Consider the following 57,035-nt stretch of genomic DNA (forward strand, 5'->3'; position numbering starts at 1 on the left):
CAAGACGAGGAAATGAAAATATCATGGAAGCTAATAAGATTAATTAAGGTTTAGCCCAAAAAATATCATGATTTTGGGCTAATTTTTATGAAGTTTTCTTAACATTCAACATTTCTGCCCCAACCCAGTTCAAAAAGTAAGGTTATTTTGTTTTCCAGCCATTGTATACAACGTCTCTACATCTCTAGGTTCTCGGTGCCTAGAGTGGTTTGTTTTATCACATTTTAATCAGCAAAAATGACAGACGTACTAATAACTGGCGGACGAATTGTTACAGCAGTCGATGACTATGTAGGAGATATTCTAATTCGCGATGGAAAAATTGAAGCGATCGCTCGAAAATTAGCAGTACCATCAGCCCAAAAATATCAAGCTTCAGGATTACTTGTATTGCCTGGTGGTGTTGACGTTCACACGCACATGGAGTCCCGTCAAGGCATTGCCGAAACTTGCGATACGTATGAGTCAGGAACGCGATCCGCTGCCTTTGGTGGCACGACTACTATTATCGATTATGCTCAACAAAGCAAAGGAGAAAGCGCAATATTTGCACTTGATAATCGTCTAGCATTGGCAGAACCGCAAGCTTGTGTAGATTATAGTTTTCACCTGATTCTGACAGATATTAACCCAGAAGTTTTAAAAGAATTACCCGATTTAATTAATTACGATGGGGTATCTAGCTTTAAAATGTTCATGGCTTATCCAGAAATTTTAATGGTAGATGATGCCTCTATATTTAAAACGATGCGGGCAGTAGGTTCTCATGGCGGTATGGTGAATTTACACGCAGAAAATGGTAGCGTAATTCAAGTATTAATTGAAGAAGCATTGGCTCAGGGAAATACTTCTCCAAAATATCATGCTTTAACAAGACCAACAATTATGGAGGCAGAAGCTACTCACAGAGCAATTCGGATTGCAGAGTTGGCGGAAATCCCTGTATATATCGTTCATCTGTCAGCAAAAGAAGCATTAGATGTAGTAGTTGAAGCACGCGATCGCGGTATTTATGCCTTTGCAGAAACTTGTCCTCATTACCTTTTTTTAAACATTGAGGAGTATGACAAACCAGATTTTGAGGCGGCTAAATATGTGATGACCCCACCGTTACGGGAACATCACTGTCAACAGGCATTGTGGCGGGGGTTAAAGTTTGACGATCTCCAGATAGTTGCTACCGATCATTGTCCATTTTGTTTCAAAGAAAATTCCTCTGGTTGGCACCGTTCCAAACAAGTTGGAAAAGAGGATTTCTCTAAAATTCCTAATGGTGCGCCTGGGGTAGAATTGCGGTTGACTTTACTATATGATGGCGGTGTTAGAACGGGTAAAATTTCGCTGAATAGGTTTGTACAGTTAACTGCAACTGCTCCCGCTAAAATGTTTGGATTGTTTCCTAAAAAAGGAACAATTGCTGTGGGAAGCGATGCCGATATAGTTTTATTTGACCCAAATAAAGAACATATTTTGAGTGCGGCAACTCATCATTCTAACGTAGACTACAGCTTATTTGAAGGGCGTTTTATTACTGGGAAAGTAGAGAAAGTTTTCTTACGCGGGGAGTTGATTGTAGATGGCGATCGCTGGCTGGGGAACAAAGGTAAAGGTCAGTTTCAAAAACGTTCCGCTTCCGGCACTTTCTAAAAAAATGTGTATATAGAAATACTGGCGAATATAATTCGATCCTTGCACAAAGTTTCGTCAACGTAACGCGAGGATAATAATGTGATTATAAGTTTCCTTGAATAATGTAACCCTAAAATTTATAAAAATGGCTAATAACAAGGTTTCCTCAATACAAAACCCAAAATAGTAGGACAAGGAGCAAGGCGTGAGCGCAGAAATTAGCTATGGTAAAGGAAATATTACCCTGTACCGCACATATGCAAAACCGATGTTGGGTTTGACAGAAATTCCAGAATCAGAGTTTAGTGGTAGAGAAAACATCCTGTTTGCGGTTGATGTTGATGTTGAGGTATTCGGTAACAATTTTATCGCCGCCTACACTGAGGGAATCAATACAGATGTGGTGGCTACCGACACCATGAAAAACTTTGTTTTGAAGAAAGCGATCGCATTCGATGGCTCAACCTTAGAAGGTTTTATAAATTTCCTGGGACAGGAGTTTTTACATACTTATCCCCAAATGCGATCGCTGCGAGTGATAGGTAGAGAACAACCATTTGCTGCGGCACGTTTACCTCACCCCGATGGGGGAAATACCAATAGCGAAGTTTTATTCAGCCGTTCGCGCAATGACTATGCAGTTACAGTGCTGGATTTTGAGCGTCAGGGAGATGGTACAAAAATCGTCGCTCATAGTTGTGGAAGAGTAGGATTTCAGCTAATCAAAGTTACTGGTAGCTTGTTTGCCAACTTTGCTCGCGATGAGTATACCACGCTACCAGAAATGAGCGATCGCCCCTTATTTATTTATCTCGATGTTTACTGGAAATACGCTGACGTGGAGAATGCGATCGCGTCTGATTTATCAGATTACATCCCTGCTGAACAAGTGCGCGATTTTGTGCAAGTTGTCTTTCATGAATTTGTCAGCAAATCAATCCAACATCTCGTTTATGAGATGGGTGTGCGCCTACTACAACGCTTCCCGCAAATGGCAGAAGTTTCTTTTGCAGCTGAAAATCGACTTTGGGACACCGCATTTGTATCAGATGCAGATTCTAAAATAAAAGTGTACTGCGATCCGCGCCCTCCCTATGGAATGATTAAATTAATCCTAAACCGGGATGACTAAATAGTTATAAGTTATGAGTTTTGAGTTAATCACAAGTTCCCTGGACTATCTCATAGGTGGTAAGTTGGGTTTCTTTCCCAAGACACAACTTACTAGCTGAAATTCAAACACAATCGATTGTGAGGACAATTTATTTTGTAGCAAAAGCTTTCTAAAAAAAATAAGCACCCACTTACAACAAGTGAGTGCTTTCACGCAAAATTTCCTAATTAAGGGCAATGCTTCTTAATCAAAAAGCATCCTGCAACTCGTAGAAGTCAGGCGAAATATAATCCTTCCGCAAAGGGTAGCCTACCCAATCTTCCGGCATCAAAAGCCGCTTCAAGTTCGGGTGTCCTTCGTAGACAATACCGAACATATCGTAAGATTCCCGCTCTTGCCAGTCTGCTGTCTTCCAAATCCAGTACAGCGAAGGCACTCTAGCGTCATCTCGCGGCAAAAACACCTTTAGACGCACTTCTTCAGGTCGGTCAGCATTGTCACTCAGCTTAATCAGATGATAGAAGCTGACCAAATCCTCACCCGGCCCTGCATCATAGCCACCTTGACATTGCAAGTAATTAAACCCATAGGCATAGAGGGCTGTGGCGATAGGAATCAAAAAGTCCCGGTCAACTTTTATGATCTCAACGCCTTGATGATCTTGCTCTAGAGCCTCATGCTCAAAGTCGTTTTCCGTCAACCAGCCAGAAACCTTACTGGCTACGATTTGGGATTCTGCTTCAGCCACGACCTTCCTCCTGTTTTTGAGTCGTCAACAGGGCTGGGGATACAGGCATACCCATAGCTGCTGCCAACTCCGGCGGTGGGCTTTGGCGAGTGCCTGACTGTAGATATTTCCCTGTCAGGATGGGGTCTACACCTTTGAGTTTGTGGGTGGTGCTGTAGTAGCGATGCGTTTGCTTCATTTGATCGCGTTCCTGAATCGAATCATTAGCGATTTTCTTCCGGAGTTTAATGATCGCATCCATGATCGCTTCTGGACGTGGTGGACATCCAGGTAGGTATACATCCACAGGAATCAACTTATCCACTCCGCGCACCGCTGTCGGGGAGTCAGCACTGAACATCCCGCCAGTGATTGTGCAAGCTCCCATCGCAATCACATACTTGGGGTCTGGCATCTGTTCGTAAAGACGTACCAAAGCAGGTGCCATCTTCATAGTGATGGTTCCAGCAGTAATGATTAAATCTGCTTGTCTGGGGCTGGAACGGGGAACCAGCCCAAATCGGTCAAAGTCAAACCGCGAACCAATCATCGCCGCAACTTCAATGAAGCAGCAGGCGGTGCCAAACAACAAAGGCCATACGCTGGAAAGCCGCGCCCAGTTGTACAGGTCATCAACTGTGGTCAGGATGACGTTTTCCGAAAGCTCTTGAGTGACCTTGGGCCGCTCAATTGGACTAAGAATGCGTTCTTTCTGCTGCTGTTCTAGGGCAGCATATTCATTTGCCTGGTTAGATTTCATGACCATTCCAAAGCTCCTTTGCGCCAAGCGTAAACAAGAGCAACCACAAGAATTGCAATAAAGATCAGGGCTTCTATGAAAGCCAAAACTCCTAAGCGATGGAAGGCAACAGCCCACGGAAACAAGAAAACAGTTTCAACATCAAAAATCACGAAGACAAGCGCAAACATATAGTAGCGGATGTTGAACTGAATCCAAGCTCCCCCAATCGGCTCCATCCCAGATTCATAGGTGGTGCGTCGCTCTGGACTACTACCGCTGGGGCGCAGAAGCTTAGCAGCAGACAGTGCTAGAAAAGGCACCAAGCTGCAAGCCAGTAGGAATCCTAAAAAATACTCATACCCACTAAGGACAAACACGATAGTTAACTACCACTCAGATGAAACAACGCGAGTTATTACTTCTTTACATATACATTATAGAGTGACTACCTTTACCACGTGACGCTGGCGGCTTTCGAGAGCGATTACGTATAGCACACATAAGTCGAACTAAACAAATTTTATATCTAGCGATCGCCCTTTCCGCCCAGAGCCAGAACTAGAAAATGTTAAGGAAGTCCTACACTTATGGCATAATTTTTAACATAGATTTTAAGGTTGGCTTCTCAACTACTTTCTGAGCTATGAGCGATCAAGCCGTTGATGCCATCATGGATCGCCACGAATGTCGCGCCTGTGGCTATGTTTATGAGCCACTTAAGGGCGATAGTAAAGGTGATATCCCCGCAGGAACATCGTTTGAAGAATTACCCCTCTCTTGGCGCTGTCCCGTCTGTGGAGTGCGGAAAACGCAGTTTCAAAATATTGGCGTTGCAGGTGCGCCGTCTGGATTTAAGGAAAATCTAGGTTTCGGTCTGGGGGTAAACACTTTAACCCCAGGACAGAAGAATCTGCTCATTTTTGGTGCCTTGGCTTTAGGTTTTTTGTTTTTTCTCAGTCTTTACAGTTTGCATTAAAACTAAACTCGGCTCTTGATACCTGCCGTAGGTCAGATTCTATCCACCAGTGCTGGACGTTATGAACTTTTTTGTGAGAACACTGAAACAAATTGTAATATTGCTGGTAGTCACCCTGTTTTGTGCCAGTTGTAGTAGCGTCCCTTCGGTGAGCAACAACCCTTGGCAAGTCATTGAGCTGCCAACAACAGCTAATATTCAGGATATTGCCTTTACCGACGACCGCGATCGCGGCTGGCTTGTGGGCAGTGACTCTACAATTTTGGAAACAACCGATGGCGGCAAAACCTGGGAGCCTCGAAACTTGTCCCTTGGCGATCAGAAATACCGCTTTACAGGTGTGAGTTTTGCTGGTTCTGAGGGTTGGATTACAGGAGAACCTGCTATCTTACTGCACACCACCGATGGCGGAAAATCTTGGACGCGCATCTCACTGAGTAATAAATTACCGGGCGCACCCAACACAATTTTGGCACTAGGTCCCAACTCCGCTGAGATGACCACCAACGTAGGCGCAATTTATCGCACTCAAGACGCTGGACAAAACTGGAAAGCGATGGTGCAAGAAGCAGTGGGCGTTGTCCGCAACATCTCCCGCTCTGAAGATGGTAAATATGTAGCAGTGTCAGCAAAAGGGAACTTCTACTCAACTTGGGAACCAGGTCAGGAAGCGTGGGTATCCCACAACCGCAATAGTTCCCGACGTGTTGAAAATATGGGTTTTGCACAAGATGGTCGGTTGTGGATGGTCGCACGGGGCGGTCAGCTGCAATTTAGCGACCCTGAAAAGCACGATGAGTGGCAAGAGGCACAATATCCAGAGATATCTACCAGTTGGGGTTTACTCGATTTGGCATATCGCACACCAGAGGAAATTTGGGTGACCGGGGGAAGTGGTAATTTACTCCGCAGTCCAGATAATGGCAAAACCTGGGAGAAAGATCGCGAGATGGAGAATATACCCTCGAATTTGTACAAAATTAAGTTTGTAACGCCCGATCGAGGATTTATTATTGGTCAGCGTGGTGTTTTGCTGAAATACGAGGGTTCATCGTCTGCGGCTTGAAGAGAGTATCGTCGCCGTCAGGTGGTAGTAATAAGCAGAAAATAAGCTGTTTACAACTATTTTCTTGCTTGTCATCTACCGAATTTCGTATCATATAAACAAAGCTTTAAACTGTTGTCAGAGGAGGAATCTGAATGGCTGGTACTACTGGAGAGCGTCCGTTTGGTGACATTATTACGAGCGTACGTTACTGGGTGATTCACAGCATCACCATCCCAGCATTGTTTATTGCTGGTTGGCTATTTGTTCAAACTGGATTGGCATACGATGCGTTTGGAACACCCCGCCCCAATGAGTATTTCACTCCAAATCGGACGGAAGTGCCAATTGTACAAGATCGTGTTGAATCAAAAGATCAAATAGACCAATTTATCAAGTAAGTAGTTTAAAAGTGGTGGCAAATCATGACTAGCAATACTCCAACAAATCAACCAGTTTCTTATCCGATTTTTACCGTTAGATGGCTTGCTGTCCACACTCTGGCTGTGCCTACAGTCTTTTTCTTGGGCGCGATCGCTTCCATGCAATTTATTCAACGATAGGAGAAACCGATGCCGGATCGTCTTCCCAATCCTAATAATCAGCCAGTTGAGTTAAACAGAACTTCTCTGTTCTTAGGATTGCTACTTGTCTTCGTTTTGGGAATTTTGTTTTCCAGTTATTTCTTTAACTAAAATCGCAGAATTCCGCTATACCAGCTAGGTATAGCGGGTCTTCGGGATAAGCGAAAACCAAGCCGTGTAACAACAGAAATTGTGCCTGCGGGAGGCGGGTGTCTGCCAGGGTACTACGCAAGTAGTACGGGAGTCAGTGCTAGGGAAACCTAAGCAAAACCTCCGGACGCTGTGTAAAACCACACTATACATTCGTATAAGATGGCCACGGCGGGTGAAACTGGAAGCTTCTGTTATAGTGCGAAAGCCCTATAACAGTGAGTGCTTCGCCTAACTGGGTTTGATTAAATAAAGCTAGTTCGAGTTTAATTAGGAGGAAAAAGCTGTGTCTGGAAGTGGAAGAATCCCATTGTGGATTGTAGCGACAGTCGCTGGTTTAGGTGTTATCGCCGTATTAGGTACTTTCTTCTATGGTGCCTACGCTGGTTTAGGCTCCTCTTTGTAAGCATAAACAAAGAAGGATGTAGAAGCTTCTACATCCTTTAGAAAAACCGCCCGTCCTAACCGGAAGGGCGGTTTTTTAATTTGTAGCTGTTAAATTCCAGTTGGGTCTTCATGTTCAATGTAAAGAAAGAAGAAAGCCATTGCTATGGCTGGGAAGACCAAGCCAGTTAGAGGGACCAAAATTGAAGGTAAGAATGAAGCTGCCATCGCTAAATTTCCTATTGTTATGAAACAATTCTTCTAATCGAATCTACAGTGAATTTGGCCCAAAGATCCGAATTATAAAAATTTTTAACAACTAATCAATCCCCAAACTCATCCAGCGACCAGTTGGGCAAGTCAGGGGGAATAACAGTACGGTCAAGTGTCACTTTATGGCTCTCTCTTTGGGTATAAGTATCTACTGTAACCGCTTCAAATCGGATGGACATACTCCCAAACGGCACAGTTAACTGAGTCATTGTTTCCAAGACACCAAAGGCATTGGGCGAAAAATCTACAAGCCAACGAGGGCCATCCAGCAGCGATCGCGTTTGTCGATCGTGAACCCACAGCTTGACATAGATGCGGCTCAACTCAGAGTTTAATTTCACGCGGAGCAAGAGCAGTTGCCCTGCAATCAGTTCGCCTTCTGGCAACACCAACTCAGGCGCTGGCACAGGCTCCTCGTCTAGCGCTGATGGCTGCGGTTGGGGATAATGGCTAGGAGGGAAAGGGGATATGCGATCGCTTCTGCCCAGAGGCTCCTCAAAGGGGTCATCGTCCACAACAATCTCTTGATCTGCCCAATTTCCACCGGAATTTGCTGCCGAGAACACATTGGTAGGATTTTGAGTAATAGTCAGGGGACTTTCCGCCGCCACTTGAGAATTACTGGGTGCGTCGCTGGAAATAGCGGCATCTTCTTCGTCAAATTCTGGTAGCGGGGGTTGTTGATCTAGCAGTTGAGCCACTAACTCCCAATCTGTAGACATACTCTCTGGCGGGGCTTCAGAGTCTGTTTCCGACGACTGTTGTATTGCCGCTGTTTCAGTTCCATCAACCACACCAGTATTTTCACTATCTTCCTGGGTCACGTCTGGTGCAGACAACTCTGATTCTGTTAATTCTGGCTCAGTTACAGGCAACTCTTCCTCAGGTTGTAGGAGTTGAGCCAATTCCTCATCGTTTGCCAGGTCGTTTAACCGGGACAGAAAACGGTCTTTCAGCTTCAGAGTAGCAAAGGCGGTGTCTACAGTCGATGTGGGATCGCTATCTTCAGCAGGATTATCTGATTCTGGAGTGTCAGAAGGTTCTTCGACAGCTACATCCTCATTAGCCGTTGTATCAGCATCTTCGCTGTCATCTTCCGCTGATGGTATCTCTGGACGCTGCCAGCTATCAGCTAAGTTATTCAACAAATTATCAACTAACTGCTCCACATCTGATGGAGCCTGCTCTTGAGCAGCGTTCTCCACCGTGGGAGGTTCAAGCTCGCTAGATGAATCGATTATTGCTTCTACCTCTGTAACAGGAGCAGAGCCTGAAATTAGAGGGAGTTTGAGCGTTTTATTAACTGGATTGGCAGGATCGGGGCGATAAATTTTGGGTGGTAGAGATCCCAACGGCGGGGGTGGAGGAGTAACGGATGTTTTTCCCTCGCTATCGGTTGCATCTGTATCAGAAGCGATCGCAGGCAGTTTGGGAGCTTTAAGTGCTGCCTCCTTTGCCGGGTCGCTTCGGGTAATTTGCGGAGGTAAAGGCTGATTTGGTAACGGTTCTAGACGTAGGAACTGATTCTCTTTCGGTTGTTGCACCAAATCCAGAAAAGATGAATCTAAAGGTGGTGTCTCTGCCAAAAGAGATCCTAACGGCGGGTTCAATAAATTTTCAGCTTCTCTATCGTTAGCGATCGCGCCCAGTAAATCTTCTAAATCTGCTGTTACAGTAAATGATTGAGTCGCCAAGACTGTCTGCGTCTCGTCTATTAGCGTGACTTCTCCCAAAATTAACCGAGTTTTGCACTCTTCGGGCAGCTCAAGATTACACCTAAAGACAAAGCTTGAGACCTGTTCGGGTAGCGGTTGCTCTACATCTAGCAGAATTTTTGAGTTTTGCGGATCGCGCATTTCCACTCTCAGCGTTCCACCCTGGACACACTTCTGAGAACTGGAAGTGTCCAAAACCTCAACTTCCCCAGAAAAAATAATCGGCTGTCCCCGACGCGCCACAAAATTTTCCTGGTCGAGAATCAGTCTTAGAAACGTTTCAGGAATTGCCTCTACTTGCGGTTGGGTGATATCTGTTGCAATATCTGGTGAATCAATAGCACTCTGAAACTCAGGCAATTCCTCTCTTGGCAGCTCTGAGTCTAGGGTAAACAACCGCTGCGGTGGCGCAGCAGGTATCGGCTCAAACGCTTGCCAGAGTGGATCGACAACTTCGTGTAAAATTTCGTCTACCATCTGTAGCGAGTGTTCCATAAGGTCGCTGACAGGCATTGACGCGGCCTTCCACCTTTGTGACTCGGCCTCCGTTGGAGGTAGAGACGTTTCCGGCATCTCTGCTGAATGGGGATGAAAAATTTCCGGCGAAATATCTTCTTCAGCTGAATCGCTATCTGTGGAAGTTTCTGCGGCTTGTGGTAAAACCTGAAACTTAATCGTTTGCTGCCAAGTATTGCCCAGGAAATCGGACATGATATCCCCAGAGCAACGCAAATCCCATATCCCCGCCTTAAAGTAGGTAAAGGGAATCACCACCATTAACCCTTGGGCATTGGTGCGACGCGATCGCTTCTGTGAGCGCCGTCTGGCGGGAACTTCCTCGGTGCTGTCATGCGTGATGCGAATTTCCACATCAGTGTTTGGTCGGTTTGAGTGAGCAACCACCCGATACCGACCTTCTAAGATTTCCAAACTTGGCTTCTTTAGAGAGAGCCAAGAGCGATCGCCTTCTTTTTGGATCAGAAATTCCCAGTATTCCATCGGCGGCTAGGAAAAATTTTGAATTTTGAGTTATAAGTTATGAATTAATTTAAAACTCATAATTCATAACTTATAACTCCCTGCGGTATCCAACTGGCGACGCAGTTCGTCTGTTTCAGCCAATAATTCCACTTGAGCGATCGCATTTTGCTCTTTGGTTGCCATCCACTTGAGCTTGACGGTTTGGTTTGCTGCCTCCTCATCCCCTAAAATCAAGCAAGCAACGGCACCGCTCTTATCTGCTCTGGCGAACTGCTTTTTAAACGCACTGCCACTCAAATCTAATTCCACACTAAACCCAATTCTTCGCAGTTGCGTAGCCAGTTTAAGTGCTTGACTCTCTGCTGCTTCCCCCCGTGAAACTACGTAGAAATCCAGCGTTTTTGCTGGTGGCTGTTGCAGCTGTTGTAGCAAGATAATCAAGCGCTCCAAACCCATCGCCCAACCCACCGCAGGCGTACTTGGCCCGCCCAATTCTGCTACTAGCCCATCATAGCGACCGCCACCACAGACAGTCGCCTGTGCTCCTAAGTCGTCGGAGACAATTTCAAAGGCCAGATGAGTATAATAATCCAAACCGCGCACCAGACGCGGATTTAGTTCGTAAGCAATTCCCAAATCAGTCAGCCTTGCTTTTACTTGCTCAAAGTAACGGCGTGACTCTGTACCCAGATAATTTAAAATGCTGGGGGCATCTTCAACAATTGCCTGCGTCCGCTTATCCTTGCTATCCAAAATTCGTAAGGGATTGCGATCCAAACGCACCTGGGAGTCTGGATCTAACTCTTCTTTATAGGGAGTCAGATAGTCCACCAGTGCTTGTCGATAACGCTGTCGATCCTCAGGAGAACCCACGGAGTTAATGTAGAGGTGCAGATTTTTTAGGCCGAGGGTTTGCAGGATGTCGGTAGCGATCGCAATCAACTCCGCATCCGCCCTGGAGTCAGCACTACCTAACACTTCTACGCCCAGTTGGTGAAATTGCCGCTGTCGCCCCGCTTGGGGAGCTTCGTAACGAAACATCGGCCCCATATACCAAAGGCGCTGAATCCCACCTTTTACATCAAGATGGTTTTCAATGTAAGAGCGCACCACACCCGCTGTACCTTCAGGACGTAGAGTGATGGAATAAGGGTTTTCCCCCCGGCTGTTGAAGGTGTACATTTCCTTCCCCACCACATCTGTAGCTTCGCCAATTCCCCGCTCAAATAGTGCAGTCAGCTCAAAAATCGGAGTACGAATTTCTTGATAAGCGGCTACGTTAAGAATGTCTCGCGCTACCGATTCTACCCATTGCCAATAGCCAACTTCTTCGGGCAGAATGTCCCGCGTTCCCCGTAAAGCTTGAATGATGCCCATGAATTTTTGTTAGCTTTTGCCAGATTGCCAAAAAGCCCCCACCGAATATTACGGTGGAAAGATTTCCTACTAGGGGCTGTAGCGCTGACTATAATACTCTAAAATCCGGTCTACTTGTTGCCGACTAGCTGGATTGGCATCTTGTACATATTGAATCCACAAGCCCCCAACCTGGCTTTGATGGTAGTCAAACGGCTGCGAATTTTGGGGAATCAGATCCGCTTCGACTCCTTCTACCTGCCGCAAATGGGCAGCTAATTCCCGATAAATTGCCAAGGGCAACCTAGGCAAGCTTATTTCAATTCGCAGCGGTTCTCCTCCAGTAGTCTGCACTCTTTAAACTCCCTACAACAAGTAATCAATCGTATCTAGGCTTGAGGAGAACCAGGAGCAGCAGCCGTAGGTGCGCCAGCAGGATTTGCCTCTGGTTTTTCTCCAATTCGTCTAGCAACCTCTCTGCCATATTGCTCTAAAATCACAATTGGACTGCCACCATTATTCACTTCAATCCGCTTAACTAGCACCTGCCCATTAGATAAACGTTGCCCAACTCCTACGTAGCGGCTCGGCTCATTCGGTACTTTTACAATTGCTTGAGGCTGGGTACCTACTTGCACCACTCCTGTAACTTCTACATTTCTCGCCAGAGTTGGTTCTGGTAGCGGTGGCAGTTTTGGCAGCAGGGGAGCAGGGGGAACCGTATTTGTTCTAGCAATAGGAGCTGAATTTGGTGCGGTTCTAGGTGCCGGATTTCTCGGTGTTGTTGTTCTAACCTGGGGAGGACGCGGCGGTGTATACCTTGTGCGTGGAACTGCTCTACCACCGTTGCTACCACCGTTGCTTGCTCTTACTCTGGGATTGCGTACTTGGGGCAGAGGCGGCGGCACTGGGATGGAACGCTGCGGTGCTACACCCGGAGCCGGAGAAACTGGAATCGGAGGCGGAGGAACCGAACCAGGCTCTGGAGGCACCACAGTCACTTGCGGGTTCAGGGGAACATTCTCAAAGGGGTCTTGTCTACCTTTAGGAATATTACGCGATCGCACATCCGAGTTTGTGGATGGAATCAAGCCGGGAACTCCCGGAACGTTCGCTGTTGGAACAGTTGGCGTATTAAACCTTGGGGTTGCCGGTGCTATTGGTGAAGTAGTCGGAACCGCCGCCGGATCAGCCGCCGGAGAAACAATAGGACTAGGAGCTATAGCAGTTTCCTCTGCTGGCGCACAGCCAGCCCCTACCAGAGCCAGTATTCCGACAAACGCAATCCATGAATGTTGACGCATTTTGCAGTTCCCAAATCCCTTAATAGCATCCGCCACAAGAGATTTTCTGTTCAAATTTCTTTGAGGCGGGTTATACCTTGAATAGATGGATGCGATCGCACCCCTCTATTACAAGTTTAAAATATATAGATGAAAGCGTAACATTTGTGTTACTTTATTCAATTTTTAGTTTTTTGTCCGTTGCCCGTTGACGAAAAGAAGGTTAGAAGGGGGGAAGGTTCTCACACCTTGCCAATGTTTCAACTTAACTCCTCTTCCCTTCCCAAGAACTTCTTGGTTAATTCTCCGGCCCTACCATTAGCTTTTTGAGCGAGTCTAATCCTTTTTTAACACGCCTGGAGACAGTCACCACACTGATGTCTAAGCGTTCTGCGACCTCTTTTTGCGTTAAATCGTGTAAAAAAACGAATTCTAGAATTTCACGAGTGCGCTTTTCTAGTTGCACCAGAGCCAATTGTAGGCGAATTTGGTCTTCTTGGGCTAACTGAAAACTGCGATATTGGGGGTCTGGTACAAGTTCGCCTAAGCAAGTCGAACCTTCCTCAGCATCTCCCACTGGTAAATCTAAACTTAGCAATTCTCGGTTTTGAAACGCTAACTGGATTTCCTGCCATTCTGAAGCAGAAATTTCCAGCGCCGCTGCCACCTCTGAATGGGTAGGTGGTCGGTTGTATTTCTGTTGAAACTCCCGCGTTACAGAGGCTGCCTGATACCGCAGAGTCTGCCAGCGCCGAGGTAGGCGGAACGAGCAGCCTTTATCTCGTAGATAGTGCTGAATTTCGCCGCGAATGTAGGGAATGGCGAAGGAACTGAAGGCGTGTCCCTTGGACAGGTCAAAGCGTTCAATAGCTCGAATTAATCCTAAACAGCCAACCTGAAGCAAGTCCTCATAGTTCTCAGTACACTGATTAACCCAGTGATGTGCTTCTTTTCTCACCAGTCCAAAATTCAGTTTTACCAGATGATTCCGGACAGCATCTGTACGATTGTGCTGATACTCTCGTAACAGTTGCAAGCTCTCCAGTTTTATTTCGGGAGTGACGTTGGTATACATAAAGAAGTTCGCTTGGTAGATTGTCCCCAGTAGAGACACTAATTTTGGTTTTATTCTGCTTTTTAAGTAGATGCTGTGATTTAAAACATAGACGCTGGAGGATAGAGCTATTAGGTAGGCTCCGGAGAACTGCCTTTCAGAAAAGTAAAACTAATCAAGCCTTTTTGGTAAATTTTCCTAATTACTTGCTTTTTCAGGCTTGATCATAAGTTTATTCTTTTTGGCCAGCTAATTACAATAGCATTTTCACGGAGAAATGATTTTCTACCGAAAACAGGCACTGTCAGTGTGTAGTTAAAAGCTTTAAATGAGTAAACCTTATAAGTCCTGACTTTTAACTTTTGACTTCTAAGGCATAAAAAAGGGGCTGGTAAAGCCCCTTTTCCCGATCCGCTAAATTAAGCAATCAGTGCTAAATAGGAGATTTAAGCCTGATCTGGTGCAACCCGCGCATAAAAAATGCCACGAATTTTAACTTCTTTAACTTCGCCAGCTCCTAGATCCGTATCAGAAGGCTGTTCGCTTTCAAAGGTTCCGGCAATTTCACCAGTGACGTTATCCACCTTGGCGACTTGCAGGGAAATGCTACCCTTCAAGGTGTCTACACGCTTGACATTAGCACGAGTCAGTTCCTGAGAATCGGATTGGGCTGGGAGTCCTACTGCATTATCATAGCCACTGGCTACACCGCGACCTTTAGGATCGAGGAAAGTTGCCCCCCGATAGGAGGGAACGTTAAACTCGCCCTCAAAGTCGGTCGAGGTGTTAATGCTGTCCATTCCGGGCTGACTTCTGGCAACCAGGTTTTTAATTGTGAACAGGAAGGGTACTCGTTCGCCACCAGGCAGCTGAACAGTTGTGGCTTGGAAGTCGAGACCATCCTCTTCAACCAAGCTCAGACGGTTATTTTCATCAACTTTCAGTTCACCTAGCACCTGGTCGATGCTAGATGTATACCGTGTCAACAACTTGCCTGGAACGAATTGGGCGGCTTGCCGTTTGTTGGCAGATTCTTCTTTGACAAAGAAGCTGGTCGGCTGTAAGCACAGGTTAGTAACTTTATATGTCTGGCTAGGATCGATGGGAATGGAACTGCGAGTCGTTTCAGAGAGTTGAGGGCAGCTATTTGCTAGACCCGTGCCTCGAATCTGGTCGTAGGTGAGTGGAGTTGGAGTGGAAGTCGCGTTGGCTGGACCTTCACTACAAGCAGTTAGTACCCCCAAGCACAATGCCAGGAAGGCAACAATGAAAGCGCGATACCTCATGGTCAACCTCAATATCTAATTTAGGAATCCCTACCAGTAAAATCTGGGGTGGGGTTTAAGTGACAGGGGACAAAAGTGAAATTCTTAATTTTGCTCGGAATCGTTCGGCTTAGAATCTCTAAAGTGAATTTTACAAGGCTTTGTGTTGCCTTTATCCTGAAGCTGCGGGTAAATTATTTCAATCCCTTTATTTCCATCCCTAATAGGGATTTAGACCCATGCCGTGCTTACACACCACACCAATTTACCAATAGGTCGATTGTGCAGTGATCGCTCTAGTTAAGGAAACACTCCGTTAAAGTTGAAAACAGCATGGACAGACAAATCACCCGCATGAACAGTAACAAAGATGTTGAGTCGGGGCTTTTTGGGTCAGAATTGGAAGCAATCGCTATTTCTGTTCGGTCTTTGGCAAAGACTTGTCAGAAAGATACTTTGGCTTTGTTGGCAATGCTTCGCACGTTAGAGGATTTGCACCGCGAGATTCGGGAAGGTGTATTTCAGACTTCTTTACCGGATAATCGTCAAGCTCTATACAATCTGTTGAAAGATATGGAAGAAGCTGGTGGCTGGCCTTACATTGAGCGCATGAGGCTGCGATCGCTTCTCGAACATCTGTCAGCTTCAAATGGCAATTCCCCAACTGTCAAGCACGAGTCAGGCTCTCAAGAGGACGATGGCGGTAGTCCTTAGTTTGTAAGCGTTGGTTAGGGAGGGTTTTAACTTGACAACTCTTAAGTGACCAATCACTAATGACTCCACAAATGTTAAGATCCGACCGTTATCACTGCAACACCCCCTGCTTTTATGCCGCTTGCTGTTAATCCCATTAAATTTGGTACAGATGGCTGGCGAGGTATCATCGCCGCAGATTTCACCTTCGAGCGTTTAACGCTTGTGGCACCGTTGGCGGCACAAGTCCTGGCAGATGTCTATGGTGAGGCGACAAGTCGGCGCACGATTATTGTGGGCTACGATCGGCGCTTTATGTCGGAAACTTTTGCTTTTGAGACGGCTCTTGCAGTGCAAGCTGCGGGATTTGATGTGCTGTTGAGCGATAGTTATGCCCCAACACCAGCATTTAGCTGGGCGGCTTATCAACGAAAGGCTCTAGGGGCTTTGGTGATTACGGCAAGTCATAATCCAGGGCCATATTCGGGGTTAAAAGTCAAGGGAGCATTTGGGGGTTCGGTTCCCCCAGAAATTACGCAAAAGATAGAAGCGCTGTTGGCTAAGGAATCGTCGCCAGTCAAAGGAAAGCCTGGAAGTTTGGAGAGGTTCGACCCGTGGTCTAATTATTGTGAAGCGCTACGGGCTAAAGTGGATATTGGCTGCATTCAGGATGCGATCGCGCAAAAGAAACTCAGTGTTTTTGCTGATGTGATGCACGGGGCGGCGGCATCCGGACTTGAACAACTGCTGGCGATGCCAATTGAGGAAATTAATAGTTCTCGCGATCCTTTATTTGGTGGAAGTGCGCCGGAACCTTTACCACGTTACCTTTCCCAGATGTTCCGGCAGATGCGGACTTACCGCCGCCGCAGTGGTGAGGGGTTGGCAGTAGGATTTGTGTTTGATGGAGATAGCGATCGCATTGCTGCTGTCGATGGGCAAGGAAATTTTCTCAGTTCCCAAATACTGATCCCGATTTTAATTGAACACATGGCATCGCGGCGGGGACTGACGGGGGAAGTTGTAAAAACAGTCAGCGGTTCCGATTTGTTTCCCCGCGTAGCGTCTCTGTACAATCTGCCAGTCTATGAGACACCGATAGGCTATAAGTACATCGCCGACCGGATGTTATTAACTAAGGTGTTAGTAGGCGGTGAAGAGTCTGGAGGCATTGGCTACGGTAATCATATCCCAGAGCGGGATGGGCTGCTGTCAGCACTGTATTTGTTAGAAGCGATCGCCCAGTCAGGACTAGACTTAAGCGAACTTTACCAACGCTTGCAGGAAAAAACAAATTTTACCTCAGCTTATGATCGCATTGACTTACCTTTAGCGAGTATGGACGTGCGATCGCGTTTACTCGAACAACTGCAAAAATCGCCTTTAACTGAAATTGCTGGTCAGTCAGTAACAGACTGTCTGACAATTGATGGTTATAAGTTCCGTTTAGCCAATGACAGTTGGTTGATGATTCGCTTTAGCGGTACGGAACCCGTTTTGCGACTGTACTGCGAAGCACCAACTCTCAAGCAGGTTTATCAGACCTTAGACTGGGCAAAAAATTGGGCTAATTCAGTTTGATAGCAACGGTAAAGAAAGCGATCGCTCAAGACGCTGGAAATTTTCACAGATATCCGTACAATTTGTAGAAGGAGAATTTAAGTAGACGTTTTCGCTTTGAAAGTGACAAAGCTTGAATCAGTCTGCCTAGCATCAAAGAGCATGAGAGAGAGTAAACACAATGGAAGTTACAGTAAACTGCGCTGAAGCCTGCGTTAACGGCTGCATTTTGGGTGACAAATGCCCCAATAAGGAAAATGCAGCGTCTGCCTCAAACTTCATCAAAGAGACTTCTTTAGATAGAATGCTGGAAATTGCTGACGAAGCGCGCAGAAAAAAAGCTATGCAGCCTCCCCAATGGGTGATTCCTGACTTTCCTTAATAAAAATTTTGGCTTGACAGTTAAAAACAATTGTAGCGAACTAAATTGCATCACATAGCAATCCTGTTTGAGTTGTGATTCCAATTAGGTAGAAACCCTGTTTCTACGCCTTTCGCAACTCAAATAGAAGTGCTATAATTGAGCGCCTTTTTCTAACTTGTTTAATTGGTCATCAGCAATCTGATACCAATCAATTCGGAAACGTGCATCTTCTGGGTTAGTTGTCAAACTACGTTGCTTTAATTCTGGATACTTCTGATAAAAAATTTCATCAACTTGACGAATAAAAACCGTTTCGGAAATCTTCAAAGCTTGGCGACGCTTAGTTATTTCAGCTACAAAATCCTGCTCTTTTTTACTTAGCGAACCATCGGCAGGTAATGGCGAAGATATTGCTGGAGGAAAGGACGATAAACGGGATTTTATTAAAGTCCAAGCCCCCATCCCGACTGCCAAAATCAGACTTACACTAATTCCTGTTTTCCAAAATTTTAACCAACTCAGCTTGTAAATTGGGTTAGGAATAGAAACACTGGGACTTTTACTTTTTTGACTGATAGTTGTTGGAGGAATTGGATAGGGGGGACTACCTACAACGTTCATAGTAGGAACTTGAGAAAGATGCGGGTTTACAGAGGGGAGGGCTAGGAGAATTTCTCTAGCTGACTGATAGCGATCGCCCGGATAATAAGCTAACATTTTATCCAAAATAATCGCTAACATAGGGCTAACCCTCGCCTCTTGTCGCCACCGCCAAGTTGCCTGAAAACTATCGAAAAGTTTTTGGGGTTCTTTGCCAGTTAGCAACACCAAAACTGTAACCGCCAAAGCATACAAATCGCTACAAGGAAAAGCATTTCCTTGGCGTATTTGTTCCTCTGGTGCGTAACCTTCTTTACCCAAGCGAGTAGCAGGCATCTGTCCGCTAAACTGGGAGGCAGCATTTACTGCCACTTGCTTAACGCCACCAAAGTCAATTAAAACTGGCAACTTATCGGAACTCCGCTGAATCAAGTTATCAGGGGATATATCTCGATGCACCACCCCTAGCGAATGGATGTAGTCCAATACTGGTAGAATTTGCCGCAGCAGTTGAATTATTTGGGCCTCATCAAACGGCTTCCCTGCTTTTAACAAATCGCAGTAGGTTTGCCCCTCTACATACTCTTGCACCAAAAATAGAGATTCCGTACCGCCAAGATTGACTCGGATCAATTCTCGGAAACGAGGAATCTGCGGGTGTTGCAGCTGGTAAAGAACCCCAGCTTCCCGCATAAACAACTCTTCAGCTTTTTCTAATTCCTTGCTGCCTTCAACTTGTGGTAAAAATTCTTTAAGTACGCAATGCTCACTGTACCGATTGGTATCTTCTGCAAGATAGGTACGTCCAAAGCCACCTTGCCCTAATTCTCGCACGACACAATAGCGGTTTTCTAGAACTGACCCGACGGGAAGAGGTGCGTCGATAGGCATAGTCAATTTACAGTAAGCAGCATTTTAAGCGTATTTTAACTATACGTGGATGCGATCGCTCTCATCTTACACCTATTAATTATTTGCTATACTCGCAACACTGGATAGTCAGGATGTGCTGGATTCGGAACTAGGCGCTGATTCTTACAATCTACAAGTAAATCTAACGTCTCCAATACAGTCTGACCTATTAACACTTGGTGGGCTGTCACCATTGTTGCTTCGATAGTCTGACGACCTTCTATTTCAATGATGACCGGTTCTGTCAGCCCGACTGCTTCCTCTCTACCATCAGCATATTTAGCTACCTGTTGACTCCTAATCCTTAAACCAAGATGCTTAGGTAGCACAGTGCGTGTAGCGCGAGTATCGACAAGTGCTTGTGTTTCATACACGCGCAATAAATTTGGGTTAAGCAGTCCGCGATTTACTAACTCTTCATCAATCGCATTTGTTAGCTTTACCTGCACTATAACTCCCCCTATACTCTCCCTAGGTGTCTTATTAGAACTACTGAGATTTGCATTATCTGTGTTTTATCCTATTTTATTAACTACGTGTAATCAATCAAAAAGTAGCCAAGTAAAATAATTACTGTAATGGTATGCGATCGCGTGTTGTGATACAACTTAGTAGCCGAACCTCTAGGCAACTTCAATAATATTTATCAGGACTCTCATTCTAATTTCATAACTTCAAATAAACTTGGCTTAATCCGTCTCAATACTTCCTCAAGTAAACCCTCTGGACACTTACCAATAAAACTCGCCTCTCTTGCACGATACATCTAAGGTATATTCCGAAGAACTTGGCAATGGTTGTAGTACCAGTTTTCCATTCTCTACGCTGCAAATAACAGTGTCATTCACATTGAGTTTTAGGTATTCAGAAATATGTTTGGGGATTCTAAAAGCCAAGGAATTTCCCCATTTGCCAATGTGCGCCTTGGTTTCCATATCAAACCGCCTTAAGGATATACAATGTATATTCTATACGTAGCAAATTTGGGTCAGGTTCCTCCAATTCCATCAGCCAAACTTGCCCCCTTCTGTGGCACCCTGAGAAACAGAGAGGAACGCAAAAAGTAAAGAAAAGGTTATGCAAACTCTGCCAATTCCCAACACTGCATCTAACGAACCCGCTTTTGACACCGCCATTAAGCGCCGCAAAACCCGTCCGGTAAAGGTGGGAAATGTCACCATCGGCGGCGGTTATCCGGTGGTGGTGCAGTCGATGATTAATGAAGACACCCTGGATATCGACGGATCGGTTGCCGGAATTCGTCGCTTGCACGAGATTGGCTGCGAAATTGTGCGCGTCACTGTGCCGAGTATCGGTCACGCTAAAGCTTTGGCGGAAATTAAACAGAAATTAATCCAAACTTACCAAATTGTGCCTTTGGTTGCCGATGTGCATCACAACGGGATGAAAATCGCCTTGGAAGTAGCCAAGCACGTTGATAAGGTGCGGATTAATCCTGGGTTGTATGTGTTTGAGAAGCCAAAAGCGGATAGAACTGAATATACTAAAGCTGAATTTGACGAGATTGGCGAAAAAATCCGCGAAACTTTAGAACCATTGGTGGTTTCCTTGCGAGATCAAGGTAAGGCGATGCGAATCGGAGTAAATCACGGTTCTCTTGCTGAAAGAATGCTGTTTTCCTATGGCGACACTCCTGAAGGGATGGTGGAATCTGCTATAGAATTCATCAGAATTTGCGAATCCCTGGATTTCCACAACCTGGTAATTTCCCTCAAAGCGTCGCGGGTTCCGGTGATGTTAGCAGCATATCGCTTGATGGCGAAGCGGATGGATGAACTGGGAATGGATTACCCTCTGCATTTGGGTGTCACGGAAGCTGGTGATGGCGAATATGGACGCATCAAGTCTACGGCAGGAATTGCTACCCTGTTAGCTGATGGAATTGGCGATACTATCCGGGTGTCTCTCACCGAAGCGCCAGAAAAAGAGATTCCCGTCTGTTACAGCATTCTGCAAGCTTTGGGTTTGCGGAAAACGATGGTTGAGTATGTCGCTTGTCCTTCTTGTGGTCGCACATTGTTTAACCTAGAAGAAGTGCTGCACGAAGTTCGGGAAGCAACTAAACACCTCACCGGGTTAGACATAGCAGTTATGGGTTGCATTGTCAATGGTCCCGGAGAGATGGCGGATGCTGACTATGGTTATGTTGGCAAACAACCTGGTTATATCTCGCTATATCGTGGCAGAGAAGAGATAAAAAAAGTACCAGAGTCGCAAGGAGTTGAAGAATTGATTAATTTAATTAAGGCAGACGGACGCTGGATTGATCCTTAAGTTAAGAAAAGTTAGGAGTTAAGAGTGAGGAATCAGGAATTGTAAACTCATAACTCCGAATTCTCTAATTCCGGACTGTCACCTAGTGCAGATGGATAGAGAAGTGCGCTCTAATGCTGGGTAGAAATTGCCTGTGTTAGAGTTAGCGTAATTCCTTGGCAGTAATTCCCCCCAGCTCAGACAGGAAAATGGTAATTACAAAACGTGGGCTTGTTCTAAGTGCGACAGCAGCAACAGTGGCTGCGATCGCTATTACCGGAGTAGGTATTCATCTCCCCAAAAGTCTAGCAGTCTTGCGCGAAAGCCCCAAGGAGCTAGTAGACGAAGTTTGGCAAGTCATCGACCGCTCTTATGTGGATGGCAGCTTTAACAAGGTAGATTGGCGCGCAGTTCGCAAAGAGTATCTCAATAAGTCTTACAGCAACAAGGAGGAAGCTTATGAAGCTATCCGGGAAATGCTGAAGAAACTGAATGACCCCTATACTCGGTTCATGGACCCAGGAGAGTTCAAGTCAATGCAAATTGACACTTCTGGGGAATTAACAGGGGTTGGTCTGCAACTTGCCCAAGATGAAAAAACCAAGAAGTTAACGGTAATTGCGCCAATTGAAGATACCCCAGCTTCTAAGGCTGGTGTATTGGCTAAGGACATCATCACCAAAATCGATGGCAAAACTACCGATGGGATGGATGTCAATGACGCGGTGAAGCTGATTCGGGGACAGCCGGGAACCTCAGTGACGCTGACGGTTCAGCGGGGGGACAAGGAATTAATGTTTCCTCTGAAGCGGGCGCGAATTGAAATCCATCCGGTGCGCTTTAGCAAGAAGACAAGTCCCACTGGCGACATCGGCTATATTCGCCTGACTCAGTTTAGCGCTAATGCTTCTAAGGAAATGTCAGACGCGATTAAAGCTTTGGAGGAGCAGAATGTAAATGGCTACATTCTGGATCTGCGCTCTAATCCAGGCGGTTTACTGTACTCTAGTATTGAAATTGCCCAAATGTGGCTCAAAGAAGGCACGATTGTCTCAACATCCGATCGCCAGGGAGAAAGGGATCGAGAGACGGCTAATAATCGGGCCTTGACTGATAAACCCCTGGTGGTGCTGGTGGATGGCGGATCGGCTAGCGCTAGCGAAATCCTCTCTGGAGCTTTGCAGGATAACAAGCGGGCTGTTTTGGTGGGTACAAAGACCTTTGGTAAAGGTTTGGTGCAATCGGTGCGGGGCCTGGGCGATGGTTCGGGTTTGGCGGTGACGATCGCTAAATACTATACTCCCAAGGGTCGCGATATCAACCAAGCGGGAATTGTCCCGGATCAGGTGCTGGAACTGTCGGATGAACAGCGCAAGTCGTTGCAGACTGACCGAGATAAAATCGGCTCTCAGGACGATCCTCAATACGCGAAAGCGCTGGATGTGCTGAATCAGGAGATTGCTGCGAAAAAAGGAAATAGGGCAGAAAAGAAATTTTAGATTTTCCTCCCGCCGAAGGAGTTTCTGGACTTCTGATGATTTTGGGTTGAATCTATGGTTCTCATTTGTGTGTAATACTTCTGACCTCTCCCCAACCCCTCCCCTACAAGGGGAGGGGCTAATTCTCCTTTTCTACAAGGGAAGGGGGTTGAATCGTTAGGTCTGTATTTGACTCAACTGCGAACCGCTATAGAATCTAAAATTTCAAATTATGCGGGTTGGCACTTTCCAGCGCGGATTAAGCCGATGCGACGAGCGATCGCTTCCTCTTGGGAATTAAATGGCCCCCAGCGTTCCACAAATGCTGATTCTTCCTCCCCTTCGACGCGATCGCTGGGGATAATTTCGCATTTTTGATGTTGTCGCTTGACAATATACCAAGTTTGTGAATTAGTCATTTTAAGTAAAAGTTAATTCCACACAGAGATACTACTAGGGTTTTGGAGCGGCTGCATTGGTTGAAGTTCCTATGTCTGGCTGTAACAGGATTGGCAAACCACCTTGCCCTTGACCACCCATCACCACAATTTTAGAATTGGGGGATTGAGCTAGTTTTTCAGTGGCTTCAATTGCCCTCAATTGCAACATTCGGTCGCTCAGTCCTTGAGAAATTATTTTTTGAGAATCAGAAATACCTCTGGCTTGAATGCGTTTTCGCTCAGCCTCTTGACGCTCTTTTTCTAGAGTAAATTTCATCTGCTGGCTTTGCTGCTCGACTTGGAGTTTTTGCTCAATTGCGGCTTGGAGCGTATCAGGAAGTTTAACTTCCCTCAACAAAGCTTCTTCAACTACAAAACCAAGAGGTAATAACTGCTCGCTTAGCCGTTGGCGAAGCTGATTAGCAACTTCTTGGCGTTTGGTCGAGTAAATTGCTACAGCCGGGTAACTAGCAGTAATTTCGCGGACAAGGGAGCGAAATCGGGAAGTAATAATATCTCCCTCTTCAGTGCCAATATTTTTATAAACTTCCGCCGCTTTCTGTGGATCTAGTCTGTATTGAAGACTAACATCGATATTGAAAGCTAAACCTTCTTGGGATGTAGCCTCTATAGTTTCCTTCACATCTTTCAGCCGAGTGGAAAATGTCTCGACTTCGGTAAAGGGATTGACTAAGTGGACACCAGGATTAAGGGTGCGTTCGGAAACCCTTCCCAAGGACTCTACAACGCCGATATTTCCAGCGGGGATAATCAATAAACTGCGGAAGACGGTAGAAAGCGCTGCAATTGCTCCAACAAGCGTTGCGATCGCTTGCACCGTCAAGCGGCCTCTTTCATTCTTAACTTTACCAGCATTCAAGAAAACGAGGATAGAAATTAACGTTATCAGGAGCGAAGCTATAAAAGACATAAATTTCCCTCCATCAGCTTTGAAAAATTACAACTTAATTTGATGATAGATCCTGCTGGTTAACGTTAGGTAATTAAACCGCCAAAAGCTAATTCGGGCTATTGTTTTTTTTAGCTATTGAGATTTAAAGAGTAATTAATCACAAACTTTGAAATAAACCATACGGTAAGGAAAAAGGCAAAAGAGTAAGATTACTTACGTTGCTATTTTTTGTCTGGTTTGTGTTTTTTCTCTTCTTTTTGCCTTTTTCCTTTTTCCTTTTTTAGCCGTTGGTGGCTAAGACTTTTTCAGCTAATTTTTCGGGGACTTCTTGGAGATGGTCGTGTTGCCAGTGGAAGAAGCCAACGCCCATTGTAAGACTTCGCAATTCTACGATAAAGTCGTGCATCTCAGCTTGGGGTAAATACGCGGAAACGCAATCCCAACCTGCCCAATCTGATTTAGCTTCGTAGCCGAGAATTTGTCCCCGCCGTCCGCTCAGTAGTTGGAGGACTTTGGAGGTAAACTCGCTGGGGGCGCATACTTGAACTGAGGTAATCGGTTCAAGCAGGGTTGGTTCGCACTTTTGCATTCCTTCCTGCATGGCAATTCGGGCAGCTTGTTTAAATGCCTGTTCCGAACTATCGACTGAGTGGTATGAACCATTTGTCAGCGTTACTGCTACATCGACGACTGGGAAACCCAAGGGGCCATGAGTGAGATATTCCCGCACTCCCATCTCAACGCCAGGAATATATTGCTTGGGAACGACACCGCCAACAATAGTTTGATTGAAGTTAAAGCCTTCGCCACGGGGTAGGGGTTTGATTTCCAGGTATACGTCGCCGAATTGCCCGTGTCCGCCGCTTTGGTGCTTGTAGCGCCCGTGAACTGAGGGGGCAGTTTTGCGGATGGTTTCTTTGTAGGGAACTCGTGGCAGATGGGTTGTCATCGGCAGGTTGTATTTGCGCCGCAGTCGGTCGAGAGCAACTTGCAGGTGAATGTCGCCTTGTCCCCAGAGGATGACTTCGTGAGTATCGCCGTGTTGTTCCCAGGCGAGGGACGGATCTTCTTCTAGCAGTTTGCTTATGGCGCTGCTGAGTTTAACTTCGTCGTTGCGCTTTTCGGGCGCGATCGCCATTGCGTAGACTGGGGAAGTCTGCTCGGCTTTCGGTAATTCGGTTGCCAATTGTGCATCGGCTGTCAAGGTATCGCCTGTTTTAATTGCTTCCAAGCGTCCCAGTGCCACAATTTCACCAGCTTGGGCTTGTGTGACAGTTTGCTGTTGCTGTCCCATCAATCGGTACAATCCGCCAGCACGAACCCCATTCAGGACAATTCCATCTGTTAACGTACCTTGCCAAACCCGCACGAGGGAGAGTTTCCCACCTTGGGGAGTGTAATAGGTTTTAATAACTTGCGCTAAGGGAGCATCGGCGTGGAGAACAATTCCCCGACGTTCGGCAGTAGTTGCGGGATCTGGTGCTTCTCGCAATAAAGCTTCCAGCAGGGGTCGCACTCCATAATCTTGCTCAGCAACCCCCAGGAACACAGGCACAATTAAATCTGCCCCTAACTCCATTTTCAAGTCTTGGATAATTTCTTCTTGGGGCGGGTTAATTTCCTCTAGCAGTTCTTCTAGCAAGTGGTCGTCAAAATCTGCCAATGCTTCCAGCATCTCTGTGCGTGCTGCTTGCTCTTGTTCTTTCAAGTCTTCTGGCATTGGCACCGGGTCAGCTGGCGCACCCGGATGGTAATGATAAGCTTGTTCGCTCACCAAGTCGATAAATCCGGTCAGTTGTTCGCCTTGACCGATGGGATACTGGTGTGGGACGATCGGGCGGCTGGAAACTGTTTTCAGGGCGTTTAGCACGTCCATGAAGTTGTTGTTCGCCCGATCCATTTTGTTGATAAAGACTAGGTGCGGGATTTCCCAGTCGTCGAGAAATTTGAATAATGGTGCGAGGGTGAGGACGCGATTGGTGTGCGGTTCGCAGACTACAATCGCTGCATCCACGCCAATTAGAGCGTTATAGGTTTCTTGTGCAAATTCTACCGAGCCGGGACAATCTACAAAAGTGAAGCGGACATCGCCGTACTCTGTGCTGGCAGTACATACCTCTACACTCATCTGGCGATCGCGTGCTTCTTGGGAACTATCTGCGACCGTGTTACGGTCTACAGTACGTCCTTTGCGGGAAATTGTCCCACTGACGAACAGCAAACTTTCCAGTAATGTAGTTTTGCCACTTAAATACGGGCCGACAATTGCAACATTTCGTGTCCCGGAAACGACTTTTTCGTTCATAATTCACCTCCAAGAAAAAAAGGAGAGAAGCAGATTGACACCATTGGCAATCGGCGGGATGTTCCCGCTCTCCTTTCTGGGTGCCATTAACTGCTTGTTAGCCGTATGGATTTATTTATCCCTGACTGTGAGATTAGCGCGTTTGACTTCCCTGAAATGAAAGTTGCAATTTCTTTTAAAGCAAACTCACCCAAAAATTAACTTAGATAAATTACTATTAAATAAGCGTAAATTTTATCAATAAATGAAACAGATTAAAAAGTATTTGTTAGAAAAATACTGGATATCAGGTCAACAAGCGTAACAATTGTAAACAAAAAGGTGACTCGAAAAATGGGAAGGCATCGGCATCTGGAATGGATAAATATACCTCACAGGCCCAAGCCTGGAACCGCACGAAAAAACCCGGCGTCCGCGAACTTTGTTCCTAGGCCCTTAACTTTAGTCGTTAGGCTCTCGGTGTTACTGGTGGGGATAATGCCCCCGGTTGCCGCTTTACCAACTTCTACGCCTATAACAGTCGCGCAAGCGCCACAGGCGGTGGATTCGGTAAATCAGGGTTTGCAGATGATTCAACAGGGGAAAGTATCAGAAGCGATCGCATCCTTTCAACGCGCCACCCAACTCGATCCCAAACTGGCACCAGCCCATTACAATTTAGGTCTAGCTTTGCGGCAGGCGGGACAATTACAACCATCAGCGGATGCCTTTTACCAAGCGACACAAGCCGATCCCAAATTTGCCTTAGCTTTTGCCAATTTAGGCGCTGCGCTGCTGGAGGGCAACAATTTACAGCAGGCGGGTGATTATTTAGTCCGGGCGCTGGAAATCGATCCTAAGTTGGGGGTAGCGCATTACAATCTGGGTTTGGTAAGGGAACAGCAGGGAGATTGGGAGAAAGCGATCGCATCTTTTAAAAAAGCTATGCAGTTGAGTCCAAATGCACCAGAACCTGCTTATCATTTGGGCTTATCTTATTTACAACAAAATAAAAATAACGAAGCTAAAAAAGCATTTCAACAAGCCTTAAAAATCAGCCCTAAATACCCCGAAGCTCACTACAATCTCGGTTCAATTTTAATGAATCAAGGAAAATTAGACGAAGCTTTAAACGCTTTTCGCCAAGCAGCCGAAGCTAATTCTAATTACGCCAATGCCTACTATGCAGCGGGTTTAGTATTTTTGCGCCAAGGCAAATACAGGGATGCTCAGCAATTACTACAATACGCAAAAGACCTCTACGCTGCTCAAGGTAACACCCAGTGGGTGAGGAATTCTCAGGAATTATTGCAAAGAGCGCAAAATCCTAATTAAGGCTCACCCGGATCAATTAATTGCTGGTGCGATGTACTTTGACGCGCCTAGCCGGATCTTGCTTCTTCACCCATGACAAAAATTTCTGCATCTGAGGTTCATCCTTCAGTCTTTCCACACAGTTGAGTTCTTGGGCTAATCTCGTATTATCAAACAAAGTATGTATCTGTCGATGGCAGGCAGAACAGATATTTGTAGTAGGGCCTGGATCTTCATTTTTCCGCTTGGTTTTCTGTCGCGGAACTAGATGATGTACAGTTAATTTTTCTACTTCTCTTTCGCACAATTCGCACTGCATTGATTGCTAGAACTCCTACTCCCTTACTTGGTAAAATAAATTATCATTGCCTTTAACAAAGTTATGATCTTTACAAGCATTACTTGTTTAATTATATAATTATTATAATAATTTCTAGAGCGACCCTATTTGATTAGCGAACCGCTGAGACACAGAGGAAGAGAAAAGAGAGAGCTTGATAAATAAATTAGGATTGCTATATTAGAAAAAAAATCGGTAAATATACGAATTTAGAACCAAGGGAGAGAGTGGTAGGTGTATTAAAGAAAGAAGCGATCGCTTCCATGAACCTCATCCTTCGCCCTTGCAAAATTCATGTATCAAAATTATCAGAAAAATAGTGTTATCCCAGGTGCAGCATTTGTTACCGCAGGCGCGGCGACAGGTGCCGGAGTTTCCGCCGCTGTTGGCGGGATGGGATTAGTTGGAGGATTTGGAGCTGTTGGGCTTGGGATGGCACCAGTTACGGCGGCGGGAGCTGTTGCTGGCGCTGCTGCCTACGGAGCTTTTACAGCGATAGGAGAAGGAGATACTTTCGCTTTAGGTGCCATAGGAATTGGTGCAGCAGGTGGCGCTAGTTTTTACTCAGTTTTTGGCGGCATGGGATTAGCCTTTAAAGGAACGGCTGTAGGAATTGGCATGGCTCCGATGACGGCTGTTGGTGCAGTAATTGGACTGGGAATTTATGGGTTGCATAAAGCTCTCAAATCAGAGTCAGGAGAGCGTTTAATGGGTGCAATAGATGCCTTCCAGCGAATGGAAGAAAAAGTTTTATGGCAAGAAGCTTACACCGAGGCACTTTTAGAATTAGAACTTGCAGCATTAGAAAAAAAGTTAGCTGGTGATGCTATAGAAAGAAAATTTGCTAATTGGGAACTGGAGGGTGAGTTAGAGGAATTGAAGGCTAAAATGCAGCCAAAAACTAATTCAAACTTCTTTAAACCAAATGTCAACTCATTTGCAACCCCTGAAACTTATGTCACCACGACACAGCCATTAAAAAGCAAGTTTTCTTCTCCTGAAATTGAAGCAAAACTGATGCGAGTAGAGGCACAGGCATCTCATTGTTGGAAATGCGTACATACTCTTAAAGGACACTCAGGCTCGGTTAATTCCGTTGCTGTCAGTCCCGATGGTGAAATCGTTGCCAGTGGGAGTGATGATAGAACAGTTACTTTGTGGAATCTGAAGACAGGAAAAAAGATTTTCACCTTTATTGGACAAGCACAGGAAGTTTATTCAGTGGCAATTAGTCCAGATAGTAAGACTCTTGTGAGTGGCAGTTTTGATCAAAAAATTACTAGCTGGAATTTGCGAAAAAATGAATTTATCCGCACCTTCTTTTATTTAAACTCAGCCTACAGTCATTCCGGCTTTGTTTACTCGGTTGTCTTCAGCCCAGATGGAAAAATTATTGCTAGTGGAAGTGCCGATAAAACTATCAGGCTTTGGAATGGCTACGGGGGAAAATTAATCCGTACTATTAATGGACATTCAGATGCGGTTTTGTCTGTTGTTATTAGTCCCGATAGTCAAACTATCGCTAGTGGAAGCGCCGATAAAACTATTAGGCTTTGGAATTTGATTAGCGGACAACAGCACCACATTCTCGCGGGGCATTCCGGTTGGGTTAATTCTGTTGCCTTCAGCCCCGATGGAAAGACTCTCGCTAGTGGGAGTGGAGACACTACAATCAAGTTCTGGAATCTCAAAACCGGAGAATTAATTCGCACTTTCTCAGGACATTCATCTAGGGTTAATTCTGTTGCCTTTAGCCCCGATGGAAAAACTTTCGCCAGTGGCAGCACCAACAGCGTTAAAATTTGGAACCTGCACACTGGAGAATTGCTAGAAACTCTTTCTGGACGTGGTGCGGTTGCTTTTAGTGCTGATGGAAATACCTTGGTGAGTGGCGCTAATGGCGGCACTATTAAAATTTGGCATCAGTCCTGTGAGACGAACAAATCTCAATCTAACTTTGTGCTATCTGGGGAATGGTGGGAAGTTTTGGGTGTGGAAAAAAGTGCTTATCCTAGCGATGTGAAGCGTGCATACATTCGCTTGGGAAGGCAGTATCATCCTGATATTAATTCTTCTGCTAGTGCTAAAGCTACAATGCAGGCAATTAATCAGGCATATGACCAGTACCAGAAAGAAATAAGCGGCAATACGGTTCGGTTAAGATAATGCAGCCTACCCAACACATGAGTAGAGACGTTCTATAGAACGTCTCTACTAAGAAAATTGGAAGATTTATTTAGGAGGGCTATAGTAAGCTTTTAATTCTTGCCCAGAGGACAAGTAACAGGCTGATCTCCCAAGGAATCTATGAATGTAGTTTCATCTTTGTAATGCCGGGGAGTTTGCAGTAATAATCGCCAAGCTTGTCCGGCATCTAATAAGTTATGTTGTTCTGGATAGTGTATCATTAACAAGTTTTGAACCATTGGATAATAGTCCGAGTTCATTGCCGGAAAAATATGATGTTCCGTATGGTATGAGAAATTTAAGTGCAGCAAATCAAAGATTTTGGGAACTCGGAGAGAGACACTATTCATCAGCGGATCGTTAACGCTGGTCATCTCGCATATCATGTGATTTGTATAAATATAAAACATGACACCAGCGTAGCCAATTGCAAGCGGGAGGAAGTAGCTGAGTAGGAGTTTGATGGGGTTAAAGTCTAGATACGCGATGATACTGAAATGAATCCCTAATATTAATAGAAATTCCCAGGCGATCGCTTGCCTATCTTTGCCACTCACTTTAAAAGCAGCAGGCACATAATCTACAGACTCATTATTAAACAACACTACCGAAGTTAGGTTGCGAAAAGTATGAACCAGCCATGCTGATGTCATCCCTACAGTTAACCATAACGGATTAACTTCAGTAGATGGGACGAATAGATTTTGAATCCATTTTCCCCAAGTATCAGGCTGTTGATATAAGTAATTGCGATCTGGATCTTTCAGGGAATTAGTATTATTGTGATGCACTCGATTATGAACTGCTTTCCACAACGTCGGTGGCATCCACATAATCGTTAATCCGAGAAAGCTTACCAAACGCATCAGGCGAGAATTTCTAATCGCGCTGCCGTGCATGAGGTCATGGGAGCTGAATAGTAAAACAATGACACTATTGCCCATTACCAGGCTTAGCGGTAAATAAAGCCACAATAAATATACAGACCAACGGTCTAACTTAGATGCGATCGCCCAGCCCAATATCAGAATTGCTACATTAATTAATAAAATGAATAACTTATTGGGATCGGGTGCAAACGCAGCATCAGGAAGAAGAGGACGCAATTTTTTGGCGTACTCTGCTTGAGGAATCATTACTTGGTTATCCAAAATTAAAGACCTGTATTTTAACTTAACAGATTTTTATTCTATCCTATCTTCAGAAATATATTTGTTTTTGGTTTCGTTAAAAAAAACTTAAAAATTTTTCCGTTTATTATCAATAAATATAGTTTAAATGAAAATCCTTTTTCCTGAAACCCGCGCTATTAATAGATTTCTTAAAGATAACTGTAACCTATAACATATTCTACCTCTTTAGAGGGATGGAATCAAAAAAACGGTAGCTTAAGCTCCAGCTATCCCAATCCTCTAGATAGATTACGAGGGTGGCTATGACTTCAACTTCAGTATTAGAAAACATCGAAAATATATCCCTTTAGTAGGGGATGTCAATATCAAAACCCCATTAGCATATAAGACCAGCCGTGGGGCTGTCAAGGTAGTTAACGCAGCACAAATGGCAGTAGCAGAGGCTTATATTAACGGATTTGAAGTGCCTGATGCTGTACTGCGATCGCTTTTCGATACCTTCATGCCCATCTTGTTCAAATATTTTCCCTCTCTTTTAGCACCCTACGGCTGGGTATTAAAAGAAACCGATCATCTCGCCGAAGGTTCGCGAGATCAGTATGACTTGCCACAAGCCATGCTGAATACAATGTTAGGAGATGGGAAACTTATTTATCCCAAATACAGCATGGCATTGTGGGAAAAAGGCGCAGCCAATCTTGAGCAAGCCAAGCCTAAATGCAAATGATCGATGATGTAATTGAGAAGCTAGAGATCAAAGACGGCGACAATATTTTAGACTTTGGCTGTGGTTGGGGATGCGTTCCCAATTATATTCTTTCCAAGTTCCCCAATGTCAAGTTTACGGGAGTTAATTTGAGCCACGAACAATGCGAATATATGCGTGGCAAAATGCAAGATCCGGAAAGTTACCTTAGTTCAGGACGATTTACGCTGTATGAAGGCGACTTAAATGATGCCTTCTTTGACACAAAGTTTGACAAAATTCTCTCGATTCGCGTTTTCTGCCATGTGGGTAATTTAACCAAAGCCTTCCAGAAATTAGCTTTATTCTTGAAGGAGGACGGCAAACTTTTTATTCACATCATCACAGTCCGCACCCCTAACAACATCTCCAGCGTTTACACCCACAAATATATTTTTCCGCATGGCCGTTACTGGAATTTCGATGCAGTTCCTAGCCATAACAAAGACCTAAAAACCATTCAAAGATGGTACCTCAACGGCTATAACTACTCTACAACCTTTGCTAACTGGCTAAAAAACTTTGATGACAATCAGGCAACAAACAAACAGTTAGACTATGGCATCGAGTATGCAAATTTCCGCCGGATTTGGAGGTTTTATTTGATATGGTTTGTTCGCAACTTTGCTAGTTGTAATGGGGAATATAACGGCAACGGTCAATTTTTATTGACTCATACTTAATGCAGTCTCAAATTGAGGCATAGCGTCTAACATTGGCGTTTCCAAGCCTAATAATAGAAGAGAAGCGAGGGAAATATCTATAACTTAATCGTGGATGCTGCCATCAGGCATGATAGCTCCCTTGAGGTTAGCTCCCCTGAGATTGGTTTGAGATAAATTTGCGCCATGTAAGTTGGCTCCAGTGAGGTTGGCTCCCCTCAAATCTGCCCAAACCAAATCTGCCTGACTCAGGTTAGTACCGCTGAGGTTGGCTTCACGCAGGTTGACTCCGGGGAGATTGGCTTTACTCAGGTCTATCCCTGCCAGACACACTTGAGGAGCAATTAACAACGCTCCTGCTGAGGCAGGTTCAAACCATTCAGGAAACTTAGTTTGTTCGTTGTAGAGAGCTTTTTGTAAGTTAGCTTTGAGTAAGTTTGCCTCCCGCAAGTCAGCCTCATAAAGGTGTGTTGAACTCAAGTTTGCCTCACAGAGGTTGGCTCCACTCATGTCGGCTCCCCGCAGGTCGGCTAAACTCAAATTGGCTCTACTCAGCTCAGCGCCAATTAAGTCAGCGCCAATCAAGTCGGATAAACTCAGATTTGCTCCACGCAGGTTGGTGCCAATCAAGTCAGCTAAACTCAGATTAGCTGCAATTAAGTAGGCTCCAATCATCTCGGCTCCGCTCAAGTCGGCTCTACGCAAATCTGCCTCGCACAGGTCAGTCAGTTCCATGTTGGCTGCTGCTAGAGTAGCTCGGCTGAGAATGGCTCGGCTAAAGGTTGCCTTCTTTAGGTTTGCCCCACTGAAATCCACCTGACTGAGATTTGCCCCGCTTAAGTCGGTATTAGACAGTTCGGCTAGACAAAAATCTCTTTCTCCAGCTGCGTATCTCCTGAATAGTTCATCCGCGTCCATCAATTAACCCCTTGGTTTCCTCCCTCATTCAGTAGATTAAGCTATCACAATAAAAAAAGCCCCCAGCTGGAGGCAAATTTTTTATTGTAGTGCTTCAAAAACACTTAAAGCAGATAGAGGATTGTGAACAGAACAATCCACACGATATCAACGAAGTGCCAGTAAATTTCTGCGGCTTCAACGCCAAAGTGGTGTTCATTGCTGTAGTGGCCGGGTTTGAGACTGCGCCACAACACAGCACCAATTGCCCCAAGTCCTAAGAATACGTGCAAACCGTGGAAGCCAGTCAAAACATAAAAGGTGCTGGCAAATAAGTTAGTGCTAAGACCAAATTCTAAGTGGCTGTATTCGTAAAGCTGACCGCAAAGGAAAATTGCGCCCATGATGCCAGTTAAGGCAAACCATGTCCGCAAACCTTTGACGTCATTCTTTTTGATGGCGGTGTCAGCATTGTGGATCACAAAGCTGCTAGAAATCAGAATTATGGTGTTGATTCCAGGTAGCAATAGCTCTAGTTTTGGCGTTCCTTCGGGGGGCCAAGACGGTGCAACTGCTCGGAAGGCGAGATAAGCAATAAATAAGCCGAAAAAGATCATGCCTTCTGCTACCAGAAATACAATCAGCCCCTCGATGCGAAAATCGTGATGTTCTACGCCGTGGGCTTCCACTGCTGCTTCTGGCTCGTGGTGATAATTTAGGGCAGTTTTTGCTGGGTCAATTGTTGAACCTTGCATGAATCTCCTCTATAAAGAATTGGGAATTGGGGATTAAGAATTAGGGATTGGGAATTGGGAAAAAGTCTTACCTAGTCTCTAGTCCCTAGCCCCCAGTCCCTAATCCCTATTAACGATTGTGACTTTCTCCTTGACGGTCATCGGGATGAGCCGCAACAGCTGGATCTGGATCTGCACGTAAGGCGGAGTCAGGGCCGGCAGACAAGACTGGATTTCGAGGATCGTCGAGGGGGACATCTACCTTGGTGCGGCGATCGCCCATGCCGTAGTCATAAGGGCCAGTGGCTAACACTGGGTCTTTCTCAAAGTTTTCTACTGGGGGGGGCGAAGTCGTCATCCACTCTAGGGTTAGTCCGTCCCAAGGGTTGTCGGGTGCTTTGGGGCCAGCTATCCAACTCCAGCAGGCATTGACAATGAAGGGAATGGTGGAAACGGCAAGTATATACGCTCCAATGCTGCAAATTAGGTTGAGTGTGGCAAATTTGGGGTCATACTCGGCAATCCGCCGATTCATGCCTTCCATACCCAACTTGTGCATTGGTAGAAAAGCCAAGTTGAATCCAATAAACATCAGGACAAAGTGAACTTTGCCCCAAGCTTCGTTCAACATCCGCCCGGTCATCTTAGGGAACCAGTGGTAGAATCCGGCGTAGATGCCGAAAACGCTGCCGCCAAAGAGGACGTAGTGCAGGTGAGCAACTACAAAGTAGGTGTCGTGAACGTGGATGTCGAAGGGTACAGCCGCCAACATAACGCCGCTGATGCCGCCGATAACGAACATGGAGATAAAACCGAGAGCGAATAGCATGGCGCTGTTGAGGCGCAGTTTGCCGCCCCAAATTGTGGCTAACCAGCTAAAGACTTTAATGCCAGTTGGTACGGCGATTACCATTGTGGTGATCATGAAGAACATCCGCAACCAGGCTGGGGTACCGCTAGTAAACATATGGTGCGCCCAGACGATTAGCCCCAAAAAGCTGATAGCTAGGCTGGAATATGCGATCGCCTTGTACCCAAAAATCGGTTTGCGAGAGTGTACTGGCAGAATTTCTGAGATCATCCCAAACATGGGGAGGATCATGATATAAACCGCCGGGTGGGAGTAAAACCAGAACATATGCTGGTACACGACGGGATCACCGCCACCCGTGGGGTTAAAGAAGCTAGTCCCCACCAGCAGGTCAAAGGCCAGGAGAATCAATGCCCCTGCTAATACCGGAGTGGAAATGACAGCTAAGCAGGAGGTGGCGAACATTGACCAACAGAATAAGGGCATTTGGTTCCACCCCATCCCTGGTGTCCGCATCTTCCAGATGGTGACGATAAAATTGATCCCTGCCAAGATGGAGGACGTTCCCAGCAACAGGACGCTCATAATCCAAATCGCTTCCCCAGCTTTACCGCTGACGATGCTCAAAGGGGGGTATGAAGTCCAACCTGCGCCTGGTGCGCCGACGAAGAAACTGCTCATCAGCAGTATGCCGGCGGGGGGGATCATCCAGAAAGCGATCGCATTCAGTCTGGGAAACGCCATATCCCTTGCCCCAATTAGCAAAGGCACCAGATAATTCCCAAACCCACCAGTTCCCGCAGGTACGATCCACAGGAAAATCATCACCGTCGCGTGGACTGTAAATAAGCTGTTGTAAACATCCGGTGCAACAAAATCCGACGCTGGCGTTGCCAATTCCGTGCGGACTGCTGTTGCCAGTGCGCCACCGATCAGATAAAAAATAAACGTTGTAACCAGGTATTGAATCCCGATCACTTTGTGGTCGGTGCTAAAGCCAAAATATTCTCGCCAATGCGTTACCTTCGGTTCGTCACCGTGAGCAGGTATATTGGCACGTTCTTGAAGCTGTGCTTGTGTCATAACTAATCGCAGGATTGCTGATTGCTAATTGAAGGATTGCTAATTGGCTTTTTTTACCATTACCCATCCTGACCTTAGCGATTAATGGTTGTGGAGATGGTGTAGGCTTTCGGTTGTGACACCCATCTCACTCGCGTAGGGAGCCAAAAACTCAGCATTGGAGAGTTCTACAGGATTCACTGCAACAGACTGATTTAGAGATTCGTTTCTAGCAACTTCTTGCTGTTCGCCCATCCATTTATCGTAGTCTTCGCGTGTCTCGACAATTACTTTTGTCTTCATCACTCCATGATAGGCACCACAGAGTTCCGCACAGATTACTGGATATTCACCCACTTTATTAGGTGTGAACCGCAGTTCACTTTGCCGTCCTGGAACTGCATCCTGCTTCAACCGAAACTCAGGCACCCAAAAAGCGTGTATTACATCATTAGCTGAGATGTTTAGTTTCACTTCCCGCCCGATGGGAAGGTGTAATTCGCCTGTGGTAACGTTCGTGTCAGGGTAGCTAAAAAGCCAAGCAAATTGCAGGCCCGTAACATTGATTACGTATTCTGGAGCTTGACCTTCCTTATCAGGCGTAGGGCCGATTCGGGGAGAAGTTACGCCTAGTCCTTCAGAATCGCGTTTTTGGGGAAGTTCCTTGCGATTCAGGGCTGTGGCGGGATCGTCTAGGGCTTCTTCTTGTAGCTGTTGATTGCGATTTTCCGTATCTGTCAGGGTGGCAGCGATCGCGGCTCCTGGCATTCTGGCAAAATGTTTATCACTCTTGACATGGGCAACCGAGTGATCCATTGGGCTGATTCCGCCCATCTGGCTGTAAACCTCAAAACTGTAGATAGAGATTCCCAGAACAATCACCGCCGGGATCGCTGTCCACAAAATTTCTAAGGGGATGTTGCCATGCACTGGTGGCCCGTCTGTGTTGTCATCTGGGCGACGGCGAAATCTAATAACTGAAATGACGATTATCCCTTCAACTATCAGAAACAGCCCTGTCGAAATGGTCATCATGGCGTTAAACAGCTTGTCCACCAAGGGAGCTTCCTGGGAAGCTGCTATCGGCAGAAGACCATGATTTTGACCGTACCAGAGGCTGACAAGGGTGACAACAATGCCAACCAGTAAAGTTATTATCTGACTTGGGATGTTCACGGTTATGTCTTCGATTCCTGCAAAACTGCTGAACAAAATAATCTGGGAATTCAAGCCACAGACAGGATTTATTAGTCAGTCGTCAGTTGTCTGGGAAGAGGTGTCAAGTTGTCCAGTTGAAACCCCAGAAGGTTCTAACAACTTTCAAACGCCCACGACAACGGATAAATAAGTAGCTCTATGTCGATCTTAGGAAATCCAAATCAGTTCAGCTTACTTACCACGGTAAGCCTAAGCGAGCTTGCTGGCCAGTAAACCTCCCCTATCTTTATAGATTTCTTTGGGATCGCGCTCTGTCGATGGGTAGGTGGTGCAGCGTCTATGGCGCTGAATTCCGATAATATTTAATTATTGTAACGATTAGTAAAGAATATGTAATCGAATATACCAAACTCTCCCAATCGGAAGAAATTCCTAAAGCTTTAGCTGATGGTGCAGCAAGGTTATTAGAGTGGTAGCTAGAGTCAGTCATTTTTCCAGCTAGGATGCTAGCTTGGGGATGAGCGGATACTCAGGATTTGATTAAGCAAAATTTGCTTTGGGAAAACTATGACAGAATCCGTCCTTCATCAGGATGTTCGCACTCCGGAGGATTCCCAACCCAGGGACAAGATCCGTCGCCTGGTGTTTAGGATGGCGATCGCTACCTTAATTTTGATGGCAATTGGTAGCGCAACGCGAGTTATGAATGCTGGGCTTGCCTGCCCAGACTGGCCTCTGTGTTACGGTCAGCTAGTGCCATCTTCACAGATGAATCTCCAGGTATTTCTGGAGTGGTTTCACAGATTGGATGCGGCTGTAATTGGGTTAGGCGCGATCGCACTCACTGCGGTTTCGTGGTGGAATCGTCGCTCTTTACCAACTTGGTTGCCTATTGCATCCACTTTTGCGCTTTTTTTGGTGATTTTCCAGGGTGTATTGGGCGGACTGACAGTAACCCAGCTCCTCCGTTTCGATATTGTCACCGCTCACCTGGGAACAGCTTTATTGTTTTTCACAACTCTGCTGGTAATTGGTGCGGCACTCCTACCTTATCAAGGCACTGGCACCGCTAGTAAACTGCCGTGGATCAGCTTAAGTGCTGCCATTTTTGTATATTTACAAAGTTTACTCGGTGGATTAGTCGGTTCTCAGTGGGCGCTACATCAGTGTTTTGGAGCGCAAGAACTCTGCACGGTGATGAATAGTCACATTGCCGGAGTTATACCGCCAACCGTTGCCACAATAGCCGTGGTGGTTTTCGCATGGCGCACGCCCGCACTGCATCCACTACTGCGAAAGTGGGCTAACTTGGCGGGTGGTTTACTGGTGTTGCAAATTGCTCTCGGTGTGGCTACTTTCCGCTTACACCTACAAGTAGAACCGCTGACAGTGGCTCACCAGGCAGTGGGAGCGGCTTTACTAGGTTCGATGGTTGTTTTTACCGTTTTGGCGTTGCGCGATCGCAATGCTTCTGTTGTCGTACCAGATCCGTCTCTATAACTCTTCATCAACCAGCACCCTGAACGGGTGCTAGCTACACAAACTTTAGAGACGCTTTGGAATTGCTTCTACCTTGTCCAGCTAGGTCACTCGATTTTGGATTTTAGATTGGCGATTTTGGATTGACTCCACAGTAAATACTGGGGGATTTGGGATTTTAGATTTGTTTCCTAGTTTCAACTAGGGCGGAGATCGGGTTTTGAACAATAAATCATCCAGACTCTAATCCAAAATCCAAAATCGGCTAGGTCAATTAGGAAAATAAATAATGCAAGAAATGATGGTTGGAGCCGATGTCTCCCGCAAACATCAAAACTTCCTACAAGTAATTCACAGCTACTACCAGCTAACAAAACCGCGCATTATCCCACTACTGCTGATTACCACAGCGGCGGGTATGTGGATGGCATCAGATGGACGGGTAGATCCATTTTTGTTATTGGTGACGCTGACAGGCGGAACCCTTGCTGCGGCATCTGCCCAGACTCTTAACTGCATTTACGACCGCGATATCGATTATGCTATGGAGCGCACCCGCCGCCGCCCGATTCCTTCCGGGCGAGTGCAGTCGAGCCATGCGCTGCTGTTTGCGATCGCGCTTGGCTGCCTATCTTTCACCCTCCTAGCAGTATGCGCTAATCTGCTGAGTGCGTTGTTGGCAATGTCCGGCATTGTCTTCTACATGGCCATCTACACTCATTTGCTGAAGCGCCACACCGCGCAAAATATTGTGATTGGCGGTGCAGCTGGAGCGATCCCCGCTTTAGTGGGTTGGGCAGCTGTTACTGGTTCTTTAAGCTGGGCAGCGTGGCTACTTTTTGCCATCGTATTTGTTTGGACACCTCCGCACTTCTGGGCGTTGGCGTTGATGATTCGCGATGACTACGCCAAAGTCGGCATCCCGATGCTGCCAGTTGTTGCGGGTGAAGTTGCCACTACCCGGCAAATCTGGATTTACACCTTAATTATGGTGCCGATGACGCTGTTGTTAGTTTATCCTTTAGGCGCTTCTGGTGTAGTTTATGGCATTATTGCTGCTATCTTGGGAAGCGTTTTTATCAAGAAAGCTTGGGCATTATTGCAGGAACCTGAGAATAAACAATTGGCGCGATCGCTGTTTAAATTCTCCATTCTCTACATGATGTTGTTATGTACTGGGATAGTAATAGACAGCTTGCCGAAGACTCATCAACTAACAGCATTCGTAGCTGAACATATACAGACGTTAATCAGCGCGATCGCATTTTAAAACGGCGATGTTTTTAATTGCGTCCAGACAAACAAAACCCGCGAAGGCGGGTTTTTTATTTATGAGCGATCGCTCTCTCCTCAGCAACTCTCTACCAGTAATCTGTAAACTAGGAAACGTAAAGTAACCAGGGGTGCGAATTATTCCTACATCAGCACAGCTATTCACTTGCTTCATCCTGAGTTATTGGGCAACAAAAATGTATTTGCCGATTTATATAATTAGGATAGATGAACCCACAGGAGGAGTATTCTTCCTAGCTGGAGAAGAGACAGAAATCCTGATTAATCGCAATGGACTCTGGAAACTTTTATGATTAAACCAAATTTTGAGGCAATGAGCCGTAAAGAACTACTAGGCTACATACGAGAACATAGAGACGACGATGAAGCCTTCCGCATCTATATGGATAGGGTGACGGCTGAATCGACGACAGAGTGGTATCCGGCTCCCCAGTCAATAGATGACCTTAAGAATTTTCCTGAGTTGCTAGAAAAACATCGTCGAGAACGAAAAGAAAATCAGTAGTGCGATCGCGCTTTTCAGGGGAATGCGATCGCTTTCTCTTCCCTCTGCGCCTCAGCGGTTCGTTTATACTTTATTCCCTAGCAAACTTACTCAAATTCTCTTGTCGCCATTTTGCATCTAATTTGCGATTTGTTCGCAACTCCAACACCCGAATTCCCTTACTTGGCAGCGGGTTTAATCGCTGCTTGAAATGCTCCCAAGAAGTAATCACTTCATGCTCCACATTGTATGTAGCACAAAGTTGAGCAAAATTAATATCTTGTGGCGTAGCAAAAAACTCTTCAAAAGGTGGTTCAAACTTAGAAATTGGCAACATTTCAAAAATACCGCCGCCATTATTATTAATTAGAACAATCGTCAAATGCCCGATAAACTTATTTCTCAGTAAGAAACCATTCGTATCGTGCAATAAAGCTAAATCGCCCGTCAACATCACACTACTTTGATTTTGATGTGCAATTCCCAAAGCAGTTGATAAAGTGCCATCAATGCCATTTGCACCCCGGTTAAAAAATGGTTGAATTCCAGAATTGTTTGGTTTCCAGAAAAACTCCGCATCTCTTACAGGCATACTGTTAGAAATAAATATGGGCGTTTTTATTGGTAAAAACTGGGAGAGTAACCAAGCAGCTTTTCCTTCAAAAAGCGTTTCCATTGTTGCCATTGTTTCGTCAATATTTTGTCTAACTTTGGCTTCAGCTTCACACCACAGATGAAGATATTCGCTTGGGGGAGACGCGATAAATTCCGTCTCCACTAGAGATTCTACAGATGTTCGTAAATGTGTTGTTTTGCCGTGGAGTGGGTCTAAATTGTGATCGCTGGGGTCAATTATCCAGCGTCGTATGTGAGCATTATCTAACCAGTTTCGCAGTTCTTTACTGGTGGGTAATTCTCCTATTTGAATTACCATCTTTGGTATTAGTTCTTTTGCTAACTGTTGATTCCGTAAGATTAGGTCATAGCTGGAAATTAAAGACGAATTGAGCTGGGCATAGTTTCTTAATGGGGATAGGGCTTCAGCTAATACAGGAAATCTTAAAGTTTGGGAAAGTTTTGAAATTGCATTGCAATACTCTTTAGGGAATATAGGTTGCGCGGTTCCAGCAATAATAATTCCTCGGTTACATTGCTGCCATTCTTGAATTGTAGTGTTGGATATCTCCCCAGTCCCCCTTAATAAGGAGGGTAGCCCGCCCGATGCAATTCCAGTAAAGAAATCTTCTGGCTGAAACTGCAATTTGAGGGTTTCGGTGTCGAGTTGGGGAATTGGAGCGAGTGGGTCGCGGAAGGGGATGTTAAGATGAACGCAGCCTGGGGTAGGAAATAGCGATCGCTCCCAAGCATAAATCATCGTTTGGCGCAGATAACACAGCATCCCCATTTCCAGAGAAGGTAGCGCTAACTCCGCTTGCCAGTTGGGATAATTGCCATACAATTTCACCTGATCTATTGTCTGCCCAGAGTGACAATCTCGCAATTCTGGGGGACGATCTGCTGTTAAAACTAAAAGGGGGATTCGGCTTTCCCTTGCTTCAATTACAGCGGGATAAAAGTTAGCGCCAGCGGTTCCAGAAGTGCAAACTAAAGCTACAGGAATCCCAGTTCTTTTAGCAATTCCCAAGGCAAAAAATGCGGCAGAACGTTCATCTAAAATTGGAATTGCTTCTACTTCATTTTGTTGGGCAAAAGCAATGGTTAACGGTGTGGAACGCGAACCAGGGCAAATAATAGCTGTAGTTAATCCTAATCGTTTTAAGGTTTCGGTTAGGATTGAAGCCCAGACGGAATTGGTGTTATTAAAGTTAATTGACATTTCTAACTATCAAGACTGAAAATCTTAGCTTATGGTAATAGTATGTTGGATGCAAAGAATTATTAGGAATTTCATGGTTCTTGAAGCCGTTATGCTAAATGTGAAAGATGGATATGAAAGTGATTTTGAAATTGCTTTTTTAAAAGCATCAATAATTATCTCGTCTATGAACGGATATTTATCCCATGAACTCCACAGATGTATTGAAGTTAAAGGAAAATATTTATTACTGGTTAATTGGAAGACATTAGAAGATCATACAATCGGATTTAGAGCTTCTACTGAATATCAGGAGTGGAAAAGACTTCTTCACCATTTTTACGATCCATTTCCAATTGTTGAACATTTTGAAAAAGTTGAACTCAAGCATTAATACAGAACTACAGCGTTTCTCAGTTGGGTGGAATATATTGCGGTTCTAACATTTGGTAGGGGCTTTTTGATTGCTATGCCCCTAGATATATCGCACCCTACTCTTGAATTGCTATAAAGCATCCTTATGGGAGACTAAATTGATTAAACTAAGGCTTTTAGAAGTGCCTGGAGTTTGAGTTGAATTTCTGCTAATTCTTTTTCAGGATCGGAACCAGCAACGATACCCGCACCTGCGTATAGTCTGGCGCGACAATCATCTATTAATGCTGAACGAATTCCGACAATAAATTCGCTGTCGCCTCTGCTATCTATCCAACCGAGGGGTGCGGCATATAATGATCTGTTGAAAGTTTCATAGTGGCGAATTTCTTCTTGGGCAATCTCTGTGGGTGCACCAGCAACTGCTGGGGTGGGATGCAGTTGGGCGACAATTTCTAAGGGATTAACCTCTGCTGGTAATTGCGCCTGGATTGGTGTCCATAAATGCTGGATATTTAGCAGTTGTAACAGCTTTGGTTGCGATAATATTTCAGGGTGTAAGCCAAGCTGGGATAAACGTTGAGTAATGAAATCGATCACAACCCGATGCTCTCGTCTTTCTTTTTCACTTGTTAGTAACCGATTCGCTAATTCGGCATCTTCATCTGTGGTTTTACCTCGTGCTGCTGAACCAGCCAAAGCATCAGTTACTAATTTATGATTATGAATACTAATTAACCGTTCCGGGCTGGCACCGATAAAATTTTGCCCATTGCCGTTACTGGTGGAAAAGATATAGCAGTCAGGATGGCGTATTCGTAAATGGTTAAGGGAAGGAATTAGCTGGAAAGGAATAGGGGAAATAACATCAAAGGCGTGAGCTAAAACAATTTTGTCAATTTTCTTGGAGTCGATTGATGATAATGCCTTTATAACAGATGATTTAAAGTGACTGACATCTGTTACATTTTGTTTGATAAATTTGTTTCTAGCATCAATTGCTATATTTAGTAAATTAGCACTATTAAACCTTTCTACACCTGCCATTTTTATTGAATGAAAGGTTCGCCATAAGTTTTCCGATAAATCTTGAAGATTTACTTCTGAATTTATGGCAATATTCGCAACTACTACTGAGATGTTTTTTCTAAAAGCGATTTGCCAACGGGGTAAAAATATGGTTGCAGATGGAAAAGGTGAATCAGGCTCTAAATTGTTATTAAAGAAAGTGAAGCTACAGAAGAAATGAGGTCCATAAAAAGGAAGATTGATAGCGCCGATGCTGGTGGTATTAGCAAGGCAAGATTGAATAAACTGTTGCGATTGGTAAAATCTATCTGGACTTTCTAATTTCAGCGATGTTACGCTGTCAATAGCAGCGATCGCTTCCCCTTGTCCTGGCTTTTCAAAGTAAAAGTGTAGTTGCTCTGGTAAGCCTATTGCCTGAAGTACAGCTAGCGGATCGACGGCTGGAATTTCTTGAGAAATACTCAGGATTTTTGTTTGTTTCTTAGGCAGAGAGGCCTGCTTAAATTTTAACAGAAATTGGTATATTTCCTTACAGTCTTGAAAGAGGTTAGAACGAAGTGGTGTTAATGTCATGCAAATCAGGGTAAAAAAATTTTCTGAAGTTTGTTTTCAAATCTGATTAACAATTTCTCAATCGTGCTATAGCTAGATGTATGTCAGTTCCGGTCTGGGGAAGCCTGCTACGGCAAGCCTTTGACTCCTCGGATTAGCGCCTGCCTTAGGGTATTGTAACCAAAATTTCTCCTACCGGAGACTGGGATGCTTCTTTTAGGGTACTGCGAAAAAGGCGCTTTCTGGAGAGAGTGAGAAATATACTTTCACCGTACCGCGCCGCAACTTCCTTAAAGCCGGGATGAGTAAACTGCTAGTAATTTAATCAAGCTACTACTGATGACTACAAGTTTCATAGAACAGCCAAATAGTAAGTTGTGGATGGCGGCAATTAAGCCACCCATGTACAGCGTTGCCATTATTCCAGTCTGGGTGGGGACAGCTGTTGCTTTTGCTGAAACTAAAATGTTTCATGTAGGAATATTTTCTACGTTTTTAATATCAGCAATTTCACTTATTGCCTGGATGAATTGCAGTAATGATGTGTTTGATTCGGAGACGGGTATTGATATAAACAAAGCCCACTCACTGGTAAATTTGACAGGTAACAAATCCTTGATTTTTTGGATTTCAAATCTGTTTTTAGGGTTGGGTATACTAGGAACCCTAGCGATCGCATTATGGCAACAAGACCTCACAGTAATCGGGTTGATACTCCTGGGTTGTGCATTGGCATACACCTATCAAGGGCCTCCCTTTCGCTTAGGCTACCAGGGTTTGGGGGAAATTATCTGCTTTATTTGCTTTGGCCCTCTGGTAGTCTCGGCAGTTTATTATAGTCAAGCAGGTGCTTGGTCAATGACCAGCCTCGCTGCATCTATCATTGTAGGGATTGCCACAAGTTTAATTTTGTTTTGCTCCCATTTCCACCAGGCAGTTGACGATTTGGCAGCCGGAAAGCGATCGCCTATCGTCCGACTTGGAACCAAAACAGGAGCGCAGTTATTACCTTGGTTTTGCGGTAGCATTTATGCGCTGACAGGCATATTCGTAGTTTCGCAGATTTTCCCCGTTTGGACGTTGCTGGTGTTAGCGACTTTGCCCCTTGCCTGGAAATTATGCACTCACGTCCACCAGAATCACGATCAGCCAGAGAAAGTTAGCAACTGCAAATTCATCGCAGTAACCCTGCATTTTTGGAGTGGGTTACTGTTGGGATTAGGGTTTGTACTGCCATTTTAGCTGATGCAATATCGATTCGAGTTTCGTCCTTATCAGCGGCAATTTGCGCGATCGCTTTCCACTAATCATGGCACTTGGAACATCCGCGAAGGCATGATCATTCGCCTCACCGATGAAAATGGGCAAGTCGGTTGGGGTGAAGTTGCCCCTTTGCCCTGGTTTGGTTCCGAAACTCTAGAACAAGCCTTAGATTTCTGCCGCCAAGTGGGAGAGAAAATTACCGCCGAGGCGATTTTCAACCTCCCTGCTGAACTCCCCGCCTGTCAATTTGGCTTCGAGTCCGCTTGGGAAGATACACATTTTTTGGATAAGGCACTAACCCCCCAACCCTCCTTCCCTTCAAGGGAAGGGGGGAAATTGAAAGCCCCTCTGCTTGTAGGAAAGGGGTTGGGGGAGATGTTCTATAGTGGCTTATTACCAGCTGGAGAAGCTGCCTTACATCAATGGCAGACACTCTGGAACCAAGGATATCGCACCTTCAAATGGAAAATCGGTGTCGCCTCAATTGAAGAAGAACTAAATATTTTTCACCAGCTAATTCAAGCATTACCGCAAGAGGCAAAATTGCGATTAGATGCCAATGGCGGACTTAGCTGGAATGAGGCAAACGAATGGTTGAAAGAATGCGCTTGTGTTGAGATTATCGAATTTCTGGAACAACCGTTAAGAGTTGGCGAAGAAACTGCTATGGGGGAATTACGCGATCGCTATTCTATCCCCATTGCCTTAGATGAATCAATTGCCACACTCAACCAAATACAAGCTTCCTACCGCAACGGTTGGCGAGGAATATTTGTAATTAAACCCTCCATAGTTGGTTCCCCCAGTCGTTTGCGACAATTTTGCCAACAACATCACATCGACGCAGTTTTTTCCTCAGTCTTTGAAACCGCCATTGGAAGACAAGCCGCACTCAAACTAGCAGCTGAATTATCCTCTCCACATCGTACAGTTGGTTTTGGCATCAACCACTGGTTTAACGAAGATGAAGAAACTACCTTTGAAGACTTATGGAAACGCCTTTAGAATATCTCAAAAAACGTACTGACGATGATTGGCTAATTGGTGAAGACAGTCGCCAATTTACCAGCCTAGCCGAACAGTTATTTCTTCAATTAATCCAAGAAAATCAGCCAAAAATATTACTATCAGAACCAGAACCAATAAAATTTATCGCCAGCTTCGTTGCCGCCGTAGCCGCCGGTTGTCCAGTTTTTATCTGCAATCCCAACTGGGTAAAACAGGAATGGCAACAAGTTCTAGATTTAGTCCAACCAGACATAATTTTAGGCCAAGATATAGCAACCGACAGACATCAAAGATATTCCTCAATCCCTAATCCCCAATCCCCTGTCCCAAATTCCATCATGATTCCCACAGGTGGTTCATCAGGCAAGATTAGATTTGCAATTCACACCTGGGAAACATTAATGGCCTCCGTACAAGGTTTTAAAAAATATTTTCAATTAACTCAAGTCAATTCTTTCTGCGTACTGCCGCTGTATCATGTCAGCGGATTAATGCAATTTATGCGCTCCTTCACCTCTGGAGGAAAATTGGTAATTCGACCATTGAAAGCATTAGAAGCAGGAGAAAAATGTAACATTGAAGCATCCGAATTTTTTATATCTTTAGTACCAACCCAGCTACAACGTCTCCTACAGAATCCAGAATTAGCTGCCTGGTTATCCCATTTTCAGACAGTCCTATTGGGAGGCGCACCCGCTTGGCAGGAACTTCTGGAACAGGCGAGACACCAAAACATTCGGCTAGCACCCACCTATGGCATGACAGAAACCGCCTCACAGATTGCCACTCTCAAACCAGAAGAATTCCTCAAAGGTAACAACAGCTCTGGTCAAATTTTACCTCATGTTAAAGTAACAATTCGCAGCCCCAATAACGAAATATTAGACATCAATAATGCAGGAATTATTACCATCCAGACTAATTCCTTAGCACATGGTTACTATCCAGAAACGTTCCCAAATAACCATAAGTTCCAAGTAGATGACATAGGCTTCATTGATAAACAAGGTGACATAAACATCATTGGACGTAACAGCAATAAAATCATCACAGGTGGCGAAAACGTGTTTCCCTCCGAGATAGAAGCCGCAATTAGAGCCACAGGGTTAGTTGCCGATATTTGCATCATTGGCTTACCAGATTCCCATTGGGGAGAAATCGTAACAGCAATTTACATCCCCAGTAATCCCGAAATTTCTACTAACACCTTGCAAACCGCAATCGAGAATAAACTTAGTAAATTCAAACGTCCCAAACAGTGGATTCCAGTAAAGACCTTACCACGCAATTCTCAAGGCAAAATAAACCTTGAACAACTACAAAAAATAGCTACAACAAACACACCAGCCTAAATCCCATCCCTCTGCGTCCTCTGCGCCTCAGGGGTTCCTTCCTCCTGCTCCCCCCACTCACGCAACCATCTCACAATCTCCGCAGAAAACTCTTTTCTACTTTTACTAACCGCATCAATACAAACGTGTCTAGTAATTGCCTTAGCGACTATGTTATCAGCGACAACAAACTGATAACCAACTTCAAATTTCTCGCTACTCAAATACTTACACATTAACTTAATAAATATCTCGTCCCCGCAAAACATCGGACGAAAAAAATCTACACTAGCATGAACAATAGGAATAGCAACAGACGAATTACTAAAGAACACCTTAAGATTAATACCAGATGCCGCCAAAGACTGCTCATAAGCTTCGTGGCACATTGCTAAAACATTAGCAAAGTAAACAACACCGGCTGCATCAGTATCTTGAAACCGAATTGTGCGAGTGTAATTAAATGTCATTTATCGATTTGATTACCATGTACTAATAATATTTTCTAATTCCTCAACATTTAGACAATCCATAGCAAATGCCTTAGAAAGCAGATTTTGAGGAATAAATTCATCATATTTTTGCAATTTTAAAGGTTCTTCAGCAGCAACTAAATCATGCGATGAAATCCTTTGATTGCCAAAAGAAAGGATTTCATCACAAAGTTCTTGAGATTGGCTTTTACCTAACTTAACTGTTAGATAATAAGGAGCCTTACCTCCTATACGTTTAATATCCAGTGACTCTCGGCAAAAGAAATTCAAAAACCTTTCCAAAGTGCGGTAGGTGACAGTACCCATCCAAGGAAAAATGCAGCAAGTATTACCTTCTATTAAAACTATATTATTTCTTTGCAATCCAGCACTTCTAGCTAGTTCTCGAACTGTATTCAAACGTTTTTTAGCATTATTTTTTAAATAGATATATTGAGTATCTTCAAAAAGAACCTGTCGCATCCGTTGCAGAACTTTCGTATGAATATTGCTACTGCCACCATACCAAGAAATACTAGACTGGCCCTTAACTTGTTTTACAAAAACATTTCTTGATTTTAAACAAACATCTATAACTTCCCAACTTCTGCCTGCCAAGGCAAACAAATTACCAACAGGGGGAGCCATAACAATACTGCCGATTGCCATAGAGTCGTCCCTGACGACATACTCAATAGTGTCTGAGAATACAGCATAAAAATGAAAATTTTTGACAATTTTCTCCCCTGCCATACCAATAATTAATTCTCCCTGTCCAGTCTGCTGAATATGCTCAATTTCAATCAAGTGATGCAGCAACTGCCGGAAATCATCTTTGGATATAGCAGCAAAGGGTGGTAAGGATAAAACTTGCTGAGCAAGAGCCGCGGGTGAGAGTTCACCCATCGCCATCAAAATGCTCATTGTTTGGTGATAAAGAAGGCTTAACGGGTATTTAACAGGCTTGATTGGCTCAATCCAACGTTCTTCCAAGTAAAGTTGAATAATAGCTATAGATTGCAACAGTTGCCAGGGAATTTGTTTCGGAAGTGATTCCTCACCTGATGGCTCATCTTCCGCACAAACAAACCGCATATCTGCTGCACTACCTCGCCTTCCCGAACGTCCCAACCTCTGCAAGAAACTAGACACAGAAAGAGGTGCTTCTAACTGAATTACCCGCTGTAATTGACCTATATCAATCCCTAATTCAAGGGTGACTGTTGCAGCAGTAACAGATGCGGTTTTTTTATCACGCATCGCGTCCTCAGCAGCTTCCCTTAAAGAGGCAGAAATACTGCCATGATGGACGTGATAAATATCTGGTAATCCTTCAGATTCGGCAATTTGTCGTAGATTAGCGATAACCGATTCTGTATCAGAGCGATTATTAGCGAAAATTAAACACTTTCGGGATTTGGTATTATCAAAAATATGCTTATAGTAAGGATTAATAAATGATTCATCAGCATTATCTGAAATATAAAAATGTTCTAAAGCTAAGTTGACTTTCCGTTGTCCACCATCGATATCAGGAGTAATGACTGGAGTTTCGGTTCCTGAACGAAGCCAATCTTCAGCTATGGAATAATCGCCAAGGGTCGCAGATAAACCAATCCGACGCGGCGTTTTTTTTACGAATTTTGATAGGCGTGCTAACTGGCAAAGAATTTGGCAACCGCGTTCGGAACCCATAAAGGCATGGATTTCATCAATGATGATAAAGCGCAAATCTCCGAATAGACGAACCAGTTCTTTATTTTTATTAATTAACAAGCTTTCTAAAGATTCTGGAGTAATTTGCAGAACGCCTTTAGGATCTCTTATTAGCAGTTCCTTACGACTTGAGGAGACATCGCCGTGCCAGTGCCAAACAGGAATATCGGCTTCTTTTAATATGTCATTTAGACGCTCAAATTGGTCGTTAATTAGCGCTTTAATAGGACTGATATAGAGTGCGCCGATAGTTATGGATGGATTCTGATGTAGTAAGGTAAGAACTGGCAGAAAAGCAGCTTCTGTTTTTCCCGAAGATGTTCCCGCAGCAAGCAATAGGTGAACATCTGTGTCAAAAATTACCCGACTAGCTTCTATTTGAACGTGCCTTAATTCCGTCCAATCGTGAGTGTAGATATATTCTTGAATAAATGGCGCTAACCTATCAAAAGGCTGTTTACTCATAAGCTATATTTGACTTTTAGTTTCTGCTCTCTTGTTTCTCTTCACTTCGGGCCATATAGCGAAGAGAGCGCATGGCTACGCTAATGCGTCTAAGCGCTAACGTGCAGGCTCCGCCAACGCGGTTCATTCCTCTTAACTCATAAAGTAAATTCTGCAAATTCGTTATCCCCATCCACATCTGAATTTTTGCTTGGAGGAGTGGGTTTAAAATTGTCCCCGCGAATCAGTTCATTAAAAGAAATGTCTGGATTTTGTTGCATGATGTTTAAGATACTGATGAAATCGCGGACAACTTCGCGGGGTGTCAAAAATTTTTCAGCACCTAAACGATTGACAACCTCTTGCATAAATTCTTGCAATTCGCTGGGTTTAAGAGTTTTATTATAGTTGTAATGGGCAGCATGAACATCAACCAATCTATACAAAAGTTCCGATATATTTTGGGAAGTTAATGTTTCTAGCTGGATGACTGGTGCTGAGATATCTTTATGACCGTTTTTAACACGACTGCTTAAACGCGATCGCAAGGCTTCATCACTATACAACCCCCGGCGTTTGTCTTCCACAAATTCTGGCGTACCACCCAGATAAATCCCTAGATTTTCTGCTCTTCCCTGCATCGTGTCGTTGAACATAGCCAGCAGCTTGTCGTAATTTTTCTGACGGGAAGCTGTATGAGTAATCTTGTATAAATGTACAGCCTCATCCAGCAAAATTAAAAGTCCTTTGTAACCGATGTCATAAATAAACTTAGCAAATAATTTTAGGTAATCATACCATGTTTCATCATCAATAATGACGCGCACACCCAGGGCTGATTTTGCCTCAGTTTTAGTACCAAATTCTCCCCGCAACCACCTCAGTGCAGCTTCTTTTTTATCATCATCATCCAAGCGATAGCCGCGCCAATAAGCGATGATAACATTGGCAAAGTCAAACCCATGAACTAAGCCTTCTACGTCCTTAACTACTTCCCTAATTCTCGTTTCTACTAAATCGTCAAAGCCGCTGTCATTGGGACGCATATCGTTATCTTGGGCGACTTGGTTTTGAATCCCATTAATCCAGCCTTCTAAAATTGGTGTTAAAGCACCACCTTCAGGACGAATTTTTGTAGAAAAATTCTGCATTAATTCTCGATAAGTTGCTACACCTTTACCGTCAGTTCCTGTTAGCCTGCGTTCTGGAGATAAGTCAGCATCAGCTACCACAAAACCTTTCTCCATAGCGTAGTTGCGAATCAGTTGCAGCATAAAGCTTTTACCTGAACCGTAGCGTCCCACTATGAAGCGAAATGCTGCACTACCTTCGCCAATATTATCCAGATCCTGTAAAACAGCTTTAACTTCTTTTTCTCTACCTACAGCAATATATTCCAGACCAATTCTAGGCACAACTCCTGCACCAACTGAACTGATTAAGGCATTAGATATTCTTTTGGTAATTTTAAGTTTTGTCATGGATTTAACATGAGTTGATAAGTAATTATTTACCATCCTCTGTAGAGTGGGCATTGCCCACAATAACACCATTGGAGGACATTGCCTACAAAATTATATTTTTAACTTTTGTTAAATATTCCTGTGCGATCGCTGGCGGAACCGACACCGATCCAGGCTCTATAATCAGATCACCAATTGTATCCATAGCAAGCTCATTTATACCATCAATTAAGAGTTGGGGCATTGTGATATTTTCTTCGGCAATTTTTTTTATTGTTCCACCTGGATTATTTTGCTCTAAAATTGCTTTGAGTATTTGAATATCATCATCACTAAGTCTTGCTTTTAACTCAGCCCATTCTGAAGGTATTTCCTCTAGTTTAGTTTTTGTTTCGCGAAAAGACGTTTTCTGACGCGACTTTTCCTTTGGCTGTTTTATTTCGTAAATTTGGAACTGTAATTGCCTAAGCTCTAATTGTAAAGATAGCAAAGATTGATTTAGCTCAGCTTTCTGCATCTCAAAAGCCTGAATTTGAGTTTGCAAGTTTTCGGCTTCTGATTGTAAGGGACGTTTTTGCTTTTTTAAGTTTGTTATCTCCTGCTCTAAGACGCTCTTTTCCTTTTGATTTTCTGTGAATTGAGCTTGCATTTTGCTGAGATCGGAGCGTAGAGAACTCAAACTTAATTCTGTTTTTTGTTTTTCTGATGTTACAGCCAGCAGCGATTGATTTAGTTCAGTTTTTTGCGTTTCCATAACTTGAACTTGAGTTTGGAGAATAAAACCTTGATCTTCTAACTGGTGCCTATAGGCTCCTAAATTGGCTATCTCCCGATTCAGCACATCCCTTTGGTTATGTCTTTCGGTAACTTGGAGATTTAGTTGATTGAGACTGGACTGCAAATAATAAAGATGCTCCTCTAAATCTTGTCTTTCTCCATCTATAGCTTGAATTTCGTTTAGGAGAAAATTCTTTTGCTTCCTTTGTTTATTTTCTACAACTAAAGTTCCCGCATAAGTAGCAGGTACAGTAATTACCCCTGTAAGCAGCGCTCTCCCGAAGTCTCGGTTAGCAATAAGTCCAATAAAAAAGCTTACGCTGAAGGCAACTGACGAGAGTAAAATTCGATTACTTAGCTTTGTGGATCGCATATTGCTTGTTGTTGGCTCCAGTCAGCAGTTTCCAACTTTTTACATTATTATGTGTTTACGGTTAAATCGGCTTTGAGAAAGTCAATAAATTGTCGTGCTGTGCGCCCAGAACGCCCGTTGTGACGAGTTGCCCACTGGAGGGCGCGATATTCTAAATCTTTCTGGGTGAGGGGAATTTCCGCTTGGGCGGCAAGATGTCGGATAATGTTTAAATAGGTATTCTGATCGGCTGGTTCAAAGGTTAAAGTAAGACCAAAGCGATCGCTAAACGAAAGTTTTTCCTGCACCGTATCCCAAGCATGGATTTCTTCATTGTCTCGCGTGAGCGGGCGATCACCAAAAAATTCTCGAATCAAGTGGCGGCGATTGGAAGTCGCATATACCACCACATTTTGCGATCGCGCAGTTAAATTACCCTCCAACACAACTTTAAGCGCTTTGAAAGCGTCGTCATCTTCCTCAAAGGAGAGATCGTCAACAAAAATAACGAATTTCTGAGGAACACCCCGCAGCTGCTCCACAATTTCTGACAAATCTCTCAAGTCAGATTTAGCCACTTCCACAAGGCGCAAATTTCCAGTACCCGACTCATTTAACAACCCCTTCACCAAAGAAGATTTGCCACTGCCACGACTGCCATACAGCAAAACGTGCAAGGCTGGATAACCAGCAAGTAAAAATTTTGTATTCTTCAGCAAAGCGTCTCGCTGAGACTCGTAGCCGACTAATTCCGTAAGCTTTACAGGATCGGGATGCCTAATTCCCACCAGTTGCCCCGATTGCCAGCGAAAAGCCCGATACTCAGCAAACAGTCCCGTGCCGTAGTCGTGGTAATGAGTTGCCAGATATTCCAGCGCCTCTGCCCAATTTTCTAAAATTTGGAATTTATCCCGGATGGGCAACTCATGAATCGCCCCTACTATCCCATCCTGCTGCTGGTTCCAGGCAACGGGAGCAGCAGGCAGCTTAGCGGCAGCTTGCACCCACCTACTCAACTGGTCGCTACTGCAATTGTAGAGGCTCTGCAAGGCTTGTAAATCATGCTGGGCAGCTGCTACCAGAGCTGGAGACAGTAAAGATGCCTGCTGGACTTGCCTGGTAAAAGGATTATCGGTTCTGAGGATTTGCGTAATCAGGTAGTTTTCCCAGCTTTGATTTTTGGCGGCTAAAGCTTGAAACCAACTACCGTAAGCTTGCAGGCAAACCAGCCCATCGGTGTCGGCATCGCATAAGGCTTGCAGCAGATTCAGGAAAGCCGAACCCACTTCACCCGCAAGAACGGATTTATAGAGTAACAGGGACGCAGCTTGGCGTTGCAGGAATTTGATTGAAGCGATCGCTTGAGTATCCATCAATTACCAGAGTGATCTACCGAGAGCTATGGTAAATTGTCTGCCGACCCTAAAAATAGGTTTGCACTAATGAATCTGGGAATTATCAGCGCGATCGCATACGGCATCTTAGCAATTATTGGCGGCATTATTGGCTACTCTCAAGCGCAAAGTAAAGTTTCATTAATTTCTGGTATTGTCAGCGGTCTATTACTGATTCTCGGCGGAGTGATGCAATTGCAGGGACAAGCTTGGGGGCTGATTTTAGCAACCGTTGTCACCGCTGTTCTAGTAATTGTCTTCGCCGTCCGCTTGGCGAAAACTCGCAAGTTTATGCCTGCGGGGTTGATGAGTGTCTTAGGTTTGGTAACGCTTGCAGTGATGATTCAGCAACTGGTTGTCAGAGTATAGCGGCGCTTCTAGCTTTCTGGATCTATCCCAAGCGATCGTGCCTGCTTTATTGGCACGACCTACAAAATTCACACCCTTCATTCCTAAATCAGCCAAGCCATCAAAAAACTTAACGAATCTGGCAGCATTTCAATTTAGTAGCGACGGCAGGGAACACTAACCATAGAGAAGCTTTTGCCAACATACTCCCTCAAAGAGCTACCCATGAGTACCGTCAAAATTCAAGCTACTGAATATCCTGTTCAGAAAGTATTTAGTAATGATTTCGTTTTTACCATTCCCCTGTACCAGCGTCCCTATGCCTGGACTACTGAGCAAGCTGGAGAATTGCTTCAAGACCTAATTGTATCCTTGGGTGACGGTAACGAGCCAATTGATGATATAAATCCCTACTTCCTGGGCAGCATGGTACTAATAAAGGCAGATAAACCAGACGCTCAAGTTGTTGATGGTCAACAACGTCTGTCAACGCTCACTATAATACTTTCAGCTCTGCGGACGTTAGTACAGCTCCAGTATGCCAATGCCTTAACTAAGTTGCTCTACGAAGAAGGCAACCCGATCCTTGGCACCCATAACCGTTATCATCTGACCTTGGCTAAGCGAGATGCAGATTTTTTCAAGGAATACATTCAGGATGAAGGCGGTATTAGCAAGCTGGAATCTTTACACTCAGCTACGCTTTCAGATAGTCGTAAAAACATTAAAGAAAACGCGCTGTTATTCCTGCAAGAGTTAGGGAGATTTTCCGAATCTCAGCGGGTTCGGCTCGTGCAATTCATTATTACCAGATGTTTTCTGGTAGTCGTTTCAACACCAGACTTAGAATCTGCATATCGGATATTTTCTGTGCTGAACGGTCGGGGTCTAGACCTGTCACTTCCCGATATTTTAAAAGCTGAGATTATCGGGCAAATTCCTGACGATCAAAAGGAAGCATACACTTGCAAATGGGAAGATATCCAAGAGAAACTAGGTCGGGAGACGTTTGAAGACCTTTTTTCATACATTCGCATGATTTATCGTAAGGCAAAACTCACTGGTAGCATCCTCAAGGAATACCGCGAACATATTAAACCTTGGAATAATTCTCAGGAGTTTATCAAGACAACTTTATGTCCTTTAGCTGATGCTTTCTACGAAATTAAGAATACAAGCTATGTAAGCGATAAACACGCCGAAAAAGTAAATAAACTGTTTAAGCAGTTAAATGATATTGATAATTCTGACTGGATACCTCCAGCTATTCTCTATCTCTCTCGTAACCACAGTCATCCTGAGCAATTGGTGCAATTCTTTACTGAATTAGAACGTCTTGCGGCGGGTTTGATGATTAAACGGGCAAATATTAACGAACGGATTGAACGCTATCGTCGCTTGCTAACTGCCATTGAGCATGAGGAAGATTTGTATACACCCGATTCACCACTCCAAATTACATCAGAAGAAAAGAATGATATTCTCAAAATGTTGGATGGCGACCTCTACCTGACTCAAAAAATTCGTTTATTTGTATTGCTGCGTCTAGATGCGGCTCTGTCAGAAGGTGAAGCATCATACAACTTCTCCACCATTACT

The 57,035-nt window shown here is 44.6% G+C and carries 57 protein-coding genes (1 of these 57 running past the window's edge); 27 read left to right on the top strand and 30 right to left on the bottom strand.

Features of this window, described 5'->3' with window-relative positions; translation table 11 throughout:
* The first annotated feature begins 237 nt into the window (after positions 1–237).
* Both hydA and pucL read left to right on the top strand, forming a co-directional pair.
* Positions 238–1,647 (top strand): dihydropyrimidinase, encoded by a 1,410-nt coding sequence (gene hydA, locus H6F63_RS21030; RefSeq protein WP_190639417.1) that lies wholly within the window; start codon positions 238–240, stop codon positions 1,645–1,647.
* Between the two features lie 187 nt (positions 1,648–1,834).
* Positions 1,835–2,761, top strand: a complete 927-nt coding sequence (gene pucL, locus H6F63_RS21035) for a factor-independent urate hydroxylase (protein WP_190639418.1) — start codon at positions 1,835–1,837, stop codon at positions 2,759–2,761.
* Between the two features lie 229 nt (positions 2,762–2,990).
* Here the strand turns inward: pucL and H6F63_RS21040 are convergent, their stop codons facing one another.
* From H6F63_RS21040 to ndhC, 3 genes are read right to left on the bottom strand one after another with little or no spacing between them, the layout of a single operon-like run.
* Positions 2,991–3,470, bottom strand: a complete 480-nt coding sequence (locus tag H6F63_RS21040; RefSeq protein ID WP_347276829.1) for an NAD(P)H-quinone oxidoreductase subunit J — start codon at positions 3,468–3,470, stop codon at positions 2,991–2,993.
* 13 nt (positions 3,471–3,483) lie between these two features.
* Positions 3,484–4,230: an NADH dehydrogenase subunit K gene (locus H6F63_RS21045; protein ID WP_199298201.1), complete on the bottom strand. Its 747-nt coding sequence runs from the start codon at positions 4,228–4,230 to the stop codon at positions 3,484–3,486.
* Positions 4,227–4,589, bottom strand: a complete 363-nt coding sequence (gene ndhC, locus H6F63_RS21050; protein WP_190427156.1) for a photosynthetic/respiratory NAD(P)H-quinone oxidoreductase subunit C — start codon at positions 4,587–4,589, stop codon at positions 4,227–4,229. The genes H6F63_RS21045 and ndhC overlap by 4 nt, the downstream gene beginning before the upstream one ends.
* A 266-nt stretch (positions 4,590–4,855) precedes the next feature.
* Between ndhC and H6F63_RS21055 the strand changes: the two genes are divergently transcribed.
* The 6 genes from H6F63_RS21055 (at position 4,856) to H6F63_RS21080 (ending at position 7,373) form a co-directional block, all read left to right on the top strand.
* Positions 4,856–5,188: a rubredoxin gene (locus tag H6F63_RS21055; protein WP_190427158.1), complete on the top strand. Its 333-nt coding sequence runs from the start codon at positions 4,856–4,858 to the stop codon at positions 5,186–5,188.
* Positions 5,189–5,249: 61 nt separating this feature from the next.
* On the top strand, positions 5,250–6,254 hold the full coding sequence (locus H6F63_RS21060) for a photosynthesis system II assembly factor Ycf48 (protein ID WP_190639421.1): 1,005 nt from the start codon (positions 5,250–5,252) through the stop codon (positions 6,252–6,254).
* A gap of 134 nt (positions 6,255–6,388) precedes the next feature.
* Positions 6,389–6,634, top strand: a complete 246-nt coding sequence (psbE, locus tag H6F63_RS21065; protein WP_190639422.1) for a cytochrome b559 subunit alpha — start codon at positions 6,389–6,391, stop codon at positions 6,632–6,634.
* Positions 6,635–6,658: 24 nt separating this feature from the next.
* Positions 6,659–6,796, top strand: coding sequence for a cytochrome b559 subunit beta (gene psbF, locus H6F63_RS21070; protein WP_190639423.1), 138 nt, complete (start codon positions 6,659–6,661; stop codon positions 6,794–6,796).
* A 9-nt stretch (positions 6,797–6,805) separates the two neighbouring features.
* On the top strand, positions 6,806–6,928 hold the full coding sequence (locus tag H6F63_RS21075) for a photosystem II reaction center protein L (RefSeq protein WP_190427172.1): 123 nt from the start codon (positions 6,806–6,808) through the stop codon (positions 6,926–6,928).
* A 325-nt stretch (positions 6,929–7,253) separates the two neighbouring features.
* Complete coding sequence (locus tag H6F63_RS21080; RefSeq protein ID WP_190440860.1) at positions 7,254–7,373, top strand: photosystem II reaction center protein J; 120 nt, start codon at positions 7,254–7,256, stop codon at positions 7,371–7,373.
* 89 nt (positions 7,374–7,462) lie between these two features.
* Here the strand turns inward: H6F63_RS21080 and psaI are convergent, their stop codons facing one another.
* From psaI to H6F63_RS21115, 7 genes are all read right to left on the bottom strand, one after another.
* The gene (gene psaI, locus H6F63_RS21085; protein WP_190440863.1) at positions 7,463–7,579 is read right to left on the bottom strand and encodes a photosystem I reaction center subunit VIII; all 117 of its coding nucleotides are present in this window, start codon (positions 7,577–7,579) and stop codon (positions 7,463–7,465) included.
* Between the two features lie 95 nt (positions 7,580–7,674).
* Positions 7,675–10,338, bottom strand: a complete 2,664-nt coding sequence (locus H6F63_RS21090) for a hypothetical protein (protein ID WP_190639424.1) — start codon at positions 10,336–10,338, stop codon at positions 7,675–7,677.
* Positions 10,339–10,401: 63 nt separating this feature from the next.
* Positions 10,402–11,697 (bottom strand): histidine--tRNA ligase, encoded by a 1,296-nt coding sequence (hisS, locus tag H6F63_RS21095; protein WP_190639425.1) that lies wholly within the window; start codon positions 11,695–11,697, stop codon positions 10,402–10,404.
* 69 nt (positions 11,698–11,766) lie between these two features.
* Positions 11,767–12,030 carry a hypothetical protein gene (locus tag H6F63_RS21100; RefSeq protein ID WP_190639426.1) on the bottom strand — a complete coding sequence of 88 codons (264 nt, stop codon included), beginning with the start codon at positions 12,028–12,030 and terminating at the stop codon, positions 11,767–11,769.
* A 35-nt stretch (positions 12,031–12,065) separates the two neighbouring features.
* The gene (locus H6F63_RS21105) at positions 12,066–12,980 is read right to left on the bottom strand and encodes a hypothetical protein (RefSeq protein ID WP_190639427.1); all 915 of its coding nucleotides are present in this window, start codon (positions 12,978–12,980) and stop codon (positions 12,066–12,068) included.
* 277 nt (positions 12,981–13,257) lie between these two features.
* Complete coding sequence (locus H6F63_RS21110; protein ID WP_190451999.1) at positions 13,258–14,034, bottom strand: RNA polymerase sigma factor SigF; 777 nt, start codon at positions 14,032–14,034, stop codon at positions 13,258–13,260.
* A 425-nt stretch (positions 14,035–14,459) separates the two neighbouring features.
* Entirely contained in the window at positions 14,460–15,299 is an 840-nt protein-coding gene (locus tag H6F63_RS21115; protein WP_190427194.1) for a photosystem II manganese-stabilizing polypeptide, read from the bottom strand.
* 312 nt (positions 15,300–15,611) lie between these two features.
* Between H6F63_RS21115 and H6F63_RS21120 the strand changes: the two genes are divergently transcribed.
* The 3 genes from H6F63_RS21120 (at position 15,612) to H6F63_RS21130 (ending at position 17,913) form a co-directional block, all read left to right on the top strand.
* The gene (locus tag H6F63_RS21120; protein WP_242019075.1) at positions 15,612–15,992 is read left to right on the top strand and encodes a hypothetical protein; all 381 of its coding nucleotides are present in this window, start codon (positions 15,612–15,614) and stop codon (positions 15,990–15,992) included.
* Between the two features lie 114 nt (positions 15,993–16,106).
* A complete protein-coding gene (locus H6F63_RS21125) occupies positions 16,107–17,552 on the top strand; it encodes a phosphoglucomutase/phosphomannomutase family protein (protein ID WP_190639428.1) in 1,446 nt (481 codons plus the stop codon).
* A 160-nt stretch (positions 17,553–17,712) separates the two neighbouring features.
* On the top strand, positions 17,713–17,913 hold the full coding sequence (locus H6F63_RS21130) for a hypothetical protein (RefSeq protein WP_190639429.1): 201 nt from the start codon (positions 17,713–17,715) through the stop codon (positions 17,911–17,913).
* A gap of 132 nt (positions 17,914–18,045) precedes the next feature.
* On the opposite strand, the gene H6F63_RS21135 is transcribed toward H6F63_RS21130, so the two are convergent.
* The 3 genes from H6F63_RS21135 to H6F63_RS31150 form a co-directional block, all read right to left on the bottom strand.
* Entirely contained in the window at positions 18,046–19,386 is a 1,341-nt protein-coding gene (locus H6F63_RS21135; protein ID WP_190639430.1) for a serine/threonine-protein kinase, read from the bottom strand.
* 86 nt (positions 19,387–19,472) lie between these two features.
* Positions 19,473–19,856, bottom strand: coding sequence for a clan AA aspartic protease (locus tag H6F63_RS21140; protein ID WP_347276823.1), 384 nt, complete (start codon positions 19,854–19,856; stop codon positions 19,473–19,475).
* Positions 19,857–20,138: 282 nt separating this feature from the next.
* Positions 20,139–20,342 carry an AbrB/MazE/SpoVT family DNA-binding domain-containing protein gene (locus H6F63_RS31150; RefSeq protein WP_190639431.1) on the bottom strand — a complete coding sequence of 68 codons (204 nt, stop codon included), beginning with the start codon at positions 20,340–20,342 and terminating at the stop codon, positions 20,139–20,141.
* Between the two features lie 142 nt (positions 20,343–20,484).
* Here H6F63_RS31150 and ispG point away from each other — a divergent pair, with 142 nt between their 5' ends.
* Together ispG and ctpC are read left to right on the top strand one after the other, a co-directional pair.
* Positions 20,485–21,702 (top strand): (E)-4-hydroxy-3-methylbut-2-enyl-diphosphate synthase, encoded by a 1,218-nt coding sequence (gene ispG, locus H6F63_RS21150; protein ID WP_190423131.1) that lies wholly within the window; start codon positions 20,485–20,487, stop codon positions 21,700–21,702.
* A 188-nt stretch (positions 21,703–21,890) separates the two neighbouring features.
* Positions 21,891–23,180, top strand: coding sequence for a carboxyl-terminal processing protease CtpC (gene ctpC / locus H6F63_RS21155; protein ID WP_190639432.1), 1,290 nt, complete (start codon positions 21,891–21,893; stop codon positions 23,178–23,180).
* A 209-nt stretch (positions 23,181–23,389) separates the two neighbouring features.
* Here ctpC and H6F63_RS21160 read toward each other — a convergent pair whose 3' ends face one another.
* The 3 genes from H6F63_RS21160 to H6F63_RS21170 form a co-directional block, all read right to left on the bottom strand.
* Complete coding sequence (locus tag H6F63_RS21160; protein WP_190639433.1) at positions 23,390–23,578, bottom strand: transposase; 189 nt, start codon at positions 23,576–23,578, stop codon at positions 23,390–23,392.
* Between the two features lie 34 nt (positions 23,579–23,612).
* Positions 23,613–24,530, bottom strand: a complete 918-nt coding sequence (locus H6F63_RS21165) for a prohibitin family protein (RefSeq protein ID WP_190639434.1) — start codon at positions 24,528–24,530, stop codon at positions 23,613–23,615.
* A gap of 262 nt (positions 24,531–24,792) precedes the next feature.
* Positions 24,793–26,817 carry an elongation factor G gene (locus H6F63_RS21170; protein WP_190639435.1) on the bottom strand — a complete coding sequence of 675 codons (2,025 nt, stop codon included), beginning with the start codon at positions 26,815–26,817 and terminating at the stop codon, positions 24,793–24,795.
* A 477-nt stretch (positions 26,818–27,294) separates the two neighbouring features.
* On the opposite strand from H6F63_RS21170, the gene H6F63_RS21175 reads away from it, so the two are divergent.
* The gene (locus H6F63_RS21175) at positions 27,295–28,131 is read left to right on the top strand and encodes a tetratricopeptide repeat protein (protein WP_190639436.1); all 837 of its coding nucleotides are present in this window, start codon (positions 27,295–27,297) and stop codon (positions 28,129–28,131) included.
* Positions 28,132–28,147: 16 nt separating this feature from the next.
* Here H6F63_RS21175 and H6F63_RS21180 read toward each other — a convergent pair whose 3' ends face one another.
* Positions 28,148–28,429, bottom strand: coding sequence for an HNH endonuclease (locus H6F63_RS21180; RefSeq protein WP_190639437.1), 282 nt, complete (start codon positions 28,427–28,429; stop codon positions 28,148–28,150).
* 315 nt (positions 28,430–28,744) lie between these two features.
* Between H6F63_RS21180 and H6F63_RS21185 the strand changes: the two genes are divergently transcribed.
* Entirely contained in the window at positions 28,745–30,616 is a 1,872-nt protein-coding gene (locus H6F63_RS21185) for a DnaJ domain-containing protein (protein WP_190639438.1), read from the top strand.
* A 92-nt stretch (positions 30,617–30,708) separates the two neighbouring features.
* Here H6F63_RS21185 and H6F63_RS21190 read toward each other — a convergent pair whose 3' ends face one another.
* Positions 30,709–31,773, bottom strand: a complete 1,065-nt coding sequence (locus H6F63_RS21190) for a fatty acid desaturase (RefSeq protein ID WP_190639439.1) — start codon at positions 31,771–31,773, stop codon at positions 30,709–30,711.
* 424 nt (positions 31,774–32,197) lie between these two features.
* Here H6F63_RS21190 and H6F63_RS30175 point away from each other — a divergent pair, with 424 nt between their 5' ends.
* Together H6F63_RS30175 and H6F63_RS21195 are read left to right on the top strand one after the other, a co-directional pair.
* The gene (locus H6F63_RS30175; protein ID WP_242020007.1) at positions 32,198–32,497 is read left to right on the top strand and encodes a hypothetical protein; all 300 of its coding nucleotides are present in this window, start codon (positions 32,198–32,200) and stop codon (positions 32,495–32,497) included.
* On the top strand, positions 32,488–33,198 hold the full coding sequence (locus H6F63_RS21195) for a class I SAM-dependent methyltransferase (RefSeq protein ID WP_242020009.1): 711 nt from the start codon (positions 32,488–32,490) through the stop codon (positions 33,196–33,198). Before H6F63_RS30175 ends, H6F63_RS21195 begins: the two co-directional genes overlap by 10 nt.
* Before the next feature lie 84 nt (positions 33,199–33,282).
* On the opposite strand, the gene H6F63_RS21200 is transcribed toward H6F63_RS21195, so the two are convergent.
* The 4 genes from H6F63_RS21200 to H6F63_RS21215 form a co-directional block, all read right to left on the bottom strand.
* The gene (locus tag H6F63_RS21200; protein WP_190639440.1) at positions 33,283–34,095 is read right to left on the bottom strand and encodes a pentapeptide repeat-containing protein; all 813 of its coding nucleotides are present in this window, start codon (positions 34,093–34,095) and stop codon (positions 33,283–33,285) included.
* A 104-nt stretch (positions 34,096–34,199) separates the two neighbouring features.
* Complete coding sequence (locus H6F63_RS21205; protein WP_190423158.1) at positions 34,200–34,829, bottom strand: heme-copper oxidase subunit III; 630 nt, start codon at positions 34,827–34,829, stop codon at positions 34,200–34,202.
* Between the two features lie 109 nt (positions 34,830–34,938).
* Positions 34,939–36,702 (bottom strand): cytochrome c oxidase subunit I, encoded by a 1,764-nt coding sequence (gene ctaD, locus H6F63_RS21210; RefSeq protein WP_190639441.1) that lies wholly within the window; start codon positions 36,700–36,702, stop codon positions 34,939–34,941.
* Between the two features lie 81 nt (positions 36,703–36,783).
* Positions 36,784–37,857 carry a cytochrome c oxidase subunit II gene (locus H6F63_RS21215; RefSeq protein WP_190639442.1) on the bottom strand — a complete coding sequence of 358 codons (1,074 nt, stop codon included), beginning with the start codon at positions 37,855–37,857 and terminating at the stop codon, positions 36,784–36,786.
* A 4-nt stretch (positions 37,858–37,861) separates the two neighbouring features.
* Between H6F63_RS21215 and H6F63_RS21220 the strand changes: the two genes are divergently transcribed.
* From H6F63_RS21220 to H6F63_RS21230, 3 genes are all read left to right on the top strand, one after another.
* Positions 37,862–38,029, top strand: a complete 168-nt coding sequence (locus tag H6F63_RS21220; RefSeq protein WP_190440935.1) for a hypothetical protein — start codon at positions 37,862–37,864, stop codon at positions 38,027–38,029.
* 377 nt (positions 38,030–38,406) lie between these two features.
* Positions 38,407–39,339, top strand: a complete 933-nt coding sequence (locus H6F63_RS21225) for a heme A synthase (protein WP_190639443.1) — start codon at positions 38,407–38,409, stop codon at positions 39,337–39,339.
* 280 nt (positions 39,340–39,619) lie between these two features.
* Positions 39,620–40,588, top strand: coding sequence for a heme o synthase (locus tag H6F63_RS21230; RefSeq protein ID WP_190639626.1), 969 nt, complete (start codon positions 39,620–39,622; stop codon positions 40,586–40,588).
* On the opposite strand, the gene H6F63_RS21235 is transcribed toward H6F63_RS21230, so the two are convergent.
* Positions 40,565–40,765, bottom strand: a complete 201-nt coding sequence (locus H6F63_RS21235) for a hypothetical protein (protein WP_190639444.1) — start codon at positions 40,763–40,765, stop codon at positions 40,565–40,567. The genes H6F63_RS21230 and H6F63_RS21235 overlap by 24 nt on opposite strands.
* 135 nt (positions 40,766–40,900) lie before the next feature.
* Between H6F63_RS21235 and H6F63_RS21240 the strand changes: the two genes are divergently transcribed.
* Complete coding sequence (locus H6F63_RS21240; protein ID WP_190455347.1) at positions 40,901–41,116, top strand: hypothetical protein; 216 nt, start codon at positions 40,901–40,903, stop codon at positions 41,114–41,116.
* Positions 41,117–41,186: 70 nt separating this feature from the next.
* Here the strand turns inward: H6F63_RS21240 and menD are convergent, their stop codons facing one another.
* Positions 41,187–42,932, bottom strand: a complete 1,746-nt coding sequence (gene menD, locus H6F63_RS21245; RefSeq protein ID WP_190639445.1) for a 2-succinyl-5-enolpyruvyl-6-hydroxy-3-cyclohexene-1-carboxylic-acid synthase — start codon at positions 42,930–42,932, stop codon at positions 41,187–41,189.
* 73 nt (positions 42,933–43,005) lie between these two features.
* Between menD and H6F63_RS21250 the strand changes: the two genes are divergently transcribed.
* Positions 43,006–43,305, top strand: a complete 300-nt coding sequence (locus H6F63_RS21250; RefSeq protein ID WP_190639446.1) for an antibiotic biosynthesis monooxygenase — start codon at positions 43,006–43,008, stop codon at positions 43,303–43,305.
* A gap of 143 nt (positions 43,306–43,448) precedes the next feature.
* On the opposite strand, the gene H6F63_RS21255 is transcribed toward H6F63_RS21250, so the two are convergent.
* Positions 43,449–44,888, bottom strand: coding sequence for an isochorismate synthase (locus H6F63_RS21255; protein ID WP_190639447.1), 1,440 nt, complete (start codon positions 44,886–44,888; stop codon positions 43,449–43,451).
* Between the two features lie 318 nt (positions 44,889–45,206).
* Here H6F63_RS21255 and menA point away from each other — a divergent pair, with 318 nt between their 5' ends.
* The 3 genes from menA to H6F63_RS21270 are packed head-to-tail and all read left to right on the top strand — an operon-like array spanning position 45,207 to position 48,490.
* Positions 45,207–46,109 (top strand): 2-carboxy-1,4-naphthoquinone phytyltransferase, encoded by a 903-nt coding sequence (gene menA / locus H6F63_RS21260; RefSeq protein WP_190639448.1) that lies wholly within the window; start codon positions 45,207–45,209, stop codon positions 46,107–46,109.
* A 3-nt stretch (positions 46,110–46,112) separates the two neighbouring features.
* A complete protein-coding gene (locus H6F63_RS21265; protein ID WP_190639449.1) occupies positions 46,113–47,135 on the top strand; it encodes an o-succinylbenzoate synthase in 1,023 nt (340 codons plus the stop codon).
* Positions 47,120–48,490: a 2-succinylbenzoate--CoA ligase gene (locus H6F63_RS21270; protein ID WP_190639450.1), complete on the top strand. Its 1,371-nt coding sequence runs from the start codon at positions 47,120–47,122 to the stop codon at positions 48,488–48,490. The genes H6F63_RS21265 and H6F63_RS21270 overlap by 16 nt, the downstream gene beginning before the upstream one ends.
* Here H6F63_RS21270 and H6F63_RS21275 read toward each other — a convergent pair.
* The 5 genes from H6F63_RS21275 to H6F63_RS21295 all read right to left on the bottom strand — a co-directional run bounded on the left by H6F63_RS21275 (position 48,487) and on the right by H6F63_RS21295 (position 55,067).
* Positions 48,487–48,939, bottom strand: a complete 453-nt coding sequence (locus H6F63_RS21275) for a thioesterase family protein (protein ID WP_190639451.1) — start codon at positions 48,937–48,939, stop codon at positions 48,487–48,489. The two genes, H6F63_RS21270 and H6F63_RS21275, sit on opposite strands and share 4 nt — an antisense overlap.
* Before the next feature lie 12 nt (positions 48,940–48,951).
* Entirely contained in the window at positions 48,952–51,123 is a 2,172-nt protein-coding gene (locus H6F63_RS21280) for a DEAD/DEAH box helicase (protein ID WP_190639452.1), read from the bottom strand.
* A 137-nt stretch (positions 51,124–51,260) separates the two neighbouring features.
* On the bottom strand, positions 51,261–52,583 hold the full coding sequence (locus tag H6F63_RS21285; RefSeq protein ID WP_190639453.1) for an ATP-binding protein: 1,323 nt from the start codon (positions 52,581–52,583) through the stop codon (positions 51,261–51,263).
* Between the two features lie 85 nt (positions 52,584–52,668).
* Positions 52,669–53,319 (bottom strand): tellurite resistance TerB C-terminal domain-containing protein, encoded by a 651-nt coding sequence (locus tag H6F63_RS21290; RefSeq protein WP_190639454.1) that lies wholly within the window; start codon positions 53,317–53,319, stop codon positions 52,669–52,671.
* Positions 53,320–53,762: 443 nt separating this feature from the next.
* The gene (locus H6F63_RS21295) at positions 53,763–55,067 is read right to left on the bottom strand and encodes an ATP-binding protein (RefSeq protein WP_190639627.1); all 1,305 of its coding nucleotides are present in this window, start codon (positions 55,065–55,067) and stop codon (positions 53,763–53,765) included.
* Positions 55,068–55,136: 69 nt separating this feature from the next.
* Here H6F63_RS21295 and H6F63_RS21300 point away from each other — a divergent pair, with 69 nt between their 5' ends.
* Positions 55,137–55,457: a TMEM14 family protein gene (locus H6F63_RS21300; RefSeq protein ID WP_190639455.1), complete on the top strand. Its 321-nt coding sequence runs from the start codon at positions 55,137–55,139 to the stop codon at positions 55,455–55,457.
* A 204-nt stretch (positions 55,458–55,661) separates the two neighbouring features.
* Positions 55,662–57,035 carry the 5' portion of a DUF262 domain-containing protein gene (locus tag H6F63_RS21305; protein ID WP_190639456.1) on the top strand. Its footprint extends 312 nt past the window's final position, so only the first 1,374 of its 1,686 coding nucleotides appear in the window; its start codon is at positions 55,662–55,664; its stop codon lies beyond the right edge, outside the window.

It is taken from the genome of Trichocoleus sp. FACHB-40 (assembly GCF_014695915.1).
GTDB lineage: Bacteria > Cyanobacteriota > Cyanobacteriia > Cyanobacteriales > FACHB-T130 > Funiculus > Funiculus sociatus.

Bases quoted from the DNA above. Each gene is read 5' to 3' on its own strand.
- hydA (WP_190639417.1), top strand. From the start codon at position 238: ATGACAGACGTACTAATAACTGGCGGACGAATTGTTACAGCAGTCGAT.
- H6F63_RS21045 (WP_199298201.1), bottom strand. From the start codon at position 4,230: ATGAAATCTAACCAGGCAAATGAATATGCTGCCCTAGAACAGCAGCAG.
- H6F63_RS21055 (WP_190427158.1), top strand. From the start codon at position 4,856: ATGAGCGATCAAGCCGTTGATGCCATCATGGATCGCCACGAATGTCGC.
- H6F63_RS21060 (WP_190639421.1), top strand. From the start codon at position 5,250: ATGAACTTTTTTGTGAGAACACTGAAACAAATTGTAATATTGCTGGTA.
- psbE (WP_190639422.1), top strand. From the start codon at position 6,389: ATGGCTGGTACTACTGGAGAGCGTCCGTTTGGTGACATTATTACGAGC.
- psbF (WP_190639423.1), top strand. From the start codon at position 6,659: ATGACTAGCAATACTCCAACAAATCAACCAGTTTCTTATCCGATTTTT.
- H6F63_RS21075 (WP_190427172.1), top strand. From the start codon at position 6,806: ATGCCGGATCGTCTTCCCAATCCTAATAATCAGCCAGTTGAGTTAAAC.
- psaI (WP_190440863.1), bottom strand. From the start codon at position 7,579: ATGGCAGCTTCATTCTTACCTTCAATTTTGGTCCCTCTAACTGGCTTG.
- H6F63_RS21090 (WP_190639424.1), bottom strand. From the start codon at position 10,338: ATGGAATACTGGGAATTTCTGATCCAAAAAGAAGGCGATCGCTCTTGG.
- hisS (WP_190639425.1), bottom strand. From the start codon at position 11,697: ATGGGCATCATTCAAGCTTTACGGGGAACGCGGGACATTCTGCCCGAA.
- H6F63_RS21105 (WP_190639427.1), bottom strand. From the start codon at position 12,980: ATGCGTCAACATTCATGGATTGCGTTTGTCGGAATACTGGCTCTGGTA.
- H6F63_RS21110 (WP_190451999.1), bottom strand. From the start codon at position 14,034: ATGTATACCAACGTCACTCCCGAAATAAAACTGGAGAGCTTGCAACTG.
- H6F63_RS21115 (WP_190427194.1), bottom strand. From the start codon at position 15,299: ATGAGGTATCGCGCTTTCATTGTTGCCTTCCTGGCATTGTGCTTGGGG.
- H6F63_RS21120 (WP_242019075.1), top strand. From the start codon at position 15,612: ATGGACAGACAAATCACCCGCATGAACAGTAACAAAGATGTTGAGTCG.
- H6F63_RS21125 (WP_190639428.1), top strand. From the start codon at position 16,107: ATGCCGCTTGCTGTTAATCCCATTAAATTTGGTACAGATGGCTGGCGA.
- H6F63_RS21130 (WP_190639429.1), top strand. From the start codon at position 17,713: ATGGAAGTTACAGTAAACTGCGCTGAAGCCTGCGTTAACGGCTGCATT.
- H6F63_RS21135 (WP_190639430.1), bottom strand. From the start codon at position 19,386: ATGCCTATCGACGCACCTCTTCCCGTCGGGTCAGTTCTAGAAAACCGC.
- H6F63_RS31150 (WP_190639431.1), bottom strand. From the start codon at position 20,342: ATGGAAACCAAGGCGCACATTGGCAAATGGGGAAATTCCTTGGCTTTT.
- ispG (WP_190423131.1), top strand. From the start codon at position 20,485: ATGCAAACTCTGCCAATTCCCAACACTGCATCTAACGAACCCGCTTTT.
- ctpC (WP_190639432.1), top strand. From the start codon at position 21,891: ATGGTAATTACAAAACGTGGGCTTGTTCTAAGTGCGACAGCAGCAACA.
- H6F63_RS21160 (WP_190639433.1), bottom strand. From the start codon at position 23,578: ATGACTAATTCACAAACTTGGTATATTGTCAAGCGACAACATCAAAAA.
- H6F63_RS21165 (WP_190639434.1), bottom strand. From the start codon at position 24,530: ATGTCTTTTATAGCTTCGCTCCTGATAACGTTAATTTCTATCCTCGTT.
- H6F63_RS21170 (WP_190639435.1), bottom strand. From the start codon at position 26,817: ATGAACGAAAAAGTCGTTTCCGGGACACGAAATGTTGCAATTGTCGGC.
- H6F63_RS21175 (WP_190639436.1), top strand. From the start codon at position 27,295: ATGCCCCCGGTTGCCGCTTTACCAACTTCTACGCCTATAACAGTCGCG.
- H6F63_RS21180 (WP_190639437.1), bottom strand. From the start codon at position 28,429: ATGCAGTGCGAATTGTGCGAAAGAGAAGTAGAAAAATTAACTGTACAT.
- H6F63_RS21185 (WP_190639438.1), top strand. From the start codon at position 28,745: ATGTATCAAAATTATCAGAAAAATAGTGTTATCCCAGGTGCAGCATTT.
- H6F63_RS21190 (WP_190639439.1), bottom strand. From the start codon at position 31,773: ATGATTCCTCAAGCAGAGTACGCCAAAAAATTGCGTCCTCTTCTTCCT.
- H6F63_RS30175 (WP_242020007.1), top strand. From the start codon at position 32,198: ATGGCAGTAGCAGAGGCTTATATTAACGGATTTGAAGTGCCTGATGCT.
- H6F63_RS21195 (WP_242020009.1), top strand. From the start codon at position 32,488: ATGCAAATGATCGATGATGTAATTGAGAAGCTAGAGATCAAAGACGGC.
- H6F63_RS21200 (WP_190639440.1), bottom strand. From the start codon at position 34,095: ATGGACGCGGATGAACTATTCAGGAGATACGCAGCTGGAGAAAGAGAT.
- H6F63_RS21205 (WP_190423158.1), bottom strand. From the start codon at position 34,829: ATGCAAGGTTCAACAATTGACCCAGCAAAAACTGCCCTAAATTATCAC.
- ctaD (WP_190639441.1), bottom strand. From the start codon at position 36,702: ATGACACAAGCACAGCTTCAAGAACGTGCCAATATACCTGCTCACGGT.
- H6F63_RS21220 (WP_190440935.1), top strand. From the start codon at position 37,862: ATGTCTTCGATTCCTGCAAAACTGCTGAACAAAATAATCTGGGAATTC.
- H6F63_RS21225 (WP_190639443.1), top strand. From the start codon at position 38,407: ATGACAGAATCCGTCCTTCATCAGGATGTTCGCACTCCGGAGGATTCC.
- H6F63_RS21230 (WP_190639626.1), top strand. From the start codon at position 39,620: ATGGTTGGAGCCGATGTCTCCCGCAAACATCAAAACTTCCTACAAGTA.
- H6F63_RS21235 (WP_190639444.1), bottom strand. From the start codon at position 40,765: ATGAAGCAAGTGAATAGCTGTGCTGATGTAGGAATAATTCGCACCCCT.
- H6F63_RS21240 (WP_190455347.1), top strand. From the start codon at position 40,901: ATGATTAAACCAAATTTTGAGGCAATGAGCCGTAAAGAACTACTAGGC.
- menD (WP_190639445.1), bottom strand. From the start codon at position 42,932: ATGTCAATTAACTTTAATAACACCAATTCCGTCTGGGCTTCAATCCTA.
- H6F63_RS21250 (WP_190639446.1), top strand. From the start codon at position 43,006: ATGGTTCTTGAAGCCGTTATGCTAAATGTGAAAGATGGATATGAAAGT.
- H6F63_RS21255 (WP_190639447.1), bottom strand. From the start codon at position 44,888: ATGACATTAACACCACTTCGTTCTAACCTCTTTCAAGACTGTAAGGAA.
- menA (WP_190639448.1), top strand. From the start codon at position 45,207: ATGACTACAAGTTTCATAGAACAGCCAAATAGTAAGTTGTGGATGGCG.
- H6F63_RS21265 (WP_190639449.1), top strand. From the start codon at position 46,113: ATGCAATATCGATTCGAGTTTCGTCCTTATCAGCGGCAATTTGCGCGA.
- H6F63_RS21270 (WP_190639450.1), top strand. From the start codon at position 47,120: ATGGAAACGCCTTTAGAATATCTCAAAAAACGTACTGACGATGATTGG.
- H6F63_RS21275 (WP_190639451.1), bottom strand. From the start codon at position 48,939: ATGACATTTAATTACACTCGCACAATTCGGTTTCAAGATACTGATGCA.
- H6F63_RS21280 (WP_190639452.1), bottom strand. From the start codon at position 51,123: ATGAGTAAACAGCCTTTTGATAGGTTAGCGCCATTTATTCAAGAATAT.
- H6F63_RS21285 (WP_190639453.1), bottom strand. From the start codon at position 52,583: ATGACAAAACTTAAAATTACCAAAAGAATATCTAATGCCTTAATCAGT.
- H6F63_RS21290 (WP_190639454.1), bottom strand. From the start codon at position 53,319: ATGGAAACGCAAAAAACTGAACTAAATCAATCGCTGCTGGCTGTAACA.
- H6F63_RS21295 (WP_190639627.1), bottom strand. From the start codon at position 55,067: ATGGATACTCAAGCGATCGCTTCAATCAAATTCCTGCAACGCCAAGCT.
- H6F63_RS21300 (WP_190639455.1), top strand. From the start codon at position 55,137: ATGAATCTGGGAATTATCAGCGCGATCGCATACGGCATCTTAGCAATT.